This window comes from Pseudoalteromonas sp. SR44-8 (assembly GCF_014163635.1).
Lineage (GTDB): Bacteria > Pseudomonadota > Gammaproteobacteria > Enterobacterales > Alteromonadaceae > Pseudoalteromonas > Pseudoalteromonas rhizosphaerae.
Map to the genome: position 1 here is coordinate 1 of NZ_JACJDS010000046.1, position 41,167 is coordinate 41,167.

Below are 41,167 nucleotides of genomic sequence, written 5' to 3' on the forward strand. Positions count from 1 at the left end.
CACTGGTTCAAGTCCAGTATCACCCACCACATATAAAACCTCACGTTAAATCGATAATTAGCTCAGCTGAAAAGAAAGAGCATCGCCACCCTTCACAAATAATGGCGAGGATCACTGGCTCAAGTCCAGTATCACCCACCACATATAAAACCTCACGTTAAATCGATAATTAGCTCAGCTTAAAAGAAAGAGCATCGACACCCTTCACAAATAATGGCGAGGATCACTGGTTCAAGTACAGTATCACCCACCACATATAAAACCTTTTAAAACCCTCAATCAAACCTTACGTTATATTCTTTAATCGATAATTAGCTCAGCTGAAAAAAAGAGCATCGCCACCCTTCACAAATAATGGCGAGGGTCACTAGTTCAAGTACAGTATCACCCACCACATATAAAACCTTTTAAAACCCTCAATCAAACCTTACGTTATATTCTTTAATCGATAATTAGCTCAGCTGAAAAAAAAGAGCATCGCCACCCTTCACAAATAATGGCGAGGGTCACTAATTCGAGTCCAGTATCACCGACCACATATAAAACTTCTTAGTAATTCTGTTAAAAATAAAATTCAAAAAGCCTCTAAATACGCTAATTCTTTTCCAAACCTTAAACTCTTTTAATATGTTCCTTGATGGATAATTAAGTTTGAAAAGCATCAACCTAGGCGCTTTACAAACCTAGGGTCTCCTATCTCTATAAAAATCCTCAAGCAATAACTAGCGCTACCTAAATTTGGATAATCAAGCTACTTTAAAACCCATAACTGATCAAATAAACGAAGTCTGCGGTATTAAATTTTAAATTCCCTTGTCAGCGACTAGACTGTTTATTATAGTCTCTGATACGTTCATGTGGTCACAAGTCTAATGCCAGCAAAGATTTTTTCTAATGCAAAAATACTTATAGTTGAAGAGCAGCCTCTTGCTCAAAGCTATATGAAACAGTCGCTCGAAAAACTTGGCTTTCGACAGCTGCGCTTTGCTGAACATGCAAATTCAGCGAAAGAGCAGTGCACCAGTGAACAGTTTGATCTGATTGTTTGCTCTTTTAATTTGAGTAAGCACCAAGATGGCTATCAGCTATATGAAGAGTTACGCGTTAAGCGTTTAATAAAAAACTCTACAGGATTCATTTTTATTTCAGCTGAAACCAGTGGCTCTTTGGTACACAGCGTGCTTGAACTGCAACCCGATGACTTTTTGGTCAAGCCATTCACAATACATGACCTTAAAACGCGTATAGAACGAATTTTACTGCGTAAAAATCATTTACAAGCAATATATAATTTCATTGACGATGGTAATGATTCTAAAGCACTAAAAGCAATCAATGCCGCGCTTGATAAAAAAGGCAATGCTTATAGTGCAATATTATTGCGTTTAAAAGGTGACGCCCTACTTCGCTTAAAACGAGTAGATACTGCAAAAGCATTCTTTAAATCAGTTCTTGATATTCAAAAATTCACATGGGCAAAGGTAGGTTTAGTTGAAGCATTAATTGCTAATAATGAGCATATTCTTGCGCAAAAAATGCTGAAAACGATGCTGCAACGTCATGAAACACGATTAGTCGCACTCGATTTACTTGGTAAACTGGAGATTAAATTAAACCAATTTGAATTAGCGCAAGATTTTTTAAGCCAAGCTGTTGATATTGCTCCACGCAATATCGAACGCCAAAAATCACTTAGCCATGTATCGCTGGTAAATCATGATTATGAAAAAAATTATCTAACACAAAAAGATATCGCCAACTTTGCCAAACATTCGATTCACGATCATCCTGACGTATATTTAAATGCTGCACGTGCTGGTATCGATTTTGCTTTAACAACAGATCAGAGCGATCAGATTCAAAGGATTTCAAGACAAACTAATCAATACTTAACTGATTTAAAAAGCCAATTTCCAAATAGTCACAATCAGGCGCAAATAGATGTTTTAAATGCCCGTTTACACTATCTAAAAGACGAACATCAAAAAGCGAAAAAGTTGATTGAGCAGCTCGACGATGACGATAGCCACATTCGCTCTGTAGACGGCGCACTTGATAAAGCAAAGGCATTTCATGAGCTAGGGTTTCATCACAAAGCACAATCGTTATTTAACCAAATTATCAGTCATTGTGAACGTCATCCAACAGTCAGTGATGCTGTTTATTTACGTTATATTCAACAACAACAAAGTGAACGCCGTGATATAAAAATGGGCCCTAAAGAGCTAAATAACCATGCAGTTACACAGTTTAATCGTGGTCAATTAAATACCGCTCTTGAAGCATTCACACAAGCATTTAGAGTAATGCCTCGTAATCCTAGTATTGCTTTAAATTTATTGCAGTGTCTATTTGATAATTCCAAGCAAAATGGCCAAACCTTAAACCTAATGATGGCAAAAAAATGCTATGCGTTACTCAATACGACACCATTAGACAACGAGCAGCAACAACGCTTTAATAAAATAGTACAACAAGCAACGAGTATGGGGCTAACACTTGCTAATCTAGAAGAGCCTGGCAAAACCAAATAGAATAATAAATATTATTCAGCAAAGAGCAGGCTGAATAAATAGTTTAGATAAGGTGTTGTTTATAAGAATGAGGAATACGAAATTAAAAATATCGCTGATAAGCGGTGATATGACTTTTAAAATCCAGCCTTACTGGAATCGTATCATGTAAATTCAGTAAGGCATTGGTTATTGTCAATTACGAGCTAATAAATTACACCTTCTTCAATGAGACCGCGTTTATACAATAACGCAAACCACTTGGCATTGGCCCATCAGGGAATACATGACCTAAGTGTGCATCACATACATTACACACAGTTTCTATTCTTTGCATACCATGGGTCTTGTCACCATTATAAGCAATCGAGTTTAGTTGCGCGGGTTGAGTAAATGATGGCCAGCCAGTGCCACTATCAAATTTTTCATCACCATCAAATAATAAGTTATCACAACATACACAGGCGTACTTACCAGGTTCAAACAAGGTGCAGCTATCTGAGCTGTGCGGGCGCTCTGTGCCTTTATTACGAGTCACATAAAAGGCTTCTTCGGTTAATTGTTCACGCCATTGCTGCTCGGTTTTTACTACTTTACGGCTCGGCTCAGGATTGCCTTTATTGGCAAAGTTTAGAATATCATTCCAATTCAACATAACTGACCTCATTGAGTAAGATAGGTTAATTTACTGCTATCCACATTATCATGGTATCGCGCTAATAACATTGTCAGCTCTGGATTTATCCGCACTGCACAAAATGGTTTTGTAGGGGTTGAAAAATAATAATTTCGATACTGGCTAGGGGAATGTTTAAACTCACTGGCTAATAATATTTGCGTAATCAAAGCTAAATCTTATCGCTTCAGTACACTAATGGCAGCTCACTCCTAAGCCTATTTGCTGTTGCATACTATATTTCATACCCACTATGCTTTTTAAGGCGCTGACATATATACCGTGTTGCTCACTATTTAGTTTCATTCAATTGTAATTAATTTCTTTTCATTTTTAGTCAATAGTGCATTAAAGTATTGTATTAGCTCCGCTTTAGTTGCCGGTAAGCCTATTGAGCATTGATGCTGCTCGCTGAAGATAATTAAAAATTGGTCATCATGACACTGTATTTTCTTGATACTATTTATAGGCAGCCATTGCGGGCCGTGAGTGCGGTCAAAAAAACCTGAAAGGGAAAATAACAAAAGGTGCTGTTGTTCGCGTCGAATAAACTTATCTAGGCCATTACGTGCTTTAAATAGTGGTGTTAGCCGATAACAGCATGAGCTAAATACAAATAGCCACAGAGCAATTAGAAATACAAACCACGCTTGCTGAAATAACATGGTAAATACACTCAACAATAATAACACGATACCGAAACAGCCGACTATCAGCGCCAGTAATTGATTAATTTTACGCATCAAAGACTCCTTGCAACGTTAACCTAAATTACTTACTTGAACTTTTTTCATCGGTTTCAGGATCGGGCCAATCATTAAAAAACACCGTTAAATAACGACTTTTTGCTAAATATAATAATACCCACAATACCGTCACCATTTGCAGCGCTAAAAACATCGAAAACTGATAATAACTATGGGCGGCTTGAATAATCAGCCAGCTTAAATCTATCGCTGCACATACTAATAATGGCCAACGCATAAAACGCCACACTCGCGCTAACCATGCTGCACTGTCTGCGCTTTTTTGTGGCCTGCGCAAACAAAAAATTACGGCAGGAATAATGGCTATTGCACCAATAGCCAACGCACTGAAAAAGTCAGCTTTAGATCTAAACACTAATGACATTAAATCAAGCTCAGGACGCCTGCTCAGTGCCGCAATGATCCAAATAAAGTAGGCACGAAGTAATACCAATAAACTCAAATGAAACGCGATTGGAGTGCGATAGGTGCCATATTTGTCCCAATACTCTGGTCCATAACGCTTCATAACTGGTTTTTCCTCTCGGCTACTACGCCAAGTAATATAAATGCAGCCACGGCTGTAACACCTAACCAGCGCACACCAAAAAACATCAGTAACTGGCTTAGTAATGGAGTGACAAATACTACTAATAAGCCAAAACCAAACCCGGTTACTAGTACAAATGCACATACTCTGAGTATAAAGTGGCGCCTTGCTACAAAGCGTTTCGTGGTTTTAATAATCTCATTTGCATACAAAGACACCAAACACACCACCAGTAACAATGCGATATTATATAAGTAAGGCTTTAGCCACTGACCAAAGGTCAGTGCTAAATCCTGAAAAAGCGTAATAATGCTATCCATTATGTTGCGCCAGTAATGCAATTAAATCATCTTCGGTCAATATTTCAATGCCTAAATCTTGTGCTTTTGTGAGCTTAGAACCGGCTTTTTCACCCGCTATTAACGCATCTGTTTTAGCTGATACACTACCTGAAACTTTCGCCCCTAACTGCTGCAAGCGTGCTTTTGCATCATTTCGATTAAGCTCGTTCAAAGTACCCGTTAACACATAGGTTAAGCCTGCTAACGGTTGTGAGTCTTCACTTGGCGGCGTGAGTTCTGGCCAATGAATACCCTGCTCCAGCAAGGCAGTTACGACATCTAAATTGTGTTGCTCAGCAAAAAAACCACGCACATGCTTGGCTACAATTTCCCCAACATCACTAACTTCGACTAACGCTTCAGTTGTTGCCGCAGTTACTTTATCTAGCGTTAAAAAGTGATTAGCTAAATTTTGCGCCGTCGCTTCACCGACTTCACGAATACCTAATGAGTATAAAAACTTAGCCAACGTCGTTTGTTTTGCATCATCAAGTGCAGCTACTAGGTTTTTCGCCGATTTTGGCCCCATGCGCTCAAGCGATTCAAAATGTCCTTGTTTAAGTATGAATAAGTCTGCTGGCGTTTTAATGAGCTCTCTGTCCACCAGCTGTTCAACAATTTTATCGCCAAGGCCATCGATATCGAGTGCTTTGCGTGAAGCAAAGTGTTTGATCGCTTCTTTACGCTGTGCTTGGCACACCAGGCCTCCTGTACAGCGCGCTACGGCTTCACCTTCAATGCGTTCAACATGGGAGTCACAAATTGGACAAGTAGCCGGAAACTCAATCTCTTTGGCATCTGTTGGACGGCGCTCTAATACCACTTGAGTAATCTGTGGGATCACATCACCAGCACGGCGAATGATCACAGTATCGCCAATTTTTACACCCAAACGCTCTATTTCATCACGATTGTGTAACGTTGCATTTGAAACCGTGACACCACCAACAAATACCGGCTCTAAACGAGCCACAGGGGTAATTGCGCCAGTGCGCCCTACCTGAAATTCAACATCCAGTAGCTGAGTGATTTCTTCTTGCGCAGGAAACTTATACGCAATCGCCCAACGCGGAGCTCGCGCTACAAAACCTAACCGCTCTTGTAGTGCTTTGTTATTTATTTTGATCACCACACCATCAATTTCATACTTCAAGCTGCTGCGGCGCTCAAGTATATCTTGATAGTAATCCAAAGCAGCTTGCTGACCTTCGACTAACTTTGTTTCCGGGCAAAGTGGTAACCCCCAGTCAGTTAGCTTAGCCAATTGCTGGTAATGATCACTTGGTAATACGCCATTTGTCACAACACCAATACTGTAGGCATAAAACATCAAAGGTCGCTTGGCGGTGATTTTTGAATCGAGTTGACGCAAGCTGCCTGCGGCTGCATTACGTGGATTAACAAATACTTTGTCGCCACGCTTTTCGGCTTCAGCATTAAGTTTGTCAAATCCGGCGCTATCCATGAACACTTCACCACGAATTTCAATTTCCTCAGGAAAGTCATCGCCACGTAATTTAAGCGGTATATTACGAATCGTTTTAACGTTAGTGGTAATATTTTCGCCGGTGTGCCCGTCGCCACGTGTTGCCGCCTGCACTAACACACCATTACGGTATAAAATCGACACCGCTAAACCGTCAAGTTTTGGTTCACAGCAAAAGGTCAGCTCATTGTTATCCATCAAACGTTCTTTAATGCGGCGATTAAAAGCGCTGAACTCTTCTTCACTGAAAGCGTTATCAAGTGACAACATCGGCACTTGATGAGTGACTTGCTCAAACTTAGCAAGCGCCGCACCACCTACTTTCTGGGTCGGTGAATCAGTACTCAAGTACTCAGGGTTTGCTACCTCAAGCGCACTTAATTGTTGTAATAAACGATCATACTCTGCATCAGGAATACTTGGGTTATCAAGTACATAATAATTATGATTGTGATCTTCTAACTGCTGACGAAGTTGCGTTATTTGCGCTAACACTAAAGTGGACATACTGACCTCAAAAAACATAAAAAAGCCACTTAAACGAGTTATCGCCAAGTGGCTTATAAAATTCTTAATTAATTAACTGTATATTGCAGGTGATTAAGCTGAAAAGCGTCTCACTTTTTCAACATAATTGCGCACACTGTCAACGGTCATTTCTTCTCGTTGTGAGTCTAAAATAACGGCGCCAAATTCATCTGCTAATTTTTTAGCCGCACTGTGCAACATGTTAAATGCAGCAAGCCCGTCACCATCGCACGGCAAGGTCATAAACAAGCTAATCCCACCTGTACTAAATTGTTCCATATTATCTATATCGAAAGTACCAGGGTTGTACATGTTCACTAACCGAAACAGCACTGGACCATGGCCAGCTGGATCTAAATGACGATTAAAAAAGCCTTCTTCAGAGTACTTAAAGCCAAGTGTATTTACTGCTGGCAATAATTTGCTGCCTTCCATATTCAAGCCTTCAGGCATTTGAATATGCACAATGATAAAATCACTTGCAGCTGGTTGCTCAGCTTCATCCTCTTCGCTTGCATCTGTTGCAGTAGTCACATCATCAACCTCAGCGGCAAGTTCGTCATCTGACGCTGCAAAAGTGTGTGGATGTTTTTCATCAGCACTAAAGCTTAAATCCCCAAACTGCGGTTCATCACGCTCAGTAAGAGATGCTGGCTCAGCTTCGCTTTGACGCTCAGTAAACGCCTGATCTGCAGGCTCAACCCGCTCATCATTAGTCGCAACGGGTGCGTCTTTTTTACGAACTGACCATAGGCCATGTATTAATAATCCACCAATGACAATTACACTGATAATGATTAAAACCCATCTTAATTGTTCGGCCATCCCCTCACCTTTATTATTTATCTACTCAAATATTAATATTTATGCATGTGCCATTTGCACCGCTTGTTCAATATCTACAGCGACCACACGCGAAACGCCCGGTTCAGCCATTGTTACACCCGTCAACCTGCCAGCCATTTCCATGGCAATTTTATTATGACTGATATAAATAAATTGCACCGATTGTGACATTTCTTCCACTAATCGGCAAAATCGCCCAACATTCGCATCATCCAATGGTGCATCAACTTCATCCAGCATACAGAACGGAGCTGGATTGAGCCTGAATATTGAAAATACCAATGATAATGCGGTCAGCGCTTTTTCTCCACCACTTAAAAGGTGAATTGTTGAATTTTTCTTGCCCGGTGGGCGTGCCATTATACTAACACCACTTTCCAGTAAGTCATCACTGGTTAATTCAAGATATGCACTGCCGCCGCCAAATACTTTAGGAAATAACTGACCAAAATCGAGATTCACTTGATCAAAAGTCATTTTAAAACGCGTTTTGGTTTCGCGATCAATTTTTCCAATTGCACCTTCAAGTGTCGTTAATGCTTTGCTTAAATCCTCGACTTGACGATCTAAATACTGGCTACGCTGCTGCGCTTGTTCAAACTCATCAATCGCCGCTAAGTTTACCGCGCCCAAGTCACTTAAACTTTGTCCTACTTTATTAAGCTGTCCTTGATAAGTGTTTATATTGGCGTTTTCAGGGAGCTGTGCCAATACTTCTTTCAAGTTTTGCTGTAACTCACCCAGAGGTTCAAGAGCTGCCTGTGCTTTAATTAATAAGCTCTGCTCTTCGAGGGCAAGTTGTTGTAATTGTTCTTGTAAAAGTACCAGCTCCCCCTGCGACGCTTTAAGCGTTGTTTGTTTATCTACAAAAGCTGTTTTAGCTTCCGTCAATGCACTTTGCAAATTTTTGAGTTCAATGTCACTTTGTTGATGTTGCTCCAACAATAATATTATTTGCTCTGCGACCTCTTCTAATGGGATCACCAACTCTTCAATTTGCGCGGTTAACTCACTGACAGCTTCACTGGCGGTTTCGCTGGCGGTCGTTGCATGCTGTAATTTAGTGTCACTGAGTTGGCATTCACTGCGCGCTTTTTGCTCACTTAGCGTCGCCTGATGGGCAAGCGTTTTATAGTGTTCAAGCTGAGCGTTTGCCTGTTTATATTGCTCATCAGTGTGTTGCTGCTGCACTTGAGCATCATTAAGCGCAACACTTATTTCATCACGCTGTTTTGCCACACTTGCTATATGTTGCTGTTGTTCAGCCACTTTATTCTCTATGCTCGTGTGTTCAACGTTTAACTGCTGTAGCTTTGCTTGTAATTTATGTTGTTGATTCTGAAACTGCTGTAATTGCTCTTTGAGCATATCGCGACGAGTGCTTCCTGAGGCCACTTGTTGAGCAAGCTGATGTACCGCTGCTTTTAACTCTTCGCTTTGTGCCTTCAATTGCTCACAGATTTGCTGTTGTTCTGTAAGCTTATTGCTTTGTATAGCTAGTTCGTCAATGAGTTGAGATGCTAACTGCGTTGCTTCGGCCAACTGTTTATGTTTGATCAGCAACGAATTTTCCGCACTTTTACTGGCTTGTTGATACCAATTGCGGCCCTGAATATTACCTTGGCGATCAATCACTGCAAGCCAATACTCATCCGCTAAATCGTTATGAGCAAAATCATTTTTATATTTAATGCGATGTAATAAATCAGGGTAAACCCCTTGCTCTATAAACACCGCTAATGAGCTTTGCGGTGCGGTGTCGGTAGTTGGCCATACTCCGTTAGGTGTTGCTATAGATGTCACATTTAATTGTTCAAGCCCTTGTAATGCTTGTTCAACCACATGTTCAAATCCAGTACGTACAACTAACTGTGCCAAAACATCGCCACTTCCTTGCGCTGGAGTATCTGCGAGTATTGTATTCAAGCCTGCTATTTTGGCTTTATTCTCGTTTTGTTGTTGTGCTAGTGTTTGATGTGCATCTTGGCAGGTGCGTAACACGCTTTGAGCTTGTTGATGATTACTATTTACTTTGTTTAAGGCTGTTTGTTTTGCTGCTAACTCTTGCGTTAGTGACTGCATTAACTGCTGCTGCTGCACTACTTGTTCAGCAATTGGGTTTTCTGCCAGCTCTATTAATTCGCTTTCTAATGCCGTTTGCTGGTTTTTAATATAGTGCAAATTTTGCAGCTGTTGATCGGCTATATTTTGTTGCTTGCTATATTGCGTATTAATAGCCTGAAACTGTTCATTAACTCGTTGCCAATCCGAAGCACTGCGCTGCTTGGCATTTTGCAACTGTGCCACCGCGTCGGCCATCTCAGTGACTTGTTCTGTACATATTAAAGTATGTTCAATTGCCTCTTGTAACGCATTTTGTAGCTCATCAGTATGGTCTTTTTGTTGTTGTTGCAGCTGCTGATTTTGTAACTGCAACTGTTGCTGTTTGATCAGATTGTGACTAAACGCTTGTTGTTGTTGTTTTAAGTTTATTTGCTGTTGCTCAGCACGAGTCAATTCAGTGTGCGTTTGGTGCTGGGCTTGCTGCGCATCATTGAGTTTTTCAAGTTGCAATTGCACTTGGTTTTCAAGGCTTGCTAGTACATCGTCATGACCTGAATGAGCAGTTTTAAAAAAGCTAATTTGCTCATTCAGCTTGGCCATTGTGTCGGCTTTAGTCACTTGTTGCTGATGTAGCTTTTGCCATTTTAAGACCGCTAGTTGCCCTTTTAAAGTGCGCTCTTGGGTTTTTAACTCGCGGTATTTTTTTGCTTCAACTGACTGTACTGCCAGTTTATCAACTTGTGCTTGCAGCTCTTGGCGAACATCGAGTAAGCGTTCAAGGTTTTCGCGGGTACTTTTGATCCGGGTTTGCGTTTCACGACGGCGCTCTTTGTATTTTGAAACGCCTGCTGCTTCTTCTAAAAACACCCGTAAATCTGCCGGTTTACTCTCAATTAAACGCGAGATCATGCCCTGCTCGATAATCGCATAACTACGCGGACCAAGACCTGTGCCTAAAAATATATCGGTAATATCTCGTTTGCGGCATTTACTGCCATTGAGAAAATACAGCGATTGCCCGTCGCGTGTTACCAAACGTTTAATCGCCACTTGATTTCGATCGGCAAAAGTATTCGGTAAGTGCCCTTGGGTATTATCAAAAATCAACTCAACCGACGCTTGAGAAATAGGTTTGCGATTGGTTGAGCCATTAAAAATAACATCGGTCATGGCATCGCCACGCAGATTTTTAGCAGAGCTTTCGCCAAGCACCCAACGCACAGCATCGATGACATTAGACTTGCCGCAGCCGTTTGGGCCAACGACACAGGTCATTTGATCTGGGAATGGAATTTTAGTGGGCTCTACAAAAGATTTAAAACCCGCTAATTTTATGGTGCTCAAACGCATCTAATTGGTTTACCGATTGTTATTGTTATAGCTTGAGTATTTAATTTAACCGTTCTTGACGATAAAAGTAAGTACAGGGATTAAGCTTGGCGTTTAAAATTATCTAAAATAATACCCGTTGCCATGGCTACATTGAGAGATTCTGCACCACCAAAAGCGGGGATGGTTATTTTATCTGTTACCAATGCTGCGCAAGCTTGACGTATTCCATGAGACTCACTACCCATTAACAAAACACCTTGGCCTGTAAATTGAGTTTTATGCACGCTTTTTCCATCTAAAAAAGCGCCATAAATAGGTAAGTTTAAACCACTTAAGTACGCAGGCAACTCAACTTGGCTCACTGAGACTCTAACAAACGAGCCCATAGTGGCGCTAATAGTTTTAGGGTTGTAAGCATCGGCACTATCTGTGCTGGTGACAATATGCTTGATCCCATACCAATCAGCTACTCTGATAATGGTACCTAAATTGCCCGGATCAGATACACCATCAAGGGCTAAGATTAAACCGCTTGCCTGCGGTGCACTCGCTGTTGGCATGTCAACTATCGCAATAGCTGCATTATTACTCACTAAAGTACTTGCTTTAGTTAACACATCTTCATCCGCTGCAATTAAGTTAACGTGTTGATACTTATCTTGATAGCTATCGATGAAGCTTTGCGTTGCAAAAACGTCTTTGGCTTTTAATGGACTATTTAGTAACTCTAATACGTTTTTTTCACCTTGAACAAGATATTGACTATATTGTTTACGGTACTTTTTTTGGCCAAGCTGGCGAATAAGTTTGAGTTGGTTTTTTGAAATCATAATAGCCCCATTAAATTATCTGCTCAGTATACCAGAGATGATTTAAAGTGCAGCCCTACAAACATTAAAACCAATAAAATCACACTACAAACAACAAGCTAGGATAATGATAAAGATTGTTTTCATTACCAAAAAAAGGTAAATTTACAAAAAACAGCATGGATATATTTTTTTAATGGAATCAACACACCCAACCCCAGACGAGCCTAACAAAACAAACACCCAAAGTGCATCGCCAATTTTTAGCGGGAAAGTACAATTTAAGGGTAAAGCTGCTGAGTATTTTGGTATTTGGATTGTCAATATTTTACTCAGCGTTATTACACTCGGTATTTACTCAGCATGGGCAAAAGTACGCACATACCGCTACTTTTATGGTCACACACGTATAGACGGACATGGCTTTGACTACTTAGCAACACCGATGCAAATTTTAAAAGGCCGTATTTTAGCGGTGGCGGTTTTTTTAATTTATACCTTTGCCACCAGCTTCTTACCTATTATTGGTTTATTGTTTGCTATTGGATTTCTATTTCTAATGCCATGGATTATTAACCAAGGCCTACGGTTTAATATGCGTATGACTCGCCACCGAAATGTGTGTTTTTCGTTTCAAGGTAATTATGGCGAAGCCTTTGTTAACTTTATCCTACTGCCGATTGCAAGCATATTTACTTTATATTTATTAATGCCTTATGTTTTAAAGCGTATCGACAGCTATATTCACAGTAACATTAGCTACGGCGACAAACCACTGACGGTGAACTTAAAAGGTGAAACCTATTACCTCACAGCACTTATTTGTTTTGTAGTTAGTTCTATCACTATGGTGATATTTATGGCCATTTTAGGTTTTTTTGGTCTCGATTTACTAAACGCAGAAAACCAACAAAATATACAAGACCCATCTGCGATGATAATTATGTTTGCTGCTTTAATGGCCGCTTATGTGTTTATGATTACTATAGTAACTGCTGTGTGGAAAGCTGCTATCCGTAACCATATTATTGATAATAGCCAGTTTGAAGGTGTAGCAACGTTTAAGTCAGAACTAAAACCTGTACCTTTTGCTATGTTACTTTTAACAAACATGCTCGCTATTGTATTTTCTTTAGGACTTGCTTACCCGTGGACAAAAGTACGTACATCAAAAATGCTCGCTGATGTAACTACGGTGAATATTTATTCTGGCGCATTAAACTTAATCGATACTCAACAAGCACAGCAATCATCTTTCGCTGAAGAAGCTGCAAATGTATTTGATATAGACCTTTCATTAACTTAAGAGCTCATCATGCATGTAAAAGGACATTACTTTCCTAAGGCATCGAGTAATTATCAAGAGTGTGTCGCAAGTATTAGCGACACACATATTGACATAAAACACGATGAATACATTATAACTCGCCACGCCATTACTGAACTTAATTTAAATTCAGGTATGGCTGGTCTTGCCGACGAGTTAAGCTTTACCGATGGCAGTCGATTTATTCCACTAGATGTAAATTACAGGTGGCCATTTAAATCAAATAATCATCAGATAATGGAACGCCTAGAAAAAAGTAAATGGGCTATTTTAGCTGCCGTTATACTTACACCACTGTTTATGTGGCTAGCGCTTTACAAAGCAGTGCCAGCAATTGCGGTTTATAGCATAGATACACTGCCGCATAATGTGATTAATCAAATGGGTGAACAAAGCTTTACGGTGATTAAAAAGTTAGCGCTCGATGATAGCGAATTGCCGGTTGAACAACAAACTAAGATACAACAACATTTTAATACCATGCTTGAGCAACTATCACTTGATAAATCGATATATCGATTATCTTTTTATAAATCTGAACATTTTGGCGCTAATGCATTTGCACTACCGCATGGACGTATTGTGATAACAGATGAGCTTGTTAATTTACTTGTCGATCAACCCAATGCCCTAAAAGCAGTATTACTACACGAAATAGGCCATATAGTACACCAGCATAGTGTGCGCATTACTGCGCAATCAGCTGCAAGTACAATTGTATTAGCGGTAATATTTGGTGACTTAGAAGGTATTGCAGAAGTTGCTCTGGGGACTGGCGCGTCATTTGCACAGCAAGGTTTTTCAAGGGATATGGAACGCGAGGCCGACAGTTTTGCGTTAACGCAATTGGAGTATTTAGGGTACTCAAGTAACGACTTTGCCGATGCAATAGAGACACTCCAATATAGCCATACCAGTGAAAACGAGCACCTTAAAAAAGTGAATAATTTACTCGAGTATTTATCTAGCCACCCAAGTGCACAAGAACGAATAGATAATGCCAGAGAATAACTTACTTTATATGCAACTTGCCCGCGGTGTAGTAGCATTAACATGGATATATCATGGTTTTTTCCCAAAGCTTTATCATATAGCCCCTCTTGAAAAGCTTATGACCGGCAGTGCGGGTTTTTCCACTGAGGTGTCTGATTTTATTACCCGCTCAGCAGGTGTTGGAGAAATTATTTTTGGCCTGTGTTTAGCTTTATTTTATAAAAATAAATACTTAGTTATTTTAAACATTTTAGCGCTTAGTGGACTCTTGCTTGCTGTGATAATAATGCAACCACAACTACTTATTGAAGCGTTTAACCCTGTTACAACTAACGTACCACTTATTGTGTTAAGTATTATTTGGTTAAAAGAAATAACTATTACAAATAATACGAGCCTGTAAAACAAAAGGGTATGCGTTGGCATACCCTTTGTTGTAAAACTCTATTTATAACATCAATACTTATGCTTTAATGCCCACAAATGCAGTAGCTCACTAGCAATAGTGGCTGCAGCAATCGCAGTAAGCTCACTTTGGTCGTACGAAGGTGATACTTCAACAACATCCATACCAATCATATTAATGCCTTTAAGGGCACGTAATATCTTAAGTACTTTATCTGATGTTAATCCACCACATACCGGTGTTCCAGTACCAGGGGCAAACGCCGGATCTAAGCAATCAATGTCAAAAGTGATATACACAGGTAAATCACCTACTCTCGCTTTAATCTGCTCAGCAATCGTTTGCGCCGATAAATCATTGGCGGCCATCGCATCAATCACTGCAAACTCGTGTTTGCTTTGATCAAAATCAGTACGAATACCAATTTGGATACTATGATCAACATCAATCAGCCCTTCCATCGGCGCATGGTAAAACATGGTCCCGTGGTCGTAGCGTGAGCCATTACTATAAGTATCAGTATGGGCATCAAAATGCACCAACGCCATTTTACCAAAGCGCTTAGCGTGAGCACGTAACAACGGTAAAGTTACAAAGTGATCGCCCCCTAAACCTAAAATTGCTTTACCTTGGCTTAAAATACCCGTCGCAGCTTGTTCAAGCTTAGCGGTAAAGTATTCAGCGTCACCGACAGGGTAAGTAAAATCTCCAGCATCAGCCAGTTTTAGGCGTTCGAACAATTTGAACGTCCATGGGTATTTTGTTTCTTCCCATGCTAAATGCACTGATGCACGACGAATCGCATCAGGGCCTAAACGCGCACCTGGACGTCCTGAGGTTGCCATATCAAATGGCAAACCTAACACCACAACATCAGCATTGATGTCAGTAATATTTTGTACCATTGGCTGACGTAAGAACGTCATGCCATTGGAATACAATGAGTGATCTGGATGATCAAACAAAGTGGTCATATTAAAGCTCTTCTAAATAAGTATAACCGTCTAAACCTGCTTGCAATTCATCAAGCACACTTTGCTGCTCATCTGCTGGTAATTTTGCAGCCACTAGCTGTGCGTACGATGATTGAAAACCTTCTACATCAAGATGAACATAGCGCATCATGTCAGCTACAGTGTCACCTTGGTTTATTTCTACAATGCTTGCGTCGCCTTGCTCATCCATGTGTACCATTGCACTGTGGGTGTCGCCAAATAGGTTATGCATGTCACCTAAAATTTCTTGGTATGCCCCCACTAAGAAAAAGCCCATTAAATAGGGTTTTTCAGCACTAAATGCCGGCACTGGTAAGGTACTCTCAATGCCTTGCCCATCAACGTAATGATCTAGTGCACCGTCAGAGTCACAGGTAATATCTAACAATACTGCGCGTCTTTGTGGTGCCTCAGTTAAGCCACTCAATGGCAATACCGGAAATACTTGGTCGATTCCCCACGCATCAGGCAATGACTGAAACAATGAGAAATTAACAAAAAACTTATCCGCTAAACGGGCATTAAGTTCATCTATTATCGGGCGATGAAAACGGTTTTTGTTATCCATGTGTTTATTAAGCTCATAACACACACGTAAATTTATTTGCTCAGCCCAGGCGCGTTGAGTTAAATCTAATAATCCCATCGCAAACTGGTTATGTGCTTCAGCTAAATCACCTTGGCTATCATGATATATCTCTATTAATGCACGGTCGTCTGTCAGCACATGAAGTTGCTGCCACGACAGCCACATGTTATTGAGCAATAATGGCGCGTCATCTGCTGGCGCTTGAATTTCTTCAGGCTCATAACTTTCAGTGCCAATCACATTAGAGATAAGCACTGCATGATGCGCTGTTAATGCACGCCCAGACTCAGAAATAATAGTCGGGAATGGTTGCTCGTACTGCTTACAAATATCACCAATGGTGTAGACAATATTATTTGCATACTCAGCTAAGCTATAGTTCATCGAGTTGTGAGACTGGCTCCGTGTACCGTCGTAATCAACCGCTAAACCGCCACCGACATCTAAACATTCAATTTGTGCACCGAGTTTGCGTAGCTCACAATAAAAACGCGCCGCTTCGCTAACACCTAAACGCACATCGCGAATATTCGCCATTTGCGAGCCTAAGTGAAAATGCACCAACTGAACTAAATCAAGTTGATCAGTCTCTTTTAAACGATTAACAACATGTAATACTTGTGAAGCGGATAAACCAAATTTTGATTTTTCACCGCCGCTAGCTTGCCACTTTCCTTTACCCTGCGACGCTAAGCGCACGCGAATACCAATACGCGGTTTTACGTTCAGCTCTTTAGCTTGGCTTAGTACCATGTCCAGCTCAGACAGTTTCTCAAGTACGATGTACACTTTATGGCCTAACTTTTCGCCAATTAATGCTAAGCGCACATATTCTTTGTCTTTGTAGCCATTACACACAATCACTGCACTGGTTTTTTCAGCTAATGCCAATACTGTTAATAGCTCAGGCTTACTGCCCGCCTCTAAACCGAGTTGTTTCTTTTCTACGTTCGCTTGGCTTGCAACAATTTCTTCGACCACTTCGCGCTGTTGGTTTACTTTAATTGGATAAACAAGCAAGTAATCTTTTGGATAACCATAGCTTTCAATCGCAGTATTAAATGCAGCACATAAGCTGTGCACGCGGTGATGCAAAATTTGTGGAAAACGAACCAACGCAGGTAAACTCAAGCCTTTATCTTCAAGTTGTTTTGCAATATCAATAAGTGCGATGGTTTGCTCTGGGGCATCAGCCTTGGGCGCAACATACACATCACCTTGATCATTAATACCAAAAAAACCTTGGCTCCAATGACGAACATTGTAACTCGTGCGAGCTTGTTCTAGTGATGTTGTCTCTTTCATTTATCTTTCTCTTTTATTTGATGAATGCCTTGCGGCTGTTGCGCGCATTAAAGGAAAAATAGCTTATCAAGTCCAACAAGTATTTTTGCTCGTAACGAGTGAGTTTTAGTGTCGATAACAACGGCCCTTTTATTTGTTGGGCACTGGAGTATTTAGTATAAAAAATAGAAGGCTTAAAAGGGAATATATATATAAAAGTTAGCCGAAAACGTGACTCTCAATGATAAAAGTGGCGCTGACCAAGGCCATTTAAGCATATAAATGTCGACTTATATCCGTGTATAAGCCGTAGTTGTGTAGGAGATTAAATCGATGAAGTACTCAAAAACTAAAACACAAAGCGTAGACAGTTTCTAGCCACTAATCAGCCTTATTGACTGAGCCCTAACTCCATAAACAAGCTATGTGGATTATCGGTATAATTACCAAAACTTGCACAGCGTTGAAAACCTAAATTTTCATACAGACTAATCGATTCAGCCTGTTTCGGGCCTGTTTCTAAGCGGATCAAAGGGATCTCTTCTTCGCCAGCATGATGCAATAAAATTTGCATTATACGCCGAGACAAGCCTTTACCACGATGACTTGGTTTGACATATAGACGGCGTATTTCACCATAAGGTACTGTGTCGAACTGTCTGACAATCGCACCACATGCAACAATACCCTCCTCGCTTTTTAAGCCAATGGCGTACACATTAGCTTGACCAAGCTCACTCACCGACAGCGATTGCGCCGTGGCTACTGGGTACAGAGAATTTATAAGCCTATCGATATCAGAAAAAACATTAATCACATCCGGATCATCAGGGGTTAAGTCGACTAACTGCATAAAAGCTCTAATTATATTTATTGTTTGATAACAAACTATACCGAATTGTTGCAAATGAACAACCCAGAACTATGGATTTTTCATTTATTTGCTGTCTTATTAGTCACGACTTTGTCGTATGTCAAAATAACAGCATTTAGCTATTTTCTAAAAAGTAGCAAACACGTCAAGATAATAGTTTGCTGTGGTGTTAAACGTTAGCGACTTTTATAAAAATACGGGTTAAAAAATAAATTAACGACTAAAGCTTTAACGCCCTGCGTCGATAAATAGCTAAGTTAACGTTAAAGGAATAACAATGAAACTCCCCAATCTTGGTCAAGCGCAGCAAATAGCTTTGCAAACGGTGTCGGCCAATCGCGCCACGGAGTTTAAAGCCGCCGCTTCTCTTGTCGAACCACAAGACCTCCTTTCAACGCTCGAAGACGCAGCAAGTACGCCCCTTTATGATCCATTCAAAGGCCGCAAACTTAATCAAGATTACACCCCCTCTTCTTACATTGGTATGAACCGTTATAAAGTCACCTCTAGCACCACCATTAACATAGGTGAACCGATTAAAGAACCGACCTATCGCTATGGTGACTTTACAGATCCCGATGATATAAATGCTTTTTTAGATCAAGTAGACCGGCTTGAAGGTGAACATAAATTTATGTTCCAACACCTAAAACCAACACAAGAACTACTTGATTTGGTGCAAAAAATGAGTGATGAAGAGCTTGCTGTATTTAGTCAATTTGTTGTTACAACATCTAGCTATCACTTTGGCACAGAAAACAACAACAGCAGTGCACAGTTAATTTCAGCTTTAAGCAAACTGTCAGATGATGCCTTGAGCAGTACCCTCGCAACAATGGATAAATTATTACAACAAGGGAATGATTATAAGAAGCCGGTGTCACCATTAGGTGAAAATGAGCATGGTAATGAAAGAGTCGAAATGATCAGTATGCCTGAAACCATAAACTGGTTTAAATCAAACTATAAGGCTAACAGTGCAAAATATGAATTGGCAAATGACTACACCAATTTATTAATAGAAAAAAACCTCAGCGAAGATCAACTTATGCAGTTAAATGACCACTTATCTGCCAGTACCCTCGAGCAAAGCAATAGTATTATCGACATGATGAACCTAGTGAAAACTCACCAAAACGATGATGTATTGGCAATGCTCAATGAAGTTGATAAAGACAGTGAAGCTAACTTATTACATTACCTTGCACAGCAAACTAATTATCAAGCCAATAAGCAGTATTACCAAATGGATAATGGTAGGTTTATTGCACAGCAAGATAATATTAGCTCTGACTCTAATAGACGTGAGCTGTATAACACTATCTTAAATGCCTATAACGACATTGGTATGGGCTGGATTAACGATACGCTAGAGCAATTCACTGGGACTCCAGCACAGATCCAAAACGAATTATGGCAAACACTACTTGATCATAAAGAAAAACTGCCAGAGCAATTTACTCGCTCAGATTCGGTTGAGGCATGGGCAATAAATAATATTGCTCGGATAGAAGGTGCATTTCACGTAAAACAAATGAATAAAATTTATGATTATAATAGCGAGCGACTCGTGCCTGACTTGATCGGCCAACTTACCTTTTACAGCAGCGGCAATATTGGCAGTTCAGCTGATAGTAAAGAGCCCAAAACTGACTAATTCTAAATCAATCAACTGTAGTCAAAGAACTTGCGATGCTCTGCTCCGGCTAAGTTGGCATTCACCTTATTAGGGTGTTTATACTCACGCCAGTTTGCCACATTACGGCCAACATTTAATTTCGCAAAGTCAGTATCGCCCTCAGGCGACATTCCCAAAAACTGTTTTAGCTTCAACAGGCCGCCAGGTTCGCTGACATCAAGCGATAAAAAATCATCACGGCCTTTGAAATAATGAAACACTGCATGTTGATGTTTAGTATAACAAGCAGCCAAATCGCGCTCACTCAACGGGTAAATAGAGGGAAACGTTTGATGAAAGCTGCGCTTTAGAACCGGGCTAAAGTGCCCTGTTTTAAGATCAAGATGTGGCGCCATTTTTTCAAGCAGCATCGTGATGGATGGCAACCATGCTTTTAGGTCTCGGTTTAAATAAATAAACTTAGCACCAGGAAATAACCCGTCTAAATGCATATAGTCACTAAAACACGGTGCGTCAGATATAGCATCAGCTATTTCAAACGCTTTTTTAGTAAACGCGGTATGCGCAACCAACAAGCCCATTTCTAACAACGCAACACTGATGCTCGTGGTGCCGGTTCGAGGCAGACCGATAATAAATATCTTAGACATCTAACGTCACTCATTTTTAAAAGGCCGTTAGTATATACCTAAATGACAGCATCACCCACAGAGCAACAACAAAGTTAAGCGGTAGTTTAACCGCAAGCTCCCTTATTTATTATCCATATTACTACGGTGCCCATAACTCAATACTCGAGTAATTTCTAATTTGTCGCCTAAGTCATGCCAAAGCATCACAAAATCAGCTTTACCGTCACATTTATTGCCGCCATTTTGACAAAATATGTGAGTTCCTTTGGTCATCACACCAAAATCTTTAATGGTAAACACTTCAAACGTGCCGCTGACCAACTCCCGCGTATACTTGCCACATGCATATTGTTTAGTATTAGCTATCATGGAATTGCGATCCCAGGTAACTCCACCGTTATCATGATAAAACTCAACACCTTCCGCGAAGTAGCTCGCGTGCTTAGCAAGTTGTACTGGGTTATTACAATGATTAAAAGAATCAAAAAGTCCTGTATCTAAACGCATCATTTTACTTTGCAAATCAGTAACATCAGCCTGACTTACCAGCGGCATTAGTAACAATGCAAACAGATATAACTTTTTCATAGTCATTTAAAGCTTCCTGCGTAATAAACGAGCCGATAACATCTCTCGTTTAATTTATTATTGTTGATATATAAACCATATCCCAGTGTTTGTTGCGATTCAATCAGTAACTCCGATTTTTCTATCAATATAAAGATAATACTTTTTAGACCATACACTCTATTGCTCATTAGATATTAAACACTTTGTTACGCAAAAATACTGTTCAAAATATCTGAGCAATTTATACTGAGGGCAATGTCGATATGATCAGAGGTTTTAGCGTGCAGTTTACACAAGGTATGGAATATTTTTTTTCGGGCTTCAAATTAATTACCCAAAAAGGCTTGAAGCGATTTGTATTTATTCCTTTATTAATCAATATCGTGCTTTTTGGTAGCTCATTATTCTTTTTATATGGCTGGCTTACCGATGGGTTTGCTTATTTAAATGATCTATTACCAACATGGTTAAGTTGGCTGGAGTGGCTGATGTGGCCTATTGCAGTATTAGTGATTTTATTTAGCTACAGTATGCTGTTTTCGGTGATCACTAATTTCATTGCCGCGCCCTTTAATGGCTTACTCAGTGAAAAAGTAGAGCTGTATTTAACCGGGCAAAAAATTAATGATGATGGCTTAGCGGAGATAGTGAAAGATGTGCCACGAATGCTTGGCCGTGAGTGGACTAAGTTGTGCTATTACCTACCACGTGCCATTGGCTTTTTTATCTTGCTATGGATATTACCTGTTATCGGCCAAGTGTTATGGGTGATGTTTACCTGTTGGATGTATGCAGTGCAATACAAAGATTATCCGTTTGATAATCACAAAATTTGCTTTAAAGAAATGAAAGAAGACTTAAAACAAAAACAAACTCTCTCGTATGGATTCGGCTTAGCAGTATTGTTGCTTACAGCCATTCCTATCGTGAATTTAATTGTTATGCCTGTCGCTGTGTGCGGCGCAACTCGCTTGTGGGTTGATCAATACCGCCCTAACTACCGCGAATAAAAAGCTCAGAGGGGACGACAATATAAGCCATTATTAAGTCCCCTATTTGCAGCACTTTTTACACTAAAACTTGCCGTGTATTAGCAATGAAATGATGCACTTCGCGCTCAATTTTAGGATCAACTGGCTGCTCTGGAGCGCGATCATTTGGGCATGGCATCCTTGGAGTTGTGCCAAACAAACGACAAATTAATGGCCGTTCATCATATACAGTGCATCCCTTTGGACCTAAGTGTACACAATTAAATTCATTTAATGCCGCTTCGTGCTCTGCATCGCTTTTTACCGGTAATCGCGACATTTCTTCAGATGATGTTGTCACTGGACCGCAGCAATCATGGCAACCTTCAACACATTCAAACGATGGAATGTTAGCGCGTAATCGCAAGATTACTTTTTGGTTTTTGTACATTTATATTTACCTTTTATTATGCTGTGCATTCATGCCGCAACTTAACTAATTCTCCATAAACCCTATATTACGCGTTATGTGCAGTAACTTGCAATGCTATGTTAGTGTAGACTTACGCCATAACGTAAAAAGCACAGCTAATGCTGTGCTTTTATATATCTAAACTTTACAAGCTTATTAACTATATAGACTTTGTGGCACTTTCGTGACGTTCAAATGAACAGTTACTTCTTCCCTATCGTGATAAAGATGCTTAGCTTGTAATTCATAGCTTATACCGTATTTATTAAGCTCTTCTTTGATCATCGTTAAGCACTCATAAACACTGTCAAAGCGCTTTTTCATTGGCAGCTTTAAGTTAAAGATAAGTTCTTTCGCGTATGCGTTGACCGCCCAATCAATCATAAGACTGGTTACTTTAGTTGGTTTTTCTACCATATCGCATACTAACCAAGTAATATTTCTTTTCTCAGGGCGGTATTTAAAACCATCAACACGAAAGTGCTTAACTTGACCTGTTTGCATTAAATCATCATTCATTGGGCCGTTATCAATGGCGCTAACAAACATACCGCGACGCACTAGTTGATACGTCCAACCACCTGGGCAGGCACCTAAGTCAACACTGCGCATACCGGGTTGAACTCGCGCTTCACGATCTTTTTCCGCAATAAACACATTAAACGCTTCATCCAGTTTTAAGGTCGAGCGACTCGGTGCATCACTTGGCATTCTTAGTCGTAATATTCCCATAAAAAATGGGGAATTATTATAACTATATGAATGACCAACAAACGCTGTGTTATTAGTTAAAAACATGATGTGCATTACGGGGCGATTGGCTTTAGGTTCGCGTAACACGGTGTTTTGTTTCTCTAAAGCCTTTTTAAGTGGGGTAGAGATTTTTTTGCAGAAAGTTAACAGCTCCTTGCCTTCATTGGTATCGGGTGTTTCTACCCGTAGCTCTGAGCAAAGTGGAAAATCGACCGCTGCTTTTACTATTTCGCCAACACGGTCTTCGACGGGCATGTTTTCAAGTAAAGTGCCGGCAAACCACTGACGGGCAAATACCATATTTTTGAAATCAACCTTTTTGATGATTTCATCACTATGCTGCGCTTCAAAACATTCGTAAATAACATAGCCGGTATTTGGCTTTGCTTTTACATACCCAGCAAAACCTTGCTCTGCGGCATGAAATGTTATTTCTGCAGCGGCATCATTTTCAAAACCACTACGGCAGTAAATCACTACACTTGACATAAAAACCCTTTAATTGCTCTTTTGAGCGATATTCTCTATTAAAATTTAAACCGTGCTACTTGCACTAATAAAATAGTCCAACCAATAATAAAACATAAACCACCAACGGGTGTGATGGGGCCAAGCCACTTATAACCGGTGATTGCTAATAAATATAAACTGCCACTAAACAACAAAATACCAGCAATAATAAACCAACCAGCCGATGTGAGGTTAATTCCCCATTTTATTAAAATGGCAATCGCAATTAACGCAAGGCCATGCACCATCTGATACTCTGCCGCAGTTTTAAATACGCCAATAGCATATTCAGAAACACGGCTTTTTAAACCATGAGCCGCAAAGGCGCCCAACACCACTGATAGCATGCAAAATAAACTGCCAGTCATTAAAAATAGTTTAATCATGATTTTTTTCCTGCTAAAGATGCCTTTAAATATGCTGTTTAATAAAACTAGCAGCGTGCTCAGCGGCAGTTTGCACATTACCTAACTCTGTAAAGCCACTGCGTTTGCGTGGTTTTAAGGAATGATCGCCATCAGCTAGCCACACAAACTCTGGGCGTTTATCCAGTTGTAGCTGTGTTAATTCGTCACGGGTACCAAATGTATCGCGCTCGCCTTGGAGCACCATAAACGGGCATGGTATTTTACCAAAATGATCAATGCGTAATTTATCAGCCTTGCCTGGTGGATGAAATGGATAGCCAAATGCCAATACGCCTGAAATTGTTGGCATTGTTACTCGCTCTTCACTGACAAGCATTGATGCCATCCGCCCGCCCATTGACTTGCCACCAATAAATAACGGTAAGCTTGGCTGTACAAAGGTTAATATATGCTCAAAGTATTGCAGTAATTTAGGCGCACGATCTGGCGGGCGACGCTTATTGGTTTGCTTGGCTATTTGCATATATTCAAAGTCAAATAAGCCAACATCAATACCTTGCTCTGCCAGCAAGCTTGCCATTTTCTGCATAAATTCTGAATCACTAGCGGCTCCAGCACCATGGGCAAAAATAAATTGTGCCAAGGCGGGTTGTTGGTCACTTTTAATCCATTCGATAGTCATATTAATACTCTTGCTCTTGTTCGACTAAACTCAGCATCCACTGCTTAAACGATACTATTTTTCCTAATTCAGATTGCGTTTCACGACTTACTAAATAGTACGCATTTTTACTTTCTAAACTGTGGTTAAACGGAATAACTAAACGTCCTGCATCAATATCAGGTTTAGCAAGCACACTGTTACCAATAGCAACCCCTTGACCATGCACAGCTGCTTGCAGCACCATTGATGAGTGACTGAATATTGGTCCTTGGTTTACTTGCACATTACGTACACCGGCGGTTTTCATCCACGTTTTCCAGTTCTTACGGGTGGTATCATGTAATAAAGTATGGTTTGCCAAATCACTAGGCTGATCCAGCGGCTTTGGCCCTGTTAATAGCATAGGGCTACACAAAGGCACTAGGTATTCTGTATGCAGTTTATGCGTTTGCACGCCACTCCAATGACCACGGCCATAATAAATAGCCACATCAACATCATCGGTGAGTGAGTTTTCGTCTTGATCTTGGGCTTTTATTCGTACATCTATCTCAGGGTGCAGTTCGTTAAATAAGCTCAAGCGTGGCACTAACCATTGAATAGCAAAGCTGGGCGTTAAACTCACGGTTAATGAGCCTTTTGCACCACGGGCTAATAGCTTTTCGGTAGCATCAATTAGCTGAGTAAATATTTCTTTAATATCTAAAAAGTAACCTTGGCCTTCTTCGGTGAGTAATAAAGAACGGTTTTTTCGCAAAAATAGTTTTAAGCCAAGATGCTCTTCTAAAGTTTTTATTTGATGACTTACCGCCGCCTGTGTGACGTATAACTCTTCAGCCGCTTTAGTAAAACTCAAATGCCGAGCAGCAGCTTCAAATGCTTTTAATGCGTTTAGTGGCGGAACACGTCGAGACATAGTGATCAAACTTAGAATTAGTTTTTCTTATGGATAAGATTATATACACATGCCAAGGAAGTGTATATTCAAGACATAAAAAAAGCGACTTTCGTCGCTTTTCTTATCACGCTTTGCGATTACAAGTCGCTGGCGCTGGTATCCAATGGGCCAAAGCTTTTAACTAAATCATCCACGGCTTTCATTTGACTTAAATAGCCTTCCAACTTACTTAATGCAAGTGCACATGGGCCATCACATTTAGCTTCATTAGGATTAGGATGCGCTTCAATAAATAAACCCGCTAACCCTAATGCCATGCCGCTGCGAGCAAGTTCTGCCGCTTGTGCACGACGACCATCGGCAGAATCACTGCGCCCACCTGGACGTTGTAAAGCATGAGTGGCATCAAAAATAACCGGAGCCATTGGTTTCATGTCATCCATACCCAGCATATCAACGACTAAGTTATTATAACCAAAGCTTGAGCCACGCTCGCACAATACAACATTGTTATTACCCGCTTCATTAAATTTAGTAATGATGTGGCGCATTTCGTGCGGGGCTAAAAATTGTGGCTTTTTAACATTAATAATTGCGCCCGTTTTCGCCATTGCGACCACTAAATCTGTTTGGCGCGCCAAAAATGCTGGTAATTGGATCACATCAACCACTTCTGCCACAGGCGCTGCTTGATGCGGCTCATGGACGTCAGTGATCAAAGGAACATTAAACGTTTTTTTAATTTCTTCAAAAATCCTTAAGCCTTCTTCCATGCCAGGACCACGGTATGAATTAATTGATGAACGGTTTGCTTTATCAAATGACGCTTTAAACACATAAGGAATATTAAGCTTAGTGGTCACTTCTACATAATGCTCGGCGATACGCATTGCTAAATCACGAGACTCAAGTACATTCATGCCACCGAACAATACAAACGGTTTTTCGTTTGCCAGTTCAATATCATTAATTTTAATTAAATGGTTGTTCATTTTTATTCCTTAAGGTGCAACTGCTTGCATCATTAAACCACAAATATATGCCATATACGTGCCTACGCCATAGCCCAGAACGGCTAATAATACCCCAACTGGCGCAAGCGATGGGTGAAATGCCGAAGCAACCACAGGTGCCGATGCCGCACCGCCCACATTCGCTTGTGAGCCAACGGCCATATAAAATAGCGGCGCTTTAATTATTTTTGCCACAATTAACATTAAACTGGCGTGGGTAAGCATCCAAATTAAGCCAATGACGAAATACATAGGCGATTCAAATATAGCCGTAATATTCATATGAAGGCCAATTGATGCCACTAAAATATACAAAAAGCTGGAGGCTACTTTAGATGCGCCAAAGGCTTCAATATGACGTACTTTAGTAAACGACAATGCAATACCTATGGTCGTCGAAATAACAATTAACCAAAAGAACTTGCTGTTTAAGCTATATTCTTGTGCCCATGGAAAATTAGCGCCAAAGTAAGGTCCTAAAAAGTCTGCACAAAAATGCGCAAGACCGGTAATACCAAATGCAATTGCAATGATCAGCATATAATCATTGAGTGTTGGCAGACGTGCGTGCTCGGCTTGGTATTTTTCAACGCGATTTTTTAACTCTTCAATCGCGCTAGTATCCGCGCCTGTTTTCGCATCAATGGCTTTATGGTTGGCAGCCATTAACAGTAATACTGCCATCCATAAATTAGCGACAATCACATCTACCGTAACCATTGCTGAGAATATATCTCCGCCAACTTCAAACATTTCTTTCATCGATGCTTGGTTTGCACCACCACCAATCCAGCTTCCAGCAATCGTGGTCATGCCACGCCATACTGCATCAGGGCCATGACCACCGACTGCTTCTGGATACACTGCGCTCATGATCAAAATGGCCAACGGGCCGCCGATCACAATACCCGCAGTACCGGTTAAAAACATAATTAATGCTTTCGGACCAAGATTAATAATGGCACGTAAATCAATACTAATGGTCAGTAAAATTAAGCACGCCGGAAGCAAGTAACGTGATGCTACAAAGTACACATTAGATGAATGACCATCAACAATGCCAAAAGTATTCAATAGTGAAGGTAAAAAATAGCACAGTAATAATGCTGGGACATATTTGTAAAACTTTTTCAGTGCGCTATTTTGACTGTTCGATGTTTTAAAAATAAAGCCTAATATTACTGCTAATAAACCAAAGACAACCGCGTCATTGGTGATCAGGGCAGTATGGGCGTCAGCCATGTAAATTCCTTAAAAGTTAATGGTGAGTTTTGTGATTATCTTCGAGTTCTTCAAGTTGATGCTGAATAATATCAATTGCAGGATCATCTGGACACTCATCGATAAAAAATTGTAAGTCGTCACGTGCCATTTTCGGACAATCAAGCTGGTTAAGTAAATAGCCTCTGTCGCGTCTTTCGTACGGATCATCGCCTATTAGCTCCATCAGCATCTCAACACAGCTCAAAGCATGACCAAATTTATTACTGCTAATAAAGGCCCACTTTTGTTGTGCTAGATAAAGCTTATACACTTCTTCGTCAAAAATGAGCTCAAGCGGCTCTTGCTCATCACCATTTTCTTCACTGGCGTTTTCAGGAATAATATACCAACTTTGTTGACCTGAACTCGGCTCAAGTAAATAACCTTCCTCATCGCTAATAGCAACATGGACATTTATTTCACTATTATTAATCGTTACATTTGCATCAAAACCTGCATGGTTCAGCAAATGGCATAATAAAATACCCAGTGTTGTTTCAGAACCACTGCGCATACTCAGCATATAGCTAAAACTATTTAAGGTGTATTCTGGGACTTTTAAACTGGATACGCTAAATAACCACTGAGTAAAAAACATGTCAACCAACGCATCAAACCGTTCGTGAATATCAGGGTATTGTTGGCATAGTTCGGTGACTTGATTTTCAAAGTCGCTCAGTGTGGCAAAGCTATCACTTAAATCAGCTTGAGGATCCCACTTCGCTTCAGCGCTTATACAACGATACAACGCTTGGGGAACGAATGTGTCAAAAGCCTCATCTTGATAGGATTCATTTTGATCTTCAAACCAAGGGGTGGTCATTAATACGGCAACATCTTTAATAGAAAATGAATGACTAGTTTACCTATTTTTTTACACAGATACCAACGTAGCGCGCTAGATTAACGTTCAAAGACTGTTTAGTGCAGCCTTTGAACACGTTTAGTTACAAAATAAACGCTGTTTTGGCAACCGCCAGCTTACCAATGAAGGCAATGACCGCAGTCGTAACAACTAAAAACACAATTTTTATACTGGTTTTTTGCTGTTTACTGGCAATAATACCCAGTACAATGTACGCCACTACAAGAATAATCTTTTCAAGCAGCCAGGTTTGTTCTAGTGGATTAATTTTTGCAATTGCCATCAGCGCGAAAGCTGAAATAAGTAAAAACGTATCGGTTGCGTGACTACCAATAAATACCAATTTATTTTTAGCGATTGCACCACTGCCGAGGCGAGAAAATGAACGTACATAAAATAGAACAATGCTTAAAACTGCAATTGCCATGTGTGTGTGTTTGACTGCTAAATAATCCATATGCCCCTAACTACTCATTAATGTTAAAAAAGAAATTGTACCAATGTTATTAAACATACTCATTCTAATGCGTTAAATAACTCACCAGTTCAATGCACTGGGTATTATTTTTTAATCTGGAAAACGGGTTAAAATTTCTTCAAGCTCCGCTAGGTTGTCGTTAAATGCATCGACCAGTTTAGGCTCAAAATGTTTGCCTTTTTGCTGATTGATTTCATTAACGACATCATCAAGCGTCCACGCTTCTTTGTAACAACGTTTATGGCGCAGCGCATCGTACACATCTGCAAGCGCCACTATACGGCCAAAGATATGAATGTCTTGTCCTTGCCTTCCTTGTGGGTAACCTGAACCATCCCATTTTTCATGGTGATCACGTGCAATTTGAGCACCCGCATTAACGATTTCTCGACGAGAGCCTTGTAAGATAAGGTAACCTTTTTGAGTGTGCGTTTTCATGATTTCCCACTCTTCGGAGGTCAATTTACCCGGCTTATTTAAAATAGCGTCAGGAATACCGACCTTACCAACATCATGAAGTGGCGACGCTAAACGAACTAAGTCAGCCTCACGTTTCGATAAACCATACGCCAGTGCTAAAGTATTACATATATGCGAAACCCGCTTAACATGATTACCTGTTTCGGTTGAACGCTGCTCCAGAGCTTCACTTAAACGAAGCACTAACTCTTGCTGAGTAGCTTCGACCTCGGATTGTAATTGCACATTCTCATACGCTAACTGTACATTTTGCGAAAATATTTCAATCAAATGGCGCTGTGTATCCGATAAGTCGTGTGGAATACCAGATATAAAAAGCATTGAATTATGATTATGTTCGCTGCAACAGTATGCAAACAAATAATTGTCTTTATAAACAATGTTTTTATCTCTAAATGCTTGCTTACATGCTGATAGCTGCTCGGTATTCAAGACCTCTTCAATTGCTTTACCTTCGCTGCGTTCAAAATCGCCTCGCCCAGAAAATACCACTAATTTATGCTGATTATCTTGTGGATTACCTGCCACTAAACTGGTGGCGTACATTGCTTGATCAACGGTGCCGAGCAACGATGTTAATTGTTGCATCACCCCTTCAATAAAATGATCAAGTGAGTGCGCTGAAAAAATATCTCGAGATGCTTTAATGATTTTTTCAAGCCCTTGACGAGATTGTTCAATCGATAAAATATCGCGATAAGAACGTAAGCTCGACATCACTACAGTAAATAGTTTTTGTGCGGTAAGTTCTGTTTTTGATTTGTAGTCATTGATATCGTAATTAACAATAACTTGGCGCTCTGGCGCTTGGCCGGGTTGACCAGTACGAAGGATAATACGGATATGATTATTTTTAGCGACTTCACGAATATATTGCGCGACTTTCAAGCCTGCATCGTCGGTTTCCATCACCACATCAAGCAGTACTATTGCAGCATCGGGATTATTATCTATTTGTACTTTAGCCTCAGCCCCTGAGTATGCACTAATAAACTCTAAACGCTTGTCTTGAAACTCAAAATCACTTAATGCCAGTTTCGTGACGGCATGAACCTCAGGCTCATCATCAACAATGATGACTTTCCATGTCCCCTTAACTACATCACTTTCTACTTCTTGTGGTTCATCCGAAAACAAAAAATCATCCATCATACTGAGTCCTCAAAGCGTTTATTTTGCTCTCGCACTGTAATTGTTATAGTTATCCCGGCCACTGTGCGAGCGTTACACGTTCGTTATTTGCTAAATCTTTAACTGTAAGTATATTTGTATACGCCATTTGTGCAAAAAAACTATGCACTTTAGTACTTTGTTGATATCCATGCTCAATAACAAGGTAACCATTTGACGTTAAAAAATTGCGTGCTTGAGTAATAATATACTTGATATCAGCCATACCGTCATCATCGGCAACTAACGCAGAAAGTGGTTCAAAACGTACGTCACCTTGATTTAAGTGAATATCATCATATTCGATATACGGCGGATTACTAACTATTAGATCAAACTTTTGTGCTGTAACTTGGCTAAACCAATCACTTTGCACAAAGTCTACATTAATAAAGCCTAACCGCTGCTTATTTGTATTCGCAAGCGCTACAGCATCAGTAACCCTATCAACCCCTGTGATTTGCCAAAGTGGCATTTCGCTGGCAAGTGCAAGTGCAATTGCACCAGTCCCAGTGCCTAAATCAAGCACTTTAGCGGCCACAGGTAAAGGTAAACTGAGCGTATATTCAACCAGTGTTTCGGTATCTGGACGGGGGATCAGCGTAGTGGGATTAACCTGCAGTGGCAAACTCCAAAATTCACGCGTGCCCGTTATATGAGCCACTGGCTCACCTGTTAAGCGACGTTGACAATAACTTTCGAATAGCTGTTGTTGTTGCGGTGTTAACTTTTGTTCTGGCCAGCTAAATAAGTAGCTACGTGGTTTTTGTAATACGTCGAGCAATAATACTTGAGCGTCTAATTTGGCACTATCGCTGCTACTTTGCAGCAGCAAAGTAGCACGCGAAACAGCACTTTCAATCGTGTCGGTCACGATTACTCATCACCCATAGCGGCTAGTAAATCAGCCTGATGCTCTTGCATTAGCGGCTCAATCACACAACCTAAGTCGCCGGCAACTACCTCATTTAAACGGTATAAAGTGAGATTGATACGGTGATCTGTAATACGTCCTTGCGGATAGTTATAAGTACGAATACGTTCCGAACGGTCACCGCTACCGACTAAGTTACGACGCTCTGATGCTTCAGCCGCGTGGCGTTTTTCATCTTCCGCTTGTTGTAAACGTGCAGCAAGCACTGACATCGCTTTCGCGCGATTTTTATGCTGTGAACGTTCATCTTGACACTCAACCACTACACCTGTTGGTAAGTGGGTAATACGAATTGCCGAGTCAGTTTTATTAACGTGCTGACCACCGGCACCTGAGGCACGGAACGTATCAACTTTAATATCAGCGGTATTAATTTGAATCGCTTCAGCTTCTGGCACTTCAGCCATTACCGCAACAGTACACGCAGAGGTATGTACTCGTCCTTGCGATTCAGTTTCTGGCACACGTTGTACCCTGTGAGCACCAGATTCAAACTTCAATTGCCCATACACGCCTTCACCACTAATGTTAGCAATGACTTCTTTGTAACCACCGTGCTCACCTTCATTGGTGCTCACAATCTCTACTTTCCATTTTTTAGTTTCAGCATAACGGGTATACATACGGAATAAATCACCAGCAAAAATGGCCGCTTCATCGCCTCCCGTGCCGGCACGTACTTCTAAAAACACATTATTATTGTCGCGCGGATCTTTTGGTAGCATCAACACTTGTATTTGATCTTCGATAGCAAGGATTTGCGCTTTGGCTTCTTTGTATTCTTCTTGCGCCATCTCACGCATATCAGGATCCGAATCCTTTAGCATTTCTTCTGCTGTAGCAACATCATCTTGTGTTTGCTGATAGCCTAAAAATGCTTTAACAATTTCTTCCAACTCAGAATATTCTTTTGAAAGCGCACGAAAACGATTTTGGTCGCTAATAACTGACGGATCACTTAGCAGCGCTTGCACTTCTTCATAACGCTCTACTAAGGTTTCTAACTTACGATAAACGGACTCTTTCATGTAACTGCTATTCCTGATCAATACCTAACATTTTCTTTAATTGGCTTAACTGAGCAACTTCACCTTTTTTAGCCGCATCTTGAATTGCACGGGTAGGCGCGTGAATTAGGCGGTTGGTTAACTTGTTGGCCAGCTCTAAAATAATTTTTTCTGCATCTTTACCAGTGTTTAATTGGCTTATTGCCTTATCAACCAGCTCAGACTTAATATCGTGTACATCTTGGCGATAAGAGCGGATCAGATCGACAGAGTCGAGTGAGCGCATCCACATCACAAATTCCGCACAGCGCTGGGTAATAATCACTTGCGCTTCATCGGCGGCTTGTTCTCTTGAAGCGATATTTTCGCTTACTATTGCCTGTAAGTCATCAACCGAATACAAATAGGCCGCATCTAATTCACCAACTTGGCTTTCAATATCGCGCGGTACTGCAATATCAATAAATAACATTGGCTTATTACGACGTTGTTTTAGCGCTTGTTCAACTACCCCTTTACCAATAATTGGCAAAGTACTTGCTGTCGAACTGATCACTATATCCGCCTGATGTAAGCGTTCAGGTAACTGCGCTAACGCAATAACGTCGGCATTAACATCTTCTGCCAGTAGGCGTGCACGCTCTATGGTGCGATTCGCCACGGTGATCTGTTGTGGTTCATTTTGATATAGATGTTTCGCTACCAGCTCAATTGTTTCACCGGCACCAATTAATAGCACTTTGGTTTTATCTAACTTGCCATATATATGTTTAGCTAAATTAACCGCAGCATAAGCAACAGACACCGCACTGGCGCCTATATCGGTTTCCGTTCTTACTTGTTTTGCTACCGAAAAGGTTTTTTGAAATAACCGGTCAAATACCACACTCACCGAATTGTGATTTTTGGCGCTATTATAAGCTTGCTTTATTTGACCAAGAATTTGCGGTTCACCTAGCACCAAAGAATCTAGGCCACATGACACACGCATTAAATGATTGATAGCATCATTATCTTGATGACAATATACATTACTGCTCAGTTCGTATTCATCCAAACCGTGGAAACTAGCTAACCATTGCAACAGTATTTGGGAATTTTGCTGAGCGAGGCTACAATAGATTTCTGTTCGGTTACATGTGGACACAATAACCGCTTCATTAAACTGATCGTGATCGCTCAGTTGCTGTAATGCTTCTGACAATTGCTCAGGCGAAAAGGCAACCTTTTCGCGTAATTCTACAGATGCGGTTTTATGATTAATACCAAGTGCTACTATGGTCATATGTGCCAAATATTGCTAAGCCGTGCTCGAAAGACGATAATTTTACCAAAAATCAGCGGAATATGGAAAGTAAGGAACGACATTTGATTCGACTATATTTGATTTTACTCATATTTTTTTTATTTTTAAGTGGTTGTGCGCAGCAAATTAGCCCTCAAACAGCTCTTTATGACGATTGGAAGTCGCAATTATCACAACAAACCAATTGGCAAGTTGAAGGAAAACTGGCTTTTATTAGTCCAGATGAACGCCAATCAGCAAACTTAAATTGGCAACAACAAGAACAGTTAAACCAACTTATTTTAACGAGTTTTATCGGTACCCGTGTTTTAGCATTAACACAAAATACTAACGGCGCTGAACTTGAATACGATGATCACATTTACCATGACATTAATGCATCGCGCCTGCTTGCTAGGCTCACTGGTTTTAATATACCGATGGACAGCGCCGATAATTGGTTAAAAGGCACTGTTGACGATCCAAGTTTGCAAGTTGATGAACTAGGCCGAGCAAAAAATGTAACTTGGCACGCACCCGATGGCGATCAATGGCAAATAAGCTATGCTGATTACCAACAATACGCCGGATTTTGGTTACCTAAAAAGCTCACGTTAAAACACCAAGATATTAAAATAAAAATTCAACTTTACGAGTGGCACTTTAACTAACATGACTACGCACACTATGACTTCATTTTCGTTATTGGCTCCTGCCAAACTCAATTTATTTTTACACATTAATGGCCGTCGTGAAGATGGCTATCATGAACTGGAAACCTTATTTACTTTTTTAAATTATGGCGATCAACTCACATTTACTTTGACTGAAACAACTGAAATTGAAGTCACTGGTGACACCACCGATATCCCCCTAAAAGATAATTTGATCTATAAAGCGGCCGTTTTATTACAAAAACACACAAATTCCCTTTTTGGCGCAAAAATAAATTTAACTAAAATATTACCAATGGGAGGCGGCGTTGGTGGTGGTTCTTCAGATGCGGCCAGCACACTTTTAGCGCTTAATAAATTATGGCAATGCCAGTTATCACTATCTGAATTAGCAGCGCTTGGCGTGCAGTTAGGCGCAGATGTGCCGGTGTTCATTAACGGCAAAAGCGCCCTAGCTCAAGGCATTGGCGAGAAGTTAGTGAATGTAGAGCTGCCGTCAAAATGGTATTGTGTAGTGCATCCAAGTGAACATGTCAGCACCGCGAAAATTTTTACTCACCCAGATTTAAAACGCAATACACCGAAGCTAAAAGGCCACTGGCAGCAACAAACATTAGCCAACGATTGCGAGCCTTTAGTTAAAAAGCTCTGCCCTGAGGTTGAAAAGACCCTCCAGTGGTTGCTAAAATACGCTCCGTCGAAGATGACTGGCACAGGTTCATGCTGTTTTGTTGAATTTGCCACGCAAAAAGAAGCGCAACATGTTCTTGAAAATCTCCCCCATAACTGGGACGGTTTTATTGCCAGCAGCGTTAATATCTCTCCTGCTCATACGCAGTTGGACGCTATACATTGAAGCAATGAAGTAACGTACAAGTAAATAAAGTTTAAGTTAATAAGCTATACTTTTTTATCGCTTATTAGTCCAAAAATTCAGTGCCTGAGGAACCCTACCGTGCCTGACATGAAGCTCTTCGCTGGTAACGCAACACCTGAGTTAGCTCAAAAAGTTGCAAAACGTTTATATATTGAAGTTGGCGATGCTGTTGTTGGCCGTTTTAGCGACGGTGAGATCAGTGTTCAAATTAATGAAAATGTTCGTGGCTCGGATGTTTTTATTGTGCAATCAACCTGTGCCCCTACTAACGATAACTTGATGGAGCTTATTGTAATGGTTGATGCCTTACGTCGTGCATCTGCAGGTCGTATAACAGCCGTCATTCCTTATTTTGGTTATGCACGTCAAGATCGCCGCGTGCGCTCTGCTCGCGTACCAATCACAGCAAAAGTTGTTGCCGATTTCTTATCAAGTGTAGGTGTTGACCGAGTTCTAACGGTTGATTTACACGCTGAGCAAATCCAAGGCTTCTTTGATGTACCAGTTGATAATGTGTTCGGTAGCCCAGTGCTACTTGAAGATATGAAAGAGCGTCAATTTGATGATGTTGTTGTTGTATCACCTGATATCGGCGGTGTAGTTCGTGCCCGTGCTATTGCTAAGTTATTAAACGATACCGATCTTGCCATTATTGATAAGCGTCGCCCACAAGCGAATGTTTCTCAAGTAATGCACATTATTGGTGACGTTGAAGGCCGTGACTGTATCATCGTTGATGATATGATCGATACTGGCGGTACCTTATGTAAAGCAGCTGAAGCACTTAAAGAACACGGTGCTAAGCGAGTATTCGCTTACGCTACTCACCCTGTACTTTCTGGCCAAGCATTAGAAAACATTCGTAACTCAGTAATTGATGAAGTGATTGTAACTGACTCAATTCCACTGTCTGCTGAATTAAAAGCAATTGATAAAATTAAAGTGTTAACACTTGCAGACATGCTAGCTGAAACAATTCGCCGTATCAGCAATGAAGAATCTATTTCAGCGATGTTCGAACACTAAACTTGGTTTAGTTAAAATATCCTGATGTAATAAAGCGCCTCGTTGGCGCTTTTTTTATGTATCGTGTTTCTTTTAATTAGTCGCGGTGGTATGATAGCGCGCCTTTTGGCTAGGGACCTTGGTCGCAAAGGCCCTACACTATTTAATTATTGGAGACATCATGTCTAACGAAACATATACATTTAATGCAGAATTACGCACAGCTACGGGTACAGGTGCGAGCCGCCGCCTACGTCGTGAAGATAAAATCCCTGCGATCCTTTACGGTGCTGACAAAGAAGCTGCATCACTTACTTTTGAACACAAAGATATTATCAAAGCACAAGAAAGTGAAGGTTTTTACACTCACATCCTTACTCTTGATATCGCTGGTGAAAAAGTTGAAGCTATCCTTAAAGATATCCAACGCCACCCGTTCAAGCCTAAAATCACTCACCTTGATTTCCAACGTGTAGATGCTACTCACAAACTTAACACTAAAGTACCAGTTCACTTCATCGGTGAAGAAGCGGTAACTAAAGCGGGTAACACTGTAGTTCACCAATTAACAGAAATCGAAATCACGTGTCTTCCTAAGTCACTTCCTGAATTCGTAGAAGTTGACGTAGCTGGCCTAGTTGCTGGTGACTCAATACACATCTCTGACGTTAAACTTCCAGCAGGTGTTTCATCTGTTGATTTAGCGAAAGGTGCTGATCACGACCAGTCTATCGTAACTATCAAAGCTAACAAAGCTGCGCCAGTTGAAGACGAAGCTGCAGAATAAATTTTAAGGTTTGCACCTTGAATTCTATTCAAATGCTTGTGGGCCTGGCTAATCCAGGCCCCGAATACGCAAACACACGCCACAATGCAGGTGCTTGGTTCATCGAGCAACTCGCTGCACGCTACAACTGTACGCTAAAACACGATCCTAAGTATCACGGCCTTACCGGCAAAGTGATCATCCAAGGTCAAGAATTCAAATTACTGATCCCTACTACTTATATGAATTTAAGTGGTAAAGCTGTCGGTAGTTTAGCCAACTTTTTCAAAATTCCTGTTGAGAGCATCCTAGTTGCCCATGACGAAATGGATTTAGAACCCGGTGTTGCCAAATTAAAAAAAGGTGGCGGACACGGTGGCCATAATGGTTTAAAAGACATTATTGCAAAGATGGCAAATCAAAAAGATTTCATGCGTTTGCGCGTTGGCATAGGTCATCCAGGACACCGTGAAATGGTGACCGGATGGGTGCTTGGAAAAGCAGCCAAAGAAGACCAAGAGAAAATGGATGCCGCAGTAGATGAAGCAGTTCGTTGTATGGAAATACTTGCAAAAGACGGTGTGTTAAAAGCACAAAACAGACTACATTCGTTTAAGCCATAATTGGTTAAGCGGATCTAAACAAGGTATCTTAACTATGGGTTTCAAATGTGGCATCGTCGGTTTGCCTAATGTTGGTAAATCAACACTTTTCAATGCATTAACCAAAGCGGGTATTGAAGCCGCTAACTTTCCTTTTTGTACCATCGAGCCAAATACGGGCGTGGTACCGGTGCCAGATCCTCGTCTAGACGAACTTGCAAAGATTGTAAAACCACAACGTATTCTTACAACGAGTATGGAATTTGTGGATATTGCGGGTCTTGTAAAAGGCGCATCGAAAGGGGAAGGTCTTGGTAACCAGTTTTTAGCTAACATTCGTGAAACCGATGCAATTGGCCACGTAGTGCGCTGCTTTGAAGATGACAACATCATTCACGTTGCAGGTACCATTGATCCTGCTGATGATATTGATGTGATCAACACCGAGTTAGTACTTGCTGATATGGATAGCGCTGAAAAAGCCCTTTTCCGTAACGCGAAAAAAGCCAAAGGTGGCGATAAAGACGCAAAAGAACAAAATGCCGTACTTGAAAAAGTAAAAGTACACCTTGATGAAGGCTTAACTTTACGTTCTTTAGCATTAACTAAAGAAGAAAAAGCGGCTATTAGCTCTGTTAACTTCTTAACAATCAAACCAACTATGTACATTGCTAACGTAGCTGAAGATGGTTTTGAAAATAACCCATATCTTGACCGTGTACGCGAAATTGCTGCTGCTGAAGATGCTGTTGTTGTGCCTGTATGTGCCGCGATTGAATCTGAGCTTTCGGAACTAGATGAAGAAGATAAACTTGAGTTTATGGCCGATCTTGGTCTGGATGAGCCAGGTTTGAATCTAGTGATCCGTGGTGGTTATGAGTTACTTCATTTACAAACCTACTTTACTGCAGGTGTAAAAGAAGTACGTGCATGGACAATCCCAGTAGGTGCAACTGCGCCACAAGCTGCAGGTAAAATCCACACTGATTTTGAGCGTGGCTTTATCCGTGCACAGACCATCGCTTTTGATGACTACATCGCCTATAAAGGTGAAAGTGGTGCAAAAGAAGCAGGTAAGATGCGCCAAGAAGGCAAAGAATACATAGTTAAAGATGGCGATGTAATGAACTTCTTGTTCAATGTTTAACACCATCCCAGTGTGACCTATCACCTTTAGTGATTTTTAAAGGCTCGTTTTTACGAGCCTTTTTTATTTTTGCACTATCATTAAATATCAGCTGTTGTGAATAAGTCACAATAAAGCAGTTAAAAAAACACCATTTTTATTAAAATTTAGCCTGTTAGCCTATTTTTCCCGCAAACAAACCAAGATACGTGTTTTTTTGCAAAAAAGGTGTTGACGGATTTGGGTCATATCAGCATAATACGCCCCGCACTCAGCGATGAAGTGCTAACAAAAAAAGATGGCTAAGTAGCTCAGCTGGTTAGAGCACATCACTCATAATGATGGGGTCACAGGTTCAAATCCCGTCTTAGCCACCATTATTTTTTGTTGCTCAATGAAGAGTTTAAAATAACTACCTAGTGTTTTATTACACAAAGTATGCAGGAGTGATGGAATTGGCAGTTGTCTTGAATTAGACGCTGGGTTAAGGTTCCAAAACGTTGTTACCTGTATATACGATGCGGGAGTGGCGGAATTGGTAGACGCGCTGGATTTAGGTTCCAGTATCTTAGGATGTGAGAGTTCAAGTCTCTCCTTCCGCACCATATTCTTGATAAGAATTAAAATTATCAATTGTTATTGTTGGGATATCGCCAAGCGGTAAGGCACCAGGTTTTGATCCTGGCATTCCCAGGTTCAAATCCTGGTATCCCAGCCAACAATGGCTAAGTAGCTCAGCTGGTTAGAGCACATCACTCATAATGATGGGGTCACAGGTTCAAATCCCGTCTTAGCCACCATTTCTTTTTTAGAAGTGGCTCTGCAAGAGTTAAATTGCAACTCAATGAAGAGTTTAAAATAACTACCATTTCTTTGATTAATTCAAAGTGATAATGCGGGAGTGGCGGAATTGGTAGACGCGCTGGATTTAGGTTCCAGTATCTTAGGATGTGAGAGTTCAAGTCTCTCCTTCCGCACCATGTTCTTGATAAGAACTAAAACTATCAATTGATTCTTTGTTGGGATATCGCCAAGCGGTAAGGCACCAGGTTTTGATCCTGGCATTCCCAGGTTCAAATCCTGGTATCCCAGCCAACTTCTTCTACCAAAGAGTGTTGTTAAAGAATAACTCTAGCTACGAGTATAAACAGCAAAAACGTATATAATTATACGGACTATGCGGGAGTGGCGGAATTGGTAGACGCGCTGGATTTAGGTTCCAGTATCTTAGGATGTGAGAGTTCAAGTCTCTCCTTCCGCACCATGTTCTTGATAAGAATTAAAACTATCAACTGTTTCTTTGTTGGGATATCGCCAAGCGGTAAGGCACCAGGTTTTGATCCTGGCATTCCCAGGTTCAAATCCTGGTATCCCAGCCAACATTCTTCTACCAAAGAATGTTGTTAAAGAATAACTCTAGCTACGAGTATAAACAGCAAAAACGTATATAATTATACAGACTATGCGAGAGTGGCGGAATTGGCAGTTGTCTTGAATTAGACGCTGGATTTAGGTTCCAATACATTAATACTGTATATGATCGATGCGGGAGTGGCGGAATTGGTAGACGCGCTGGATTTAGGTTCCAGTATCTTAGGATGTGAGAGTTCAAGTCTCTCCTTCCGCACCATGTTCTTACCTAGAACTAAAACTAATAAAATTTAAAGTTGGGATATCGCCAAGCGGTAAGGCACCAGGTTTTGATCCTGGCATTCCCAGGTTCAAATCCTGGTATCCCAGCCAATTTTATAAATACCCTTCTCTATCTTTTATCTTTTATCTTTTA

The 41,167-nt window shown here is 40.6% G+C and carries 37 protein-coding genes, 10 tRNA genes and 1 pseudogene; 22 read left to right on the top strand and 26 right to left on the bottom strand.

Annotated features, from left to right (window positions below; genetic code table 11):
* Positions 1–872 precede the first annotated feature (872 nt).
* A complete protein-coding gene (locus H5183_RS18655; protein ID WP_182732418.1) occupies positions 873–2,534 on the top strand; it encodes a tetratricopeptide repeat-containing response regulator in 1,662 nt (553 codons plus the stop codon).
* Between the two features lie 193 nt (positions 2,535–2,727).
* On the opposite strand, the gene msrB is transcribed toward H5183_RS18655, so the two are convergent.
* The 8 genes from msrB to H5183_RS18695 form a co-directional block, all read right to left on the bottom strand.
* Complete coding sequence (msrB, locus tag H5183_RS18660; protein ID WP_145240697.1) at positions 2,728–3,168, bottom strand: peptide-methionine (R)-S-oxide reductase MsrB; 441 nt, start codon at positions 3,166–3,168, stop codon at positions 2,728–2,730.
* 323 nt (positions 3,169–3,491) lie between these two features.
* A complete protein-coding gene (locus H5183_RS18665) occupies positions 3,492–3,932 on the bottom strand; it encodes a hypothetical protein (protein ID WP_182732419.1) in 441 nt (146 codons plus the stop codon).
* A gap of 28 nt (positions 3,933–3,960) precedes the next feature.
* A complete protein-coding gene (locus H5183_RS18670; RefSeq protein ID WP_182732420.1) occupies positions 3,961–4,464 on the bottom strand; it encodes a DUF2919 domain-containing protein in 504 nt (167 codons plus the stop codon).
* Positions 4,461–4,805, bottom strand: coding sequence for a DUF3392 family protein (locus H5183_RS18675; protein WP_145240691.1), 345 nt, complete (start codon positions 4,803–4,805; stop codon positions 4,461–4,463). Before H5183_RS18675 ends, H5183_RS18670 begins: the two co-directional genes overlap by 4 nt.
* The gene (ligA, locus tag H5183_RS18680) at positions 4,798–6,819 is read right to left on the bottom strand and encodes an NAD-dependent DNA ligase LigA (protein ID WP_182732431.1); all 2,022 of its coding nucleotides are present in this window, start codon (positions 6,817–6,819) and stop codon (positions 4,798–4,800) included. Before ligA ends, H5183_RS18675 begins: the two co-directional genes overlap by 8 nt.
* Before the next feature lie 93 nt (positions 6,820–6,912).
* The gene (gene zipA, locus H5183_RS18685; RefSeq protein WP_182732421.1) at positions 6,913–7,665 is read right to left on the bottom strand and encodes a cell division protein ZipA; all 753 of its coding nucleotides are present in this window, start codon (positions 7,663–7,665) and stop codon (positions 6,913–6,915) included.
* A 39-nt stretch (positions 7,666–7,704) separates the two neighbouring features.
* Positions 7,705–11,100 (bottom strand): chromosome segregation SMC family protein, encoded by a 3,396-nt coding sequence (locus H5183_RS18690; protein WP_182732422.1) that lies wholly within the window; start codon positions 11,098–11,100, stop codon positions 7,705–7,707.
* Between the two features lie 80 nt (positions 11,101–11,180).
* Positions 11,181–11,912 carry an RNA methyltransferase gene (locus H5183_RS18695; protein WP_145240683.1) on the bottom strand — a complete coding sequence of 244 codons (732 nt, stop codon included), beginning with the start codon at positions 11,910–11,912 and terminating at the stop codon, positions 11,181–11,183.
* Between the two features lie 175 nt (positions 11,913–12,087).
* Between H5183_RS18695 and H5183_RS18700 the strand changes: the two genes are divergently transcribed.
* Genes H5183_RS18700 through H5183_RS18710 form a run of 3 tightly spaced genes read left to right on the top strand, consistent with a single transcriptional unit; the run spans position 12,088 to position 14,614 of the window.
* On the top strand, positions 12,088–13,197 hold the full coding sequence (locus H5183_RS18700) for a YjgN family protein (RefSeq protein WP_182732423.1): 1,110 nt from the start codon (positions 12,088–12,090) through the stop codon (positions 13,195–13,197).
* 9 nt (positions 13,198–13,206) lie between these two features.
* Positions 13,207–14,229: a M48 family metallopeptidase gene (locus H5183_RS18705; RefSeq protein WP_145240673.1), complete on the top strand. Its 1,023-nt coding sequence runs from the start codon at positions 13,207–13,209 to the stop codon at positions 14,227–14,229.
* The gene (locus tag H5183_RS18710) at positions 14,216–14,614 is read left to right on the top strand and encodes a DoxX-like family protein (RefSeq protein ID WP_145240671.1); all 399 of its coding nucleotides are present in this window, start codon (positions 14,216–14,218) and stop codon (positions 14,612–14,614) included. The genes H5183_RS18705 and H5183_RS18710 overlap by 14 nt, the downstream gene beginning before the upstream one ends.
* A gap of 53 nt (positions 14,615–14,667) precedes the next feature.
* On the opposite strand, the gene speB is transcribed toward H5183_RS18710, so the two are convergent.
* The 3 genes from speB to H5183_RS18725 all read right to left on the bottom strand — a co-directional run bounded on the left by speB (position 14,668) and on the right by H5183_RS18725 (position 18,338).
* Positions 14,668–15,591: an agmatinase gene (speB, locus tag H5183_RS18715; RefSeq protein WP_145240669.1), complete on the bottom strand. Its 924-nt coding sequence runs from the start codon at positions 15,589–15,591 to the stop codon at positions 14,668–14,670.
* Position 15,592: 1 nt separating this feature from the next.
* On the bottom strand, positions 15,593–17,506 hold the full coding sequence (speA, locus tag H5183_RS18720) for a biosynthetic arginine decarboxylase (protein WP_145240667.1): 1,914 nt from the start codon (positions 17,504–17,506) through the stop codon (positions 15,593–15,595).
* 370 nt (positions 17,507–17,876) lie between these two features.
* The gene (locus tag H5183_RS18725; protein ID WP_182719186.1) at positions 17,877–18,338 is read right to left on the bottom strand and encodes an N-acetyltransferase; all 462 of its coding nucleotides are present in this window, start codon (positions 18,336–18,338) and stop codon (positions 17,877–17,879) included.
* 298 nt (positions 18,339–18,636) lie between these two features.
* Here H5183_RS18725 and H5183_RS18730 point away from each other — a divergent pair, with 298 nt between their 5' ends.
* Complete coding sequence (locus H5183_RS18730; RefSeq protein ID WP_182732424.1) at positions 18,637–20,016, top strand: hypothetical protein; 1,380 nt, start codon at positions 18,637–18,639, stop codon at positions 20,014–20,016.
* 11 nt (positions 20,017–20,027) lie between these two features.
* On the opposite strand, the pseudogene H5183_RS18735 reads toward H5183_RS18730, so the two are convergent.
* Together H5183_RS18735 and H5183_RS18740 are read right to left on the bottom strand one after the other, a co-directional pair.
* Positions 20,028–20,642 (bottom strand): annotated as a pseudogene (locus H5183_RS18735) (sulfotransferase); the annotation flags it as partial.
* A gap of 108 nt (positions 20,643–20,750) precedes the next feature.
* Entirely contained in the window at positions 20,751–21,224 is a 474-nt protein-coding gene (locus H5183_RS18740; RefSeq protein WP_246175491.1) for a DUF4440 domain-containing protein, read from the bottom strand.
* A gap of 275 nt (positions 21,225–21,499) precedes the next feature.
* Between H5183_RS18740 and cysZ the strand changes: the two genes are divergently transcribed.
* Positions 21,500–22,210, top strand: a complete 711-nt coding sequence (cysZ, locus tag H5183_RS18745; RefSeq protein WP_220493073.1) for a sulfate transporter CysZ — start codon at positions 21,500–21,502, stop codon at positions 22,208–22,210.
* A gap of 58 nt (positions 22,211–22,268) precedes the next feature.
* Here the strand turns inward: cysZ and H5183_RS18750 are convergent, their stop codons facing one another.
* The 13 genes from H5183_RS18750 to hemA all read right to left on the bottom strand — a co-directional run bounded on the left by H5183_RS18750 (position 22,269) and on the right by hemA (position 34,331).
* Positions 22,269–22,622 (bottom strand): YkgJ family cysteine cluster protein, encoded by a 354-nt coding sequence (locus H5183_RS18750; RefSeq protein WP_145240659.1) that lies wholly within the window; start codon positions 22,620–22,622, stop codon positions 22,269–22,271.
* A gap of 177 nt (positions 22,623–22,799) precedes the next feature.
* The gene (rlmM, locus tag H5183_RS18755) at positions 22,800–23,885 is read right to left on the bottom strand and encodes a 23S rRNA (cytidine(2498)-2'-O)-methyltransferase RlmM (RefSeq protein WP_182732426.1); all 1,086 of its coding nucleotides are present in this window, start codon (positions 23,883–23,885) and stop codon (positions 22,800–22,802) included.
* Between the two features lie 38 nt (positions 23,886–23,923).
* On the bottom strand, positions 23,924–24,292 hold the full coding sequence (locus H5183_RS18760) for a DUF423 domain-containing protein (RefSeq protein WP_179959144.1): 369 nt from the start codon (positions 24,290–24,292) through the stop codon (positions 23,924–23,926).
* 25 nt (positions 24,293–24,317) lie between these two features.
* A complete protein-coding gene (locus H5183_RS18765) occupies positions 24,318–24,956 on the bottom strand; it encodes an alpha/beta family hydrolase (RefSeq protein WP_182732427.1) in 639 nt (212 codons plus the stop codon).
* A 1-nt stretch (position 24,957) separates the two neighbouring features.
* Positions 24,958–25,854 (bottom strand): transcriptional regulator GcvA, encoded by an 897-nt coding sequence (locus H5183_RS18770; protein WP_145240653.1) that lies wholly within the window; start codon positions 25,852–25,854, stop codon positions 24,958–24,960.
* A 119-nt stretch (positions 25,855–25,973) separates the two neighbouring features.
* The gene (kdsA, locus tag H5183_RS18775) at positions 25,974–26,828 is read right to left on the bottom strand and encodes a 3-deoxy-8-phosphooctulonate synthase (protein WP_145240651.1); all 855 of its coding nucleotides are present in this window, start codon (positions 26,826–26,828) and stop codon (positions 25,974–25,976) included.
* Positions 26,829–26,837: 9 nt separating this feature from the next.
* Complete coding sequence (locus H5183_RS18780; RefSeq protein WP_145240649.1) at positions 26,838–28,091, bottom strand: DUF819 domain-containing protein; 1,254 nt, start codon at positions 28,089–28,091, stop codon at positions 26,838–26,840.
* A 16-nt stretch (positions 28,092–28,107) separates the two neighbouring features.
* Entirely contained in the window at positions 28,108–28,935 is an 828-nt protein-coding gene (locus tag H5183_RS18785) for a tetratricopeptide repeat protein (RefSeq protein ID WP_145240647.1), read from the bottom strand.
* 124 nt (positions 28,936–29,059) lie between these two features.
* Entirely contained in the window at positions 29,060–29,434 is a 375-nt protein-coding gene (locus H5183_RS18790) for a SirB2 family protein (RefSeq protein ID WP_145240645.1), read from the bottom strand.
* Positions 29,435–29,545: 111 nt separating this feature from the next.
* Entirely contained in the window at positions 29,546–31,087 is a 1,542-nt protein-coding gene (locus tag H5183_RS18795; RefSeq protein WP_182732428.1) for a response regulator, read from the bottom strand.
* Between the two features lie 49 nt (positions 31,088–31,136).
* Complete coding sequence (gene prmC, locus H5183_RS18800) at positions 31,137–31,979, bottom strand: peptide chain release factor N(5)-glutamine methyltransferase (RefSeq protein WP_182732429.1); 843 nt, start codon at positions 31,977–31,979, stop codon at positions 31,137–31,139.
* Positions 31,980–31,981: 2 nt separating this feature from the next.
* Positions 31,982–33,067, bottom strand: coding sequence for a peptide chain release factor 1 (gene prfA / locus H5183_RS18805; RefSeq protein ID WP_145240641.1), 1,086 nt, complete (start codon positions 33,065–33,067; stop codon positions 31,982–31,984).
* Between the two features lie 7 nt (positions 33,068–33,074).
* Positions 33,075–34,331 carry a glutamyl-tRNA reductase gene (hemA, locus tag H5183_RS18810; protein WP_182732430.1) on the bottom strand — a complete coding sequence of 419 codons (1,257 nt, stop codon included), beginning with the start codon at positions 34,329–34,331 and terminating at the stop codon, positions 33,075–33,077.
* 83 nt (positions 34,332–34,414) lie between these two features.
* Here hemA and lolB point away from each other — a divergent pair, with 83 nt between their 5' ends.
* The 16 genes from lolB (at position 34,415) to H5183_RS18890 (ending at position 41,124) form a co-directional block, all read left to right on the top strand.
* Positions 34,415–35,002: a lipoprotein insertase outer membrane protein LolB gene (gene lolB, locus H5183_RS18815; RefSeq protein ID WP_149980714.1), complete on the top strand. Its 588-nt coding sequence runs from the start codon at positions 34,415–34,417 to the stop codon at positions 35,000–35,002.
* Between the two features lies 1 nt (position 35,003).
* Positions 35,004–35,861, top strand: coding sequence for a 4-(cytidine 5'-diphospho)-2-C-methyl-D-erythritol kinase (ispE, locus tag H5183_RS18820; RefSeq protein ID WP_257325560.1), 858 nt, complete (start codon positions 35,004–35,006; stop codon positions 35,859–35,861).
* 99 nt (positions 35,862–35,960) lie between these two features.
* On the top strand, positions 35,961–36,908 hold the full coding sequence (locus tag H5183_RS18825; protein ID WP_145240635.1) for a ribose-phosphate pyrophosphokinase: 948 nt from the start codon (positions 35,961–35,963) through the stop codon (positions 36,906–36,908).
* A 160-nt stretch (positions 36,909–37,068) separates the two neighbouring features.
* A complete protein-coding gene (locus H5183_RS18830) occupies positions 37,069–37,674 on the top strand; it encodes a 50S ribosomal protein L25/general stress protein Ctc (protein WP_145240633.1) in 606 nt (201 codons plus the stop codon).
* A gap of 17 nt (positions 37,675–37,691) precedes the next feature.
* Entirely contained in the window at positions 37,692–38,276 is a 585-nt protein-coding gene (pth, locus tag H5183_RS18835; protein ID WP_145240631.1) for an aminoacyl-tRNA hydrolase, read from the top strand.
* Positions 38,277–38,310: 34 nt separating this feature from the next.
* Positions 38,311–39,402, top strand: coding sequence for a redox-regulated ATPase YchF (ychF, locus tag H5183_RS18840; RefSeq protein ID WP_145240629.1), 1,092 nt, complete (start codon positions 38,311–38,313; stop codon positions 39,400–39,402).
* 279 nt (positions 39,403–39,681) lie between these two features.
* Positions 39,682–39,758 (top strand) — tRNA-Met (locus H5183_RS18845).
* Between the two features lie 143 nt (positions 39,759–39,901).
* Positions 39,902–39,986 (top strand) — tRNA-Leu (locus H5183_RS18850).
* Between the two features lie 38 nt (positions 39,987–40,024).
* Positions 40,025–40,099 (top strand) — tRNA-Gln (locus H5183_RS18855).
* A 5-nt stretch (positions 40,100–40,104) separates the two neighbouring features.
* Positions 40,105–40,181, top strand: a tRNA-Met gene (locus tag H5183_RS18860).
* 95 nt (positions 40,182–40,276) lie between these two features.
* Positions 40,277–40,361 (top strand) — tRNA-Leu (locus H5183_RS18865).
* A gap of 40 nt (positions 40,362–40,401) precedes the next feature.
* Positions 40,402–40,476: transfer RNA gene (locus H5183_RS18870), tRNA-Gln, on the top strand.
* Between the two features lie 84 nt (positions 40,477–40,560).
* A tRNA-Leu gene (locus H5183_RS18875) sits at positions 40,561–40,645 on the top strand.
* Positions 40,646–40,685: 40 nt separating this feature from the next.
* Positions 40,686–40,760: transfer RNA gene (locus tag H5183_RS18880), tRNA-Gln, on the top strand.
* Positions 40,761–40,926: 166 nt separating this feature from the next.
* Positions 40,927–41,011: transfer RNA gene (locus H5183_RS18885), tRNA-Leu, on the top strand.
* Between the two features lie 38 nt (positions 41,012–41,049).
* Positions 41,050–41,124, top strand: a tRNA-Gln gene (locus H5183_RS18890).
* Positions 41,125–41,167 lie beyond the last annotated feature (43 nt).

What these genes read in the sequence shown, in the direction of transcription:
- H5183_RS18655 (WP_182732418.1), top strand. Translation starts at nt 873, where the DNA reads ATGCCAGCAAAGATTTTTTCTAATGCAAAAATACTTATAGTTGAAGAG.
- msrB (WP_145240697.1), bottom strand. Translation starts at nt 3,168, where the DNA reads ATGTTGAATTGGAATGATATTCTAAACTTTGCCAATAAAGGCAATCCT.
- H5183_RS18665 (WP_182732419.1), bottom strand. Translation starts at nt 3,932, where the DNA reads ATGCGTAAAATTAATCAATTACTGGCGCTGATAGTCGGCTGTTTCGGT.
- H5183_RS18670 (WP_182732420.1), bottom strand. Translation starts at nt 4,464, where the DNA reads ATGAAGCGTTATGGACCAGAGTATTGGGACAAATATGGCACCTATCGC.
- H5183_RS18675 (WP_145240691.1), bottom strand. Translation starts at nt 4,805, where the DNA reads ATGGATAGCATTATTACGCTTTTTCAGGATTTAGCACTGACCTTTGGT.
- ligA (WP_182732431.1), bottom strand. Translation starts at nt 6,819, where the DNA reads ATGTCCACTTTAGTGTTAGCGCAAATAACGCAACTTCGTCAGCAGTTA.
- zipA (WP_182732421.1), bottom strand. Translation starts at nt 7,665, where the DNA reads ATGGCCGAACAATTAAGATGGGTTTTAATCATTATCAGTGTAATTGTC.
- H5183_RS18690 (WP_182732422.1), bottom strand. Translation starts at nt 11,100, where the DNA reads ATGCGTTTGAGCACCATAAAATTAGCGGGTTTTAAATCTTTTGTAGAG.
- H5183_RS18695 (WP_145240683.1), bottom strand. Translation starts at nt 11,912, where the DNA reads ATGATTTCAAAAAACCAACTCAAACTTATTCGCCAGCTTGGCCAAAAA.
- H5183_RS18700 (WP_182732423.1), top strand. Translation starts at nt 12,088, where the DNA reads ATGGAATCAACACACCCAACCCCAGACGAGCCTAACAAAACAAACACC.
- H5183_RS18705 (WP_145240673.1), top strand. Translation starts at nt 13,207, where the DNA reads ATGCATGTAAAAGGACATTACTTTCCTAAGGCATCGAGTAATTATCAA.
- H5183_RS18710 (WP_145240671.1), top strand. Translation starts at nt 14,216, where the DNA reads ATGCCAGAGAATAACTTACTTTATATGCAACTTGCCCGCGGTGTAGTA.
- speB (WP_145240669.1), bottom strand. Translation starts at nt 15,591, where the DNA reads ATGACCACTTTGTTTGATCATCCAGATCACTCATTGTATTCCAATGGC.
- speA (WP_145240667.1), bottom strand. Translation starts at nt 17,506, where the DNA reads ATGAAAGAGACAACATCACTAGAACAAGCTCGCACGAGTTACAATGTT.
- H5183_RS18725 (WP_182719186.1), bottom strand. Translation starts at nt 18,338, where the DNA reads ATGCAGTTAGTCGACTTAACCCCTGATGATCCGGATGTGATTAATGTT.
- H5183_RS18730 (WP_182732424.1), top strand. Translation starts at nt 18,637, where the DNA reads ATGAAACTCCCCAATCTTGGTCAAGCGCAGCAAATAGCTTTGCAAACG.
- H5183_RS18740 (WP_246175491.1), bottom strand. Translation starts at nt 21,224, where the DNA reads ATGACTATGAAAAAGTTATATCTGTTTGCATTGTTACTAATGCCGCTG.
- cysZ (WP_220493073.1), top strand. Translation starts at nt 21,500, where the DNA reads ATGGAATATTTTTTTTCGGGCTTCAAATTAATTACCCAAAAAGGCTTG.
- H5183_RS18750 (WP_145240659.1), bottom strand. Translation starts at nt 22,622, where the DNA reads ATGTACAAAAACCAAAAAGTAATCTTGCGATTACGCGCTAACATTCCA.
- rlmM (WP_182732426.1), bottom strand. Translation starts at nt 23,885, where the DNA reads ATGTCAAGTGTAGTGATTTACTGCCGTAGTGGTTTTGAAAATGATGCC.
- H5183_RS18760 (WP_179959144.1), bottom strand. Translation starts at nt 24,292, where the DNA reads ATGATTAAACTATTTTTAATGACTGGCAGTTTATTTTGCATGCTATCA.
- H5183_RS18765 (WP_182732427.1), bottom strand. Translation starts at nt 24,956, where the DNA reads ATGACTATCGAATGGATTAAAAGTGACCAACAACCCGCCTTGGCACAA.
- H5183_RS18770 (WP_145240653.1), bottom strand. Translation starts at nt 25,854, where the DNA reads ATGTCTCGACGTGTTCCGCCACTAAACGCATTAAAAGCATTTGAAGCT.
- kdsA (WP_145240651.1), bottom strand. Translation starts at nt 26,828, where the DNA reads ATGAACAACCATTTAATTAAAATTAATGATATTGAACTGGCAAACGAA.
- H5183_RS18780 (WP_145240649.1), bottom strand. Translation starts at nt 28,091, where the DNA reads ATGGCTGACGCCCATACTGCCCTGATCACCAATGACGCGGTTGTCTTT.
- H5183_RS18785 (WP_145240647.1), bottom strand. Translation starts at nt 28,935, where the DNA reads ATGACCACCCCTTGGTTTGAAGATCAAAATGAATCCTATCAAGATGAG.
- H5183_RS18790 (WP_145240645.1), bottom strand. Translation starts at nt 29,434, where the DNA reads ATGGATTATTTAGCAGTCAAACACACACACATGGCAATTGCAGTTTTA.
- H5183_RS18795 (WP_182732428.1), bottom strand. Translation starts at nt 31,087, where the DNA reads ATGATGGATGATTTTTTGTTTTCGGATGAACCACAAGAAGTAGAAAGT.
- prfA (WP_145240641.1), bottom strand. Translation starts at nt 33,067, where the DNA reads ATGAAAGAGTCCGTTTATCGTAAGTTAGAAACCTTAGTAGAGCGTTAT.
- hemA (WP_182732430.1), bottom strand. Translation starts at nt 34,331, where the DNA reads ATGACCATAGTAGCACTTGGTATTAATCATAAAACCGCATCTGTAGAA.
- ispE (WP_257325560.1), top strand. Translation starts at nt 35,004, where the DNA reads ATGACTACGCACACTATGACTTCATTTTCGTTATTGGCTCCTGCCAAA.
- H5183_RS18830 (WP_145240633.1), top strand. Translation starts at nt 37,069, where the DNA reads ATGTCTAACGAAACATATACATTTAATGCAGAATTACGCACAGCTACG.
- ychF (WP_145240629.1), top strand. Translation starts at nt 38,311, where the DNA reads ATGGGTTTCAAATGTGGCATCGTCGGTTTGCCTAATGTTGGTAAATCA.